At 64.1% G+C, this 56,944-nt stretch carries 50 protein-coding genes, 1 tRNA gene and 1 pseudogene (2 of these 52 only partly in view); 21 read left to right on the top strand and 31 right to left on the bottom strand.

Features of this window, described 5'->3' with window-relative positions; all coding sequences use genetic code 11:
- The 3 genes from AB0N65_RS14515 to AB0N65_RS14505 all read right to left on the bottom strand — a co-directional run.
- Positions 1-1,523, bottom strand: the 5' portion of a protein-coding gene (locus AB0N65_RS14515) for a helicase HerA-like domain-containing protein (RefSeq protein WP_364162768.1). It extends 238 nt beyond the left edge of the window; only the first 1,523 of its 1,761 coding nucleotides appear in the window; it begins with the start codon at positions 1,521-1,523; its stop codon lies off the left edge, out of view.
- Between the two features lie 9 nt (positions 1,524-1,532).
- A complete protein-coding gene (locus tag AB0N65_RS14510) occupies positions 1,533-2,051 on the bottom strand; it encodes a GNAT family N-acetyltransferase (protein WP_364162765.1) in 519 nt (172 codons plus the stop codon).
- Positions 2,052-2,131: 80 nt separating this feature from the next.
- Entirely contained in the window at positions 2,132-4,057 is a 1,926-nt protein-coding gene (locus tag AB0N65_RS14505; RefSeq protein ID WP_364162762.1) for an FAD/NAD(P)-binding protein, read from the bottom strand.
- Positions 4,058-4,343: 286 nt separating this feature from the next.
- Between AB0N65_RS14505 and AB0N65_RS14500 the strand changes: the two genes are divergently transcribed.
- From AB0N65_RS14500 to AB0N65_RS14470, 7 genes and pseudogenes are all read left to right on the top strand, one after another.
- Complete coding sequence (locus tag AB0N65_RS14500; RefSeq protein ID WP_364162759.1) at positions 4,344-5,321, top strand: amino acid ABC transporter permease; 978 nt, start codon at positions 4,344-4,346, stop codon at positions 5,319-5,321.
- Entirely contained in the window at positions 5,318-6,220 is a 903-nt protein-coding gene (locus AB0N65_RS14495; protein WP_364162756.1) for an amino acid ABC transporter ATP-binding protein, read from the top strand. Before AB0N65_RS14500 ends, AB0N65_RS14495 begins: the two co-directional genes overlap by 4 nt.
- A gap of 9 nt (positions 6,221-6,229) precedes the next feature.
- A complete protein-coding gene (locus tag AB0N65_RS14490) occupies positions 6,230-7,210 on the top strand; it encodes an ABC transporter substrate-binding protein (protein WP_364162754.1) in 981 nt (326 codons plus the stop codon).
- Positions 7,207-7,344, top strand: a pseudogene (locus AB0N65_RS14485) (LLM class flavin-dependent oxidoreductase); the annotation flags it as partial. The gene AB0N65_RS14490 and the pseudogene AB0N65_RS14485, both read left to right, overlap by 4 nt.
- Before the next feature lie 16 nt (positions 7,345-7,360).
- A complete protein-coding gene (locus tag AB0N65_RS14480) occupies positions 7,361-8,482 on the top strand; it encodes an LLM class flavin-dependent oxidoreductase (protein ID WP_364162751.1) in 1,122 nt (373 codons plus the stop codon).
- Positions 8,483-8,491: 9 nt separating this feature from the next.
- Complete coding sequence (locus tag AB0N65_RS14475) at positions 8,492-9,835, top strand: NtaA/DmoA family FMN-dependent monooxygenase (protein ID WP_364162748.1); 1,344 nt, start codon at positions 8,492-8,494, stop codon at positions 9,833-9,835.
- Complete coding sequence (locus tag AB0N65_RS14470; RefSeq protein WP_364162745.1) at positions 9,832-10,005, top strand: hypothetical protein; 174 nt, start codon at positions 9,832-9,834, stop codon at positions 10,003-10,005. The genes AB0N65_RS14475 and AB0N65_RS14470 overlap by 4 nt, the downstream gene beginning before the upstream one ends.
- Here AB0N65_RS14470 and AB0N65_RS14465 read toward each other — a convergent pair.
- Positions 10,002-11,225 (bottom strand): VCBS repeat-containing protein, encoded by a 1,224-nt coding sequence (locus AB0N65_RS14465; RefSeq protein WP_364162742.1) that lies wholly within the window; start codon positions 11,223-11,225, stop codon positions 10,002-10,004. The genes AB0N65_RS14470 and AB0N65_RS14465 overlap by 4 nt on opposite strands.
- Before the next feature lie 183 nt (positions 11,226-11,408).
- Between AB0N65_RS14465 and AB0N65_RS14460 the strand changes: the two genes are divergently transcribed.
- A complete protein-coding gene (locus AB0N65_RS14460; RefSeq protein ID WP_364162799.1) occupies positions 11,409-12,338 on the top strand; it encodes a threonine/serine dehydratase in 930 nt (309 codons plus the stop codon).
- A 148-nt stretch (positions 12,339-12,486) separates the two neighbouring features.
- On the opposite strand, the gene AB0N65_RS14455 is transcribed toward AB0N65_RS14460, so the two are convergent.
- On the bottom strand, positions 12,487-13,491 hold the full coding sequence (locus AB0N65_RS14455) for an ABC transporter substrate-binding protein (protein ID WP_364162739.1): 1,005 nt from the start codon (positions 13,489-13,491) through the stop codon (positions 12,487-12,489).
- Positions 13,492-13,777: 286 nt separating this feature from the next.
- Here AB0N65_RS14455 and AB0N65_RS14450 point away from each other — a divergent pair, with 286 nt between their 5' ends.
- Together AB0N65_RS14450 and AB0N65_RS14445 are read left to right on the top strand one after the other, a co-directional pair.
- Entirely contained in the window at positions 13,778-14,767 is a 990-nt protein-coding gene (locus AB0N65_RS14450; protein ID WP_364162796.1) for an LLM class flavin-dependent oxidoreductase, read from the top strand.
- Between the two features lie 117 nt (positions 14,768-14,884).
- Positions 14,885-17,521 (top strand): trehalase-like domain-containing protein, encoded by a 2,637-nt coding sequence (locus AB0N65_RS14445; RefSeq protein ID WP_364162736.1) that lies wholly within the window; start codon positions 14,885-14,887, stop codon positions 17,519-17,521.
- A gap of 79 nt (positions 17,522-17,600) precedes the next feature.
- On the opposite strand, the gene AB0N65_RS14440 is transcribed toward AB0N65_RS14445, so the two are convergent.
- Complete coding sequence (locus tag AB0N65_RS14440) at positions 17,601-18,527, bottom strand: AEC family transporter (protein WP_364162733.1); 927 nt, start codon at positions 18,525-18,527, stop codon at positions 17,601-17,603.
- A 164-nt stretch (positions 18,528-18,691) separates the two neighbouring features.
- Positions 18,692-19,123 carry an aspartate 1-decarboxylase gene (gene panD / locus AB0N65_RS14435; RefSeq protein ID WP_364162731.1) on the bottom strand — a complete coding sequence of 144 codons (432 nt, stop codon included), beginning with the start codon at positions 19,121-19,123 and terminating at the stop codon, positions 18,692-18,694.
- 135 nt (positions 19,124-19,258) lie between these two features.
- Here panD and AB0N65_RS14430 point away from each other — a divergent pair, with 135 nt between their 5' ends.
- Positions 19,259-20,173 carry an AEC family transporter gene (locus AB0N65_RS14430; protein ID WP_364162793.1) on the top strand — a complete coding sequence of 305 codons (915 nt, stop codon included), beginning with the start codon at positions 19,259-19,261 and terminating at the stop codon, positions 20,171-20,173.
- A 21-nt stretch (positions 20,174-20,194) separates the two neighbouring features.
- Here the strand turns inward: AB0N65_RS14430 and AB0N65_RS14425 are convergent, their stop codons facing one another.
- From AB0N65_RS14425 to AB0N65_RS14410, 4 genes are read right to left on the bottom strand one after another with little or no spacing between them, the layout of a single operon-like run.
- Positions 20,195-21,649, bottom strand: coding sequence for a rhamnulokinase family protein (locus AB0N65_RS14425; protein ID WP_364162790.1), 1,455 nt, complete (start codon positions 21,647-21,649; stop codon positions 20,195-20,197).
- Between the two features lie 53 nt (positions 21,650-21,702).
- Positions 21,703-23,739, bottom strand: coding sequence for a bifunctional aldolase/short-chain dehydrogenase (locus AB0N65_RS14420; RefSeq protein WP_364162729.1), 2,037 nt, complete (start codon positions 23,737-23,739; stop codon positions 21,703-21,705).
- A 5-nt stretch (positions 23,740-23,744) separates the two neighbouring features.
- Positions 23,745-24,911, bottom strand: coding sequence for an L-rhamnose isomerase (gene rhaI, locus AB0N65_RS14415; RefSeq protein ID WP_364162726.1), 1,167 nt, complete (start codon positions 24,909-24,911; stop codon positions 23,745-23,747).
- Positions 24,908-25,318 carry an L-rhamnose mutarotase gene (locus tag AB0N65_RS14410; RefSeq protein WP_364162724.1) on the bottom strand — a complete coding sequence of 137 codons (411 nt, stop codon included), beginning with the start codon at positions 25,316-25,318 and terminating at the stop codon, positions 24,908-24,910. Before AB0N65_RS14410 ends, rhaI begins: the two co-directional genes overlap by 4 nt.
- Before the next feature lie 124 nt (positions 25,319-25,442).
- Between AB0N65_RS14410 and AB0N65_RS14405 the strand changes: the two genes are divergently transcribed.
- Positions 25,443-26,459 carry a LacI family DNA-binding transcriptional regulator gene (locus AB0N65_RS14405; protein ID WP_364162721.1) on the top strand — a complete coding sequence of 339 codons (1,017 nt, stop codon included), beginning with the start codon at positions 25,443-25,445 and terminating at the stop codon, positions 26,457-26,459.
- 68 nt (positions 26,460-26,527) lie between these two features.
- On the opposite strand, the gene AB0N65_RS14400 is transcribed toward AB0N65_RS14405, so the two are convergent.
- From AB0N65_RS14400 to xylA, 7 genes are all read right to left on the bottom strand, one after another.
- Positions 26,528-27,424, bottom strand: a complete 897-nt coding sequence (locus AB0N65_RS14400; protein WP_364162718.1) for an aldose 1-epimerase family protein — start codon at positions 27,422-27,424, stop codon at positions 26,528-26,530.
- Positions 27,421-28,953, bottom strand: a complete 1,533-nt coding sequence (araA, locus tag AB0N65_RS14395; RefSeq protein ID WP_364162715.1) for an L-arabinose isomerase — start codon at positions 28,951-28,953, stop codon at positions 27,421-27,423. The genes AB0N65_RS14400 and araA overlap by 4 nt, the downstream gene beginning before the upstream one ends.
- A 53-nt stretch (positions 28,954-29,006) precedes the next feature.
- Positions 29,007-29,714, bottom strand: a complete 708-nt coding sequence (locus AB0N65_RS14390) for an L-ribulose-5-phosphate 4-epimerase (RefSeq protein WP_364162712.1) — start codon at positions 29,712-29,714, stop codon at positions 29,007-29,009.
- A complete protein-coding gene (gene araB / locus AB0N65_RS14385) occupies positions 29,711-31,471 on the bottom strand; it encodes a ribulokinase (protein WP_364162709.1) in 1,761 nt (586 codons plus the stop codon). The genes AB0N65_RS14390 and araB overlap by 4 nt, the downstream gene beginning before the upstream one ends.
- A 167-nt stretch (positions 31,472-31,638) precedes the next feature.
- Positions 31,639-32,622: a LacI family DNA-binding transcriptional regulator gene (locus AB0N65_RS14380; RefSeq protein ID WP_364162787.1), complete on the bottom strand. Its 984-nt coding sequence runs from the start codon at positions 32,620-32,622 to the stop codon at positions 31,639-31,641.
- 69 nt (positions 32,623-32,691) lie between these two features.
- Positions 32,692-34,122 (bottom strand): FGGY family carbohydrate kinase, encoded by a 1,431-nt coding sequence (locus AB0N65_RS14375; protein ID WP_364162706.1) that lies wholly within the window; start codon positions 34,120-34,122, stop codon positions 32,692-32,694.
- A gap of 75 nt (positions 34,123-34,197) precedes the next feature.
- Positions 34,198-35,385: a xylose isomerase gene (gene xylA, locus AB0N65_RS14370; RefSeq protein ID WP_364162703.1), complete on the bottom strand. Its 1,188-nt coding sequence runs from the start codon at positions 35,383-35,385 to the stop codon at positions 34,198-34,200.
- A gap of 129 nt (positions 35,386-35,514) precedes the next feature.
- Here xylA and AB0N65_RS14365 point away from each other — a divergent pair, with 129 nt between their 5' ends.
- The 3 genes from AB0N65_RS14365 to AB0N65_RS14355 all read left to right on the top strand — a co-directional run bounded on the left by AB0N65_RS14365 (position 35,515) and on the right by AB0N65_RS14355 (position 38,110).
- On the top strand, positions 35,515-36,720 hold the full coding sequence (locus AB0N65_RS14365) for an ROK family transcriptional regulator (RefSeq protein ID WP_364162700.1): 1,206 nt from the start codon (positions 35,515-35,517) through the stop codon (positions 36,718-36,720).
- Positions 36,721-36,840: 120 nt separating this feature from the next.
- Positions 36,841-37,923 (top strand): YihY/virulence factor BrkB family protein, encoded by a 1,083-nt coding sequence (locus tag AB0N65_RS14360; protein WP_364162698.1) that lies wholly within the window; start codon positions 36,841-36,843, stop codon positions 37,921-37,923.
- Positions 37,907-38,110, top strand: a complete 204-nt coding sequence (locus AB0N65_RS14355) for a hypothetical protein (RefSeq protein WP_364162696.1) — start codon at positions 37,907-37,909, stop codon at positions 38,108-38,110. The genes AB0N65_RS14360 and AB0N65_RS14355 overlap by 17 nt, the downstream gene beginning before the upstream one ends.
- A 4-nt stretch (positions 38,111-38,114) precedes the next feature.
- On the opposite strand, the gene AB0N65_RS14350 is transcribed toward AB0N65_RS14355, so the two are convergent.
- From AB0N65_RS14350 to AB0N65_RS14335, 4 genes are all read right to left on the bottom strand, one after another.
- Complete coding sequence (locus AB0N65_RS14350) at positions 38,115-38,297, bottom strand: hypothetical protein (RefSeq protein ID WP_364162694.1); 183 nt, start codon at positions 38,295-38,297, stop codon at positions 38,115-38,117.
- Positions 38,298-38,560: 263 nt separating this feature from the next.
- Positions 38,561-39,403: a sugar phosphate isomerase/epimerase family protein gene (locus AB0N65_RS14345; protein WP_364162691.1), complete on the bottom strand. Its 843-nt coding sequence runs from the start codon at positions 39,401-39,403 to the stop codon at positions 38,561-38,563.
- The gene (locus AB0N65_RS14340; RefSeq protein WP_364162688.1) at positions 39,400-40,614 is read right to left on the bottom strand and encodes a dihydrodipicolinate synthase family protein; all 1,215 of its coding nucleotides are present in this window, start codon (positions 40,612-40,614) and stop codon (positions 39,400-39,402) included. The genes AB0N65_RS14345 and AB0N65_RS14340 overlap by 4 nt, the downstream gene beginning before the upstream one ends.
- Positions 40,614-41,783 (bottom strand): Gfo/Idh/MocA family oxidoreductase, encoded by a 1,170-nt coding sequence (locus AB0N65_RS14335; protein ID WP_364162686.1) that lies wholly within the window; start codon positions 41,781-41,783, stop codon positions 40,614-40,616. Before AB0N65_RS14335 ends, AB0N65_RS14340 begins: the two co-directional genes overlap by 1 nt.
- A gap of 187 nt (positions 41,784-41,970) precedes the next feature.
- Here AB0N65_RS14335 and AB0N65_RS14330 point away from each other — a divergent pair, with 187 nt between their 5' ends.
- Together AB0N65_RS14330 and AB0N65_RS14325 are read left to right on the top strand one after the other, a co-directional pair.
- Complete coding sequence (locus AB0N65_RS14330; RefSeq protein ID WP_364162683.1) at positions 41,971-43,011, top strand: LacI family DNA-binding transcriptional regulator; 1,041 nt, start codon at positions 41,971-41,973, stop codon at positions 43,009-43,011.
- Between the two features lie 29 nt (positions 43,012-43,040).
- A complete protein-coding gene (locus AB0N65_RS14325; RefSeq protein ID WP_364162680.1) occupies positions 43,041-43,847 on the top strand; it encodes an alpha/beta hydrolase in 807 nt (268 codons plus the stop codon).
- Here AB0N65_RS14325 and AB0N65_RS14320 read toward each other — a convergent pair.
- On the bottom strand, positions 43,828-44,601 hold the full coding sequence (locus AB0N65_RS14320) for a sugar phosphate isomerase/epimerase (protein WP_364162677.1): 774 nt from the start codon (positions 44,599-44,601) through the stop codon (positions 43,828-43,830). The two genes, AB0N65_RS14325 and AB0N65_RS14320, sit on opposite strands and share 20 nt — an antisense overlap.
- A 79-nt stretch (positions 44,602-44,680) precedes the next feature.
- Entirely contained in the window at positions 44,681-45,535 is an 855-nt protein-coding gene (locus AB0N65_RS14315; protein ID WP_364162674.1) for a LysR substrate-binding domain-containing protein, read from the bottom strand.
- A gap of 156 nt (positions 45,536-45,691) precedes the next feature.
- Here AB0N65_RS14315 and AB0N65_RS14310 point away from each other — a divergent pair, with 156 nt between their 5' ends.
- On the top strand, positions 45,692-47,077 hold the full coding sequence (locus tag AB0N65_RS14310; protein WP_364162671.1) for an MFS transporter: 1,386 nt from the start codon (positions 45,692-45,694) through the stop codon (positions 47,075-47,077).
- Positions 47,078-47,104: 27 nt separating this feature from the next.
- Here AB0N65_RS14310 and AB0N65_RS14305 read toward each other — a convergent pair whose 3' ends face one another.
- The 3 genes from AB0N65_RS14305 to AB0N65_RS14295 form a co-directional block, all read right to left on the bottom strand.
- Positions 47,105-47,596, bottom strand: coding sequence for a nuclear transport factor 2 family protein (locus AB0N65_RS14305; protein WP_364162668.1), 492 nt, complete (start codon positions 47,594-47,596; stop codon positions 47,105-47,107).
- Between the two features lie 239 nt (positions 47,597-47,835).
- A tRNA-Gly gene (locus tag AB0N65_RS14300) sits at positions 47,836-47,909 on the bottom strand.
- 90 nt (positions 47,910-47,999) lie between these two features.
- Positions 48,000-49,460 (bottom strand): M15 family metallopeptidase, encoded by a 1,461-nt coding sequence (locus AB0N65_RS14295; protein ID WP_364162665.1) that lies wholly within the window; start codon positions 49,458-49,460, stop codon positions 48,000-48,002.
- 264 nt (positions 49,461-49,724) lie between these two features.
- Between AB0N65_RS14295 and AB0N65_RS14290 the strand changes: the two genes are divergently transcribed.
- Complete coding sequence (locus tag AB0N65_RS14290; RefSeq protein WP_364162662.1) at positions 49,725-50,168, top strand: SRPBCC family protein; 444 nt, start codon at positions 49,725-49,727, stop codon at positions 50,166-50,168.
- Between the two features lie 10 nt (positions 50,169-50,178).
- Here AB0N65_RS14290 and AB0N65_RS14285 read toward each other — a convergent pair whose 3' ends face one another.
- A complete protein-coding gene (locus AB0N65_RS14285; RefSeq protein WP_364162659.1) occupies positions 50,179-52,173 on the bottom strand; it encodes a CAP domain-containing protein in 1,995 nt (664 codons plus the stop codon).
- A 118-nt stretch (positions 52,174-52,291) separates the two neighbouring features.
- On the opposite strand from AB0N65_RS14285, the gene dcd reads away from it, so the two are divergent.
- Positions 52,292-52,867 (top strand): dCTP deaminase, encoded by a 576-nt coding sequence (gene dcd / locus AB0N65_RS14280; protein WP_364162657.1) that lies wholly within the window; start codon positions 52,292-52,294, stop codon positions 52,865-52,867.
- Between the two features lie 77 nt (positions 52,868-52,944).
- Here the strand turns inward: dcd and AB0N65_RS14275 are convergent, their stop codons facing one another.
- The 3 genes from AB0N65_RS14275 to AB0N65_RS14265 all read right to left on the bottom strand — a co-directional run bounded on the left by AB0N65_RS14275 (position 52,945) and on the right by AB0N65_RS14265 (position 56,104).
- Positions 52,945-54,144, bottom strand: coding sequence for a cation:proton antiporter (locus AB0N65_RS14275; protein ID WP_364162654.1), 1,200 nt, complete (start codon positions 54,142-54,144; stop codon positions 52,945-52,947).
- A gap of 7 nt (positions 54,145-54,151) precedes the next feature.
- Positions 54,152-54,634: a cation:proton antiporter regulatory subunit gene (locus AB0N65_RS14270; RefSeq protein WP_364162651.1), complete on the bottom strand. Its 483-nt coding sequence runs from the start codon at positions 54,632-54,634 to the stop codon at positions 54,152-54,154.
- A 66-nt stretch (positions 54,635-54,700) separates the two neighbouring features.
- On the bottom strand, positions 54,701-56,104 hold the full coding sequence (locus AB0N65_RS14265; protein WP_364162649.1) for an MFS transporter: 1,404 nt from the start codon (positions 56,102-56,104) through the stop codon (positions 54,701-54,703).
- 195 nt (positions 56,105-56,299) lie between these two features.
- On the opposite strand from AB0N65_RS14265, the gene AB0N65_RS14260 reads away from it, so the two are divergent.
- A protein-coding gene (locus tag AB0N65_RS14260) for a Na+/H+ antiporter subunit A (protein ID WP_364162646.1) crosses the window boundary here: on the top strand, positions 56,300-56,944 show its beginning. The gene runs 2,343 nt beyond the window's last position; only the first 645 of its 2,988 coding nucleotides appear in the window; the start codon lies at positions 56,300-56,302; its stop codon lies beyond the right edge, outside the window.

Genomic DNA, 56,944 nt, shown 5'->3' with positions numbered 1-56,944 from the left:
ATCTCTTCCTCTATGCGACGCGCTTCGGCGTCGATGTCGCTCTGGGAACTCCCCGCCGCGGTCCCCGCCGAACGGGACCCCGCCGCAGCTCCCCCCGGAACAACGTCGGGAAGCGTCGAGCTGCCGGGCACGGGAGGCAGCCCGGGTGCAGCGTCCCCGGTGGACACGGGCGCACTTCCACTCAGCTTCTCGTACGCCGACACGTTGTCCACGGCGGTGCCGTATTTTACAAGCAGGGAGGAAGCCGCCACAGTACTGCGGATCAGGTCATCGGTGCTCGGACCCATCACGGATTCGGGCGCACGGAGCCGCGTCAAAGCGACCGGCGTGGGCGCGCCTTTTTCGTTCATTACGGTGACTACCGCTTCGCCGATTCCCGCGGAGGTGAGCGTCTCTTCGAGGTCATAATCGCTCACGGGGAAGGTGGAGACTGTTGCTTTCAGGGCCTTGGCATCTTCGGGCGTGAAAGCGCGCAAGGCATGCTGCACGCGGTTGGCCAGCTGCCCGAGGACATCCGCGGGTACGTCCTTGGGCGTTTGGGTGACGAAGAAGATGCCGACGCCTTTGGAACGGATAAGCCTGACGGTGGTGGTGATGGCTTCGAGGAATGCCTTGGACGCGCCGTTGAAGAGCAGGTGTGCCTCGTCCAGGAAGAACACGAGCTTGGGTTTGTCCAGGTCGCCGGCTTCCGGGAGCTCCTCGAAGAGGTCGGCCAGCAGCCACATGAGGAAGGTCGAGAACAGGAGCGGCTTGGTCTGGAGCGTGGGGAGCTCCAGGCAGCTGATCACTCCGCGGCCGTCCGGGGCTGTGCGGAGGAGTTCGGCGGTATCGAACTCGGGCTCACCGAAGAACTTCTCCATGCCTTGGGCCTCGAGTGCGACGAGCTCGCGCAGGATTACGCCCGCCGTTGCCTTGGATAGCCCGCCCAGGTCAGCAAGCGCAGCTTTGCCCTCGTCCGAGGTGAGGAACTGGATGACGGAACGGAGGTCTTTGAGGTCTATCAGTTCCAGGTTGTTCTTGTCCGCAAAATGGAAGATCAGCTGCAGGCTGGATTCCTGGGTGTCGTTGAGGTCCATGATGCGCGAGAGCAGGATGGGTCCGAACGAGGTGATTGTTGCGCGGACGGGGATCCCGTTGCCGTCGCCGCCGAGGCACAAGAATTCAACGGGGAAATTTCGGGCAGACCACTCCTGGCCGAGCGCAGATGTGCGTGCCGTCAGCTTCTCGCTGGCGGTGGCCGGCGTAGCCAGCCCGGACAAATCGCCCTTGATGTCGGCGAGGAAAACCGGAACACCCGCCGTCGAGAGCTGTTCGGCAATCATGTGCAAGGTGACGGTCTTGCCGGTGCCTGTTGCGCCGGCAACCAAGCCGTGCCGATTCATCATGGCGAGGGGGAGCCGGACTTGCGCTTCTTTGTGGATCTCGCCGTCCACGATCGCGGCGCCCAGTTCGATGGTGGCTCCTTGCAGGGTGTACCCCTGCTGGATGGTGGCAAGCTTTTCAGCAGTGGTTTTCTTGGCCATGCGCATAGCTTAGCTGCGCGCGGCAAGATCCTTGCTGAACGCCAAATGCTTGATTTCTTCGGGGTCGGCGGCGAGGTCGAACAGTGCTTTGTAGCCGGTGGCGAGGTACAGGTTCTTCGCTTCGGGCTGCCGGGGACCGGTGGTCAGGTACAGCCTGCGGTAGCCCCGGCGTCGTGCCTCGTCTTCAAGTTTCGCGAGGACAAGCCGCGCCAGGCCGCGGCGACGATGGGCCGAATGCGTCCAGATCCGTTTCAGCTCCGCGGTGTGTTCGTCATAGCGGCGGAACGCGCCGCCCGCCACGGATTCGCCGTTCTCCTGCACGATGATCAGCGCGCCGTGCGGCGCCGCGAATTCTTCGGCAGGGTACCGGTTCAGTTCCTCGGAGGCCCCTTCGCTGCTGAAGAGGTCACCGTAGCGGGTGTTGTACTCGACGGCGAGTTCGTCCAGGAGCGGCCGAACGCGAGGATCGTGCATGGGCAGGCTGAGCACGGTGAGGCCCGACGCCGGCCGGGTTGGTGTTGCGGTCAAGTCATTGCCTTTCGTAGGTGGAGCCCAAGTAGGTCGCAGTTAAGCGCGTTTAGAGGGCTCAAAACGCGCTTTACTGCGACTCAGTTGGGCTGGGCGGCTGGGACGGGAACCCGGGCACCCGCGGCCAGCGTCGCCAGGATTCGGCGGGCGAGGGCATCGTTCTCCCGGAAGGGTGCGGCGTTGGTATTGGGGCGGGCAAAAGCTCCCGCACCCCAGCCGGACGTCCACGGACCCACGGCGAACAGACCGGGCTGCGGAGCACCCCCTGGAGAGAGGACCTCGTGATTCCCTGAGACAAGGAGTTTACCGGTGGAGTGCGGACCATCGGAGGTGAGCAACCTCTGTTCGGTGCCCCATCCGGCGTCGTGAAGGTCCGCCAAGGCAGGGTTCGCGGAACGCTCCACGGAAGCGGAAGGCAACCGCGCCTCAATGTATGCCGAAGCGTCCACTACCACCGGGGACTGGAAGGACCCGGCCACGAACCGGCCAACCGCCTCGTCGGCGCGGACCCACATTCCAGGCCCGAGGAACTTCAGCAACCCGGCGCGGTGCAGCGCGAGCATCTCCCGAAGGCGGTGCGATGGCGGGCCGGAGTCCACGAAACTGAAGAAGCCGTGCCACCAACCGTGGATGGCCTGCTGCGACCGGGCGTTGAGACGCTCCTGCGGAACAAGCCTGCCGAGGTCCATGTAGACGAACAACAGGGCGGTGAACAGGGCCAGGGTCTCGGAATGGTCGGGGCTGGTGCGGAGGTCAAGGTCGCGCTGGATGTAGGCGGCGACCGAGCGTTGCACCGCCTCGTGGGAATCGAAAGCGCAGCCGCTCAGGGGATGGTCGAGTGCCTCAAGGTCGAGGTGCAGTGCGGGGTCGGGGATGGCCGCCTCCACCAAGGCTTCCCGTGCAGCGCTGTACCAGTCCACAGCATCGAACTGTGCCTCGAACTCCGCCCAACTGCCGGACACGCGAGAGGGGTAGCCCGTGAACAGTTCCTTGTAGTACGCATAGCCGGCATCCTTGGCGATCAACGGCCAGAGATTGGCCCGGAAATCGAGCTCCTGGTGTACGCCCAGTAAGGAGTCGATGGTGTCAGCGGTGAAATACCGCGGCCGTCCGAACGGCTCGCCACGCAGGGTGGAGGAGATCTTGGAGTGGTACGGCACACCCCGCCGCGACCCTGCCCAGACACGCGGTTCGGCGCCGGAAGGCACATACTCCAGTTCGCCGTCGGGCCTTTCCACGAAGCGGCCTCCGCGCCCTTCGAAAAGCAGCACGAGAAGGTCCACGAACGCCAAGCCCATGCCGGACACGATCACGTCCTGCCCGGCGGCAATGGGGGAGTAGTCCACATCCGTGGTGTAGGACGGCGCCGCATGGAATACCCCGTGCAGCGCCGCGAACTCGCTAAGGCGCGCTGATTCGGCGTCGGGCTGGGAATCGGTGTGACCAAGGGCGTAAACAACGACGTCGGCCTCCACAGTCGCGCCGGAAGCCAACCGCACGCGATACCGGCCTTCCGCGGAACCCTCGACGGCGGTGGCCGTGTCCCTGTGGACCGTCACCGCGGCGTCGGGGCCGAGGGCGTTAACGGCCCGGCGGAAGAACCACTCAAGGTACTTGCTCTGAAGCTGCCGTGTGGGGAACGACGCCGGAGTGATGGCGCGTAGCTGCGCCAGGAGGTGCGGCTCCAGTGGAGGTACGTCGCGGATGCTGCCGTCGAGCACGCCCGCAGCCCACGCAGCGAGCCCGGGGCCGTCCTCGGAAGGCCCGTCGCATGCCACGGAAGCGTCGGTGAACATGGTGATGTCAGCGGCCATGGAGTTGAGCAGCAAACCGGGAGTCTGGTCATAGCGCCAGATCCTCCCGGAGCCAGGCTCATACGGCTCCACAACGTGGACATGCAGCGGACCCTCAAAAAGCGCGGGCCTGCTGGCGGCGAGCCGTTCGAGGACGCCGGCCGTACGCGGGCCACCGCCGATGAACGCGACCGCGGGAACTCGTGACGGCATGGGATCTCCTGAAAACAGCGGTTGGTGCAGCCCAATCTAGGGACGTCGGGCGGCCTTGGTCGAGGCGCTGGTCATGGCCGTTCACTGCGCGTCATGCGACGTCAATGGAGGAAAAGTTCCGTCGCTTTCGCCTCTCCGGAAAGCCGTTTGTGACGCTTCGCGAAGCCCGGTGAAGCCACGGGAAGTCCCGTGAAGAAGTGCAAATTCCCGCCTTGCTGGCCGCCCCGGGCAGCCCTAGATTTGCAGCCATCCGATAGTCAACAACCCCAATGAAATGAGGTGGCGCATGAGTGCAATCGCACCGCCTGCCACGGCGGAAACCGCACCGCCCACCGCTGATTACTCCGGCTACAAGCTGGTTGCGGCAAAGCATCCGTGGCGCTGGGTAGGCACGGTTATCGTGGCCGCCGGAGTAGCCGCCATCGTTTGGTCGTTGCTGACCAACCCCCGCTGGGAGTGGGGCGTAGTCGCTGAGTGGTTCACGGCCCAGTCGGTTGTTACAGGGCTTGTTGAAACACTGAAGCTTACGGCGATCTCCGGCGTGCTCGGCTTCGTCCTTGGTTTCATCCTTGCCCTGATGCGGCTGTCTGCGTCTCCTCTGCTGGTCTCCGTGTCCTGGACGTTCTCCTGGATCTTCCGTTCCACGCCGCTTCTGGTCCAGCTTCTGCTTTGGTACAACCTCGGCTACCTGTACGAGAAAATCAGCCTGGGCATCCCGTTCACGGACGTCCGGTTCTTCGAAGCACAGACCACTACGCTGATCAGCCAGTTCGCCGCAGCGGTCCTGGGCCTGACCCTGAACCAGGCTGCGTACTCCGCAGAGATCATCCGCGGCGGCATCCTGTCCGTGGACCAAGGCCAGCTCGAAGCTGCCGCGGCCCTGGGCATTCCGGCGTGGAAGCGGAACACCAGGATCGTTCTTCCGCAGGCCATGCGGGCCATCCTGCCCAACGCCTTCAACGAAATCATCGGTCTGGTCAAAGGCACCTCGATTGTCTATGTGCTGGCCTATTCCGAGCTGTTCTACACGGTCCAAGTGATCTACAACCGCACCCAGCAGGTGCTGCCGCTGCTCTTGGTGGCCACGCTGTGGTACGTGGTGATCACCTCGGTGCTGAGCATCTTCCAGTACTACATCGAACGCCACTTTTCCAAGGGCGCGGTCCGGAACCTGCCGCTGACGCCGCTGCAGAAGGCCCGGAAGTTCTTCACCAGCCACGCCGCGGCTGCAAGCACAAAAACAACCGGTAAGGAATCCCGATGACCACCGTCTTCAGCTCCCCCGAGGCAGCCGCTGGCGCCCACCTTGCAGAAGCACAGTTGGACGACCAACCGGCACCCGTCACGGAAAAACCCACGACGGCGGCACGGCCTGCCGCTGTTACGCGCGGCCAGGTGACCATCACCAACGTTCGTAAATCCTTCGGCAGCACTGAGGTCCTCAAGGGCGTTTCCCTATCTGTCCAGCCTGGCGGGGTGGCAGTGATTGTTGGCCCGTCCGGGTCCGGCAAGTCCACACTGTTGCGCACCATCAACCACCTGGAAAAAGTCGACGGCGGCTACATCACCATCGACGGCGACCTTGTGGGCTACCAGGTCCGCGGCAACAAGCTCCACGAGCTGCGCGAGAAGGACATCCTGAAGCAGCGCACCAACATCGGCATGGTGTTCCAAAACTTCAACCTCTTCCCCCACCTGACTGCCCTGGAGAACGTCATCGAGGCGCCGATCGTGGCGCAAAAACGGTCGAAGGCGGAGGCCAGGAAACGCGGGCTGGAACTCCTGGACCGGGTTGGCTTGAAGGATCGTGCGGACGCCTACCCGCGCCAACTGTCCGGAGGCCAGCAACAACGCGTGGCGATTGCCAGGGCACTCGCGCTCGACCCCAAGATCCTCCTCTTCGACGAGCCAACGTCCGCGTTGGATCCCGAACTCGTCAACGAGGTCCTGGACGTTATCCGCGAACTCGCTACATCCGGGACCACCCTGATCATCGTGACCCACGAGATGGGCTTCGCCCGGGACGTAGCGGACACCGTGGTCTTCATGGATCAGGGACAGATCGTCGAGTCCGGCACTCCGCAGGAAATCTTCACCAACCCCCGCGAAGAACGCACCCGAAGCTTCTTCTCCAAAGTCATCGAACCGGCCTTCAATATCTAGGACTTTCCAATGCTTCGCTCTACCAAAACCAGGCTCCTGGCACTCGCGGTACTTCCCGCCGTCGTACTTCCCGCTCTCGCCGCGTGCTCCGACCCCGGCGCGTCGGCAGCCCAGCCGGAGTCCGCGGCCGCCAAGAACGGCGTCGTCTACAACACTTCCGTGGACCAGAACCGCATCCGCGCGGAGAAGGATGCCACGGCCGCAGCGACTGTTCCGGCTGCCATCGCCAAGGACGGCAAGCTGACGGTGGCCACCACCGCCGGCGCCATTCCGTTGTCCTTCCACGCCACGGACGACAAGACCCCCATCGGCGTCGAGGTTGACATCGCCCAACTGGTGGCCGACAAGCTCGGCCTGGAACTGGACCTGCAGGTCACCTCCTGGGAGAACTGGCCGCTGAAGACCCAGTCCGGAGACTTCGAGGCAGTGTTCTCCAACGTGGGCATCAACGCCGCGCGGGTGAAGCTGTTCGACTTCTCCACCTACCGCGCCGCCTACATGGGCTTCGAAGCGAAGAAGAGCTCCACCTACGACATCAAGGGCGCGGACGACATCTCCGGCCTCAAGATTTCCGTGGGTTCCGGCACCAACCAGGAAAAGATCCTGCTGGCGTGGAACAAAGAGTTGGAAGCGAAGGGCAAGGCGCCGGCGGAGCTCCAGTATTACTCCTCGGACGCTGACACCATTCTGGCGTTGTCCTCCGGCCGCACGGACCTGAACCTCGCGCCGTACCCGTCGGTGACGTACCGGGAGAACACCCGTGACGACCTCAAAGTAGTGGGCAAAGTCAACGCGGGATGGCCGTCTGAAACCCTGGTGGCCGCAACCACGCTCAAAGGCAATGAACTGGCGCCGGCCATCACCAACGCCCTGAACTCCACTATCAAGGACGGCTCCTACGCCAAGGTCCTGGAGCGGTGGGGCCTCTCCGAGGAAGCCCTTCCGGAGTCCAAGACCGTCACTGAAGCAACCTTCGGTTCAGGCACATGAAATTCCAAGTCCTGGACATCATTCCCCACGTGAAGAACCCGGTGACGGGGGAGATCGTCTCCACTGCGGACCGGCTGAACCAGGTGGTGGAGACCGCCAAGCGGGCTGAGGACCTCGGCTTCGACAGCTTCAACAGGAGTGGCAAAGCCCATGTCTAGCCGGCGAGAAGATCCCCTACGAACGTCAGGAGCAGCAGTGACGCAGGAAAAGAAGGCCGGATTCCTGGCCATCGAACTCGACGACGCCGGGTGGGACGGTGGCCGGTTCGGCACCCTCGCGGAAGCCGTCCTCGCAGCGGAGTCCGCTGGTTTCCATGTGGCAACCTTCAAGGACGCGCCCGCGCCCGGGAGGGTCAACGCCTTGCAACGTGCCGCCTATGCGGGCCCGATCACGCGGACACTTGCACTCGTCCCCGAGGTGGATACTGTTTACACCGAGCCGTTCCACGTTTCAACGCAGCTCGCCAGCCTGGACTACGTATCCGGCGGCCGGGCCGGGTGGATCGCAACCGCAGCCGAATCGCCCGAGGCCGCTGCCGCCGTCGGACGTTCTTCCGTCAGTGGTGACGCGCTCGCCCAGGAAGCTGCCGCCTCGATCGAAGTCAGCCGCCGCCTGTGGGACTCCTGGGAGGACGACGCCGTGATCCGCGACGTCGCCACGGGTCGGTACATCGACGTCGACAAGCTGCACTACGCGGACTTTGAAACGCCCGCGGACTTTGCCGGCACTCCGTACTCAGTGAAGGGCCCATCCATCATTCCGCGGCCGCTGCAGGGACAGTTGCCGGTTCTGGCTGGGGCGTCGCTGGTTGGCGAGGGACATATTCCGGTGGAAGCAGTTGACGCCGTGCTGGTCACGGCGCCGACGCCGGAGCTGCTGCTCGATGAGGCGAGGGACGTCCGTGCCCGCCTGGGTGCGTCCGTTGCGCTGGTGGCAGAGCTCGACGTCGTCCTGGACGCGCGTGGCGAGGAAGCGGCTTCCCGCGCGGCTTCTTTGAAGGACGCGGGACGGGCACGTTTTGTCGGTTCCGCCGCGGAACTCACCGGGCTGTTGGACCTGCTGTTGCAGGAGGTCGACGGCGTTCGGCTGCACCCGGGCGACTTGGCGTTGGAGCTCGATGAATTGTCGCGGCTGGTGCTCCCTGAGCTGCGGCGCCGTGGTTCGTTGCGGGCGCCCCTTCAGGACTCCACCCTCCGTGAGCTGCTGGGCCTGGAACGTGCCGAAAACCGCTACTCGACTTCAGCCCCGGCCGGCACTGCCGCTGCAAAGTAAGGACCCACCATGACACGCGACATTTTTCAGCCCAGCGGGCAGATCCAGTTCGGCATCTTCTTCCAAGGGGTCAATTCGGGCACTATCTGGAAAGCTCCGGAATCCGGATCGCAAACCGACTTCGAGTCCTTCCGGAGGATCGTGCAAACGGCCGAGCGCGGTAAGTTCGCTGCGTTCTTCCTCGGCGAAGGGTTGCGTCTCCGCGAGCACCTCGGCCGTCCGCACGCCCTGGACGTTGTGGGCCGGCCGGACGCCCAGACCATGCTTGCCGCTTTGGCCTCCGTAACCACGAACATCGGTTTGGTCGCCACGCAAAACACCACCTACAACGATCCCGCGGACCTCGCCCACAGGTTGTCGTCGCTGGACCTGATTTCCGGTGGTCGTGCAGCCTGGAACATCGTCACCACGGACAACGCGTGGACGGGCGCCAACTTCCGGCGCGGCGGGTACCTCGACCACGCCGACCGCTATAAGCACGCCGAGGCCTTCGTTGAAACGGCCAAACGGATCTGGGACTCATGGGAAACACCGGCCGGTCCCGCCCGCCGTGTGCTCCATGAAGGCCAGCACTACACCGTTGATGTGACCCCGCGCCTGCCACGGAGCGCACAGTACCGTCCCGTGCTTTTCCAGGCGGGCGATTCTCCGGACGGCCGGGATTTTGCTGCCCGCCAAGCTGACGTGATTTTCTCCGCCCATCCCAAATTCGATGATGCGGTGGAGTTCCGCCGCGACATCGTGGCCCGTTCCGTTGCAGCCGGGCGTGGCGCCAACGCCGTGCAGATCTTCCCCGCCAGCGAGTTCATCCTGGCGGCCACGCCGGAAGAAGCGCAGGAAAAGAAGGAATGGGTCCGCACCCTGCAGATCGGGCCGCAACAGGCCATCGCCTACCTGGAGCAATTCTGGGGGCGCGAGCTTTCGTCCTACGATCCCGACGGTCCGCTGCCGGAAATCGACCCCGTCGTGGAAGAAACCTCCGAAACCCGTGGCAGCGGCTTCCACGGTGCCAAGGCCCGCCAGCTCGCCGACCAGTGGCGTGCCGAAGCCAAGGACAAAGGACTTTCCATCCGGCAGTTCGTGACCTCCAAAACCGCGCGGATCGATGCGACTTTCACCGGCTCGTACACGGCTGTGGCGGATCACCTGGCACAGTACGCCCGCGTTGGTGCGGTGGATGGCTTCAACATCTCGCCATGGCTCATCCCGACCGGCCTGGACGACATTGTGAACCACTTGGTACCCGAGCTCCAGGAACGTGGCGTGTACCCCACGGAATACCGTGGCACCACGCTGCGCGAAAACCTGGGGCTCGCGACGCCCGATCGCGCTGCGGAAGCAGCCACAGCATGAGCCGCGGGCGCCGGCCAAGCGGCGGCTGCGGGTGGTTGTCACGCTGGCTCGGCGCCCTGCCGGCCCGGCTGGGAGGAACGCCCGACGACGGAAAGGCGGGTGCCGCCGTCGTCGACGTTTCACGCGGCACAGTCAGCCTGCAGTTGGCGGTGTTGGGGCAGGCGCTTTAGAGCAGCTCGCGGAAGACGTTCCAGCCAATGCCGACGGGCCCGAACGGTCCCCACAGGACAGCGGTGGATGCGCCCGTAGAGTAGGTCACAAGGTCCCCGGTCGCGTTGACGGCGAACAGGTCGTTGTATTTCTGGTGGGCGAAACTGCCCAAGCCTGCGATGTCCTGGAAAGTGCCCCAACCGCTGCTGATGACGGCCGACGAATTCCACCCGCCGCGGCCATCAGCCCGGTAGATGGAGAGGTGCCCGTTCCAGTCCCGGGCGAAAACTTCCACAGGGCCGTCACCGTTCATGTCGCCACCGGTGATGATCTTGTCCATGACCTGCCAGCCTTGGCCGACCTTGGATCGGGGGAGCCAACCGCCTTCACCGTCGCCGGGATAGAGGTAAAGGTCTCCGGCGGCGTCACGGGCGAGGACGTCGTTGGTGCCGTCGCCATTGAAGTCGCCGGGGCCCTCGATCGCGTCGAAAATATCCCAGCCTTGGCCAACGTACCGCCGCTCAAGCCACCCGCCCTCGCCGTTACCCGGGTAGAGGAAGAGGCCACCGCCGGCATCCGTTGCAAGAAGGTCATTGAACCCGTCGCCGTCGAAGTCGCCGGGGGAGAACACGAAGCCCATGGCATCCCAGCCCTGCCCGACCTGTCGAGGCTCGTCCCATGAGCCTTCATACTTTGGGCAGGGGCCCTCACAGCTGCCCGGGACGTAGGTGTACGTCCGCGGGTAAAGCATCAGCCTGCCGTCCTGCATCCGGCCGAGGGGTTCGAAGTTGCCACGACCCGTCCAACCCATGGCCCTGGACGAGGCCTTGATGGGTGCCGTATCGGGGCTGACACGCGTTGCGTCCGGACAGTTGGCTTCCGCGGGCGTGGAGGGATGGACCCTGAGGGAAATCCGGTGACCAAAATCGGCGGGCAGGAGCTTCAGGACTTCGCCTTGGCGGTCAGGCGGCAGGGTCACGCCGTCCCGCAACCACTCGGCGGTGTACCCGTTGGGTGTGGTGCCGTCCGGGTTCTTACAGCCGATGTAGTCGTAGTCGTACTGTTTGCGCAGCTCTGCTCCGACGTACGGGACGCCGTCGATGATGGCCGTCGGGCCTAGTGACGGGGCTGGTGCGGTGGCCGGAACTGTGGCGCTGGCCGGAACTGTGCCCAGCGAAGCTGCACCCACCATGATTGTTGCTGCTGCGTAGATTGCCTTGCGCGTGCGCGAAATCCCCATGTGTTCCCCCCGGAAGCCAGCATCGATAGTGCGTGGGTCTGTGCTGAGCGTACCCTAGCGCCGTGGGTCCTGTGCAGGTGACTCCGCGGTTCTGCGTTGCGTGGCAACCCAGTTCAGGTCCTGGGCACGACGGCGGTTTGCGTCTGCCCAAACCGTAGGATTGAACCGATGGAAGGGGCACTCATGGTCACGCGTGAAGAGGTGGAGGCGGCGTACTCCCGAACAGCCGGCTGGGTGCGGCACACGCCCGTCCTGGAAAGTGGCACTGCGGAGCCCTACCACCTGTGGTTCAAGCTCGAGTACATGCAGCACACGGGCACGTTCAAGGCGCGGGGTGCGTTCAACCGGCTGCTTACGGCGAAGGAGAACGGCTGGCTGAATCCGCATGCCGGTGTGGTGGTAGCGTCCGGGGGCAACGCCGGACTGGCCAACGCCTACGCTGCCTCTAAGCTTGGCGTGCCGGCTACTGTGTTCGTGCCGGAGTCTGCCCCGGCAAACAAGGTCCATAAGCTGTATGCCATCGGCGCCCGCGTAGTCCAGGGAGGCTCTGAGTACGCCGAGGCCTACGCGGCCGCGCTTGAGTTCGCCGAGGAAAAGGGAGCGGTTTACTGCCACGCGTACGACCAGCCGGAAATCGTAGCCGGCGCCGGTGGAGTGGGTCTTGAGCTCCTGGACCAACTGCCCGACGTCGACACTATCCTCGTTGCTGTTGGCGGAGGCGGGTTGGTGGGCGGCATCGCCGCAGCAACCCAAGGATCCGCCCGCGTGGTGGGAGTGGAGCCGGAGACCGCCCCGACCCTGCATGCCGCTTTGGCTGCAGGTGAACCCGTGGATGTGCCCGTTTCCGGTGTAGCCGCGGATTCGTTGGGTGCCCGGCGCGTCGGTACGATCTGCTTCGACGTTGCCCGCCGGACCGGCGTGCAGAGCGTCCTGGTCAGCGACGACGCCATCATCAAGGCCCGGCGCAAGCTCTGGGAGAGCTACAGGATCATCGTGGAACACGGTGCCGCTGCCGCCTACGCGGCATTGCTCACGGGTGCCTACGCCCCCCGCGACGGCGAGACGGTCGCCGTCGTACTTTGCGGTGCCAACACCGACCCGGCGCAGCTCTAAACCCAACTAAGTAGCAGCAGAGCGCGTTTAGAGCGCTCAAAACGCGCACTACTGCGACCCAGTTGGGGAGCGCGATGCAAGAATCCCCGCCGGTTGGTATCCGGCGGGGATTCGGCGTCGGCAGGTCTGCCCTGCCGTGTAGCGGCTCCTACTTCTTGGGCAGGCCTGCCGGGTTCAGCTCGGACGCCGGAATTGCCTCGGAAGCGAGTCCCCAGCGATCCAGGATTTGGGCGTAGCTGCCGTCCTTGATGAGCTTGTTCAGTGCCGCCTGGGCAGCCACAGCCAGTCCGTTGTCCTTCTTGGTGGTAAACGCGATCTCTGCCTTCAACGGCCAACCACCTTCAAGAGTGCCCACCTGTTTGGTCTTGCCGTCTTGCGCTGCCTTGTAGGCGGCGGCTGCGTTCGGTCCGAACGTCAGGTCCGCTCGACCGGACTGCAGCGCCAGGCTCGAGGCGGAGTCGTCGTCGTAGTATTGGAACTCGACCGGCTTCAAACCGTTCTTCTTGTTCTCCTCGTCCCACCGCACGAGGATCGCCTCCTGGTTGGTGCCGGAGCCGACGATGATGCGCTTTCCAGCCACGTCCTTGGCTTCCTTGATCTCACCGATGGACGAGTCGCTCTTGGCGTAGAAGCCCAGGAGGTCGTTGCGGTAGGTGGCAAAGTCGAACTTTTCCTTGCGCGCTTCCGTCACGGTGACGTTGGAGAGCACAGCCTCGTACTTGCCGGACTCGACGCCGAGGGGCCAGTCCGCCCACGCCACCGGAAGGACCTCCACCTGCAGGCCCAGGCTCTCACCCACGGCGTACGCGATGTCCACCTCGCTGCCGATCAGCGTCTTGTTGTCGGTGGCGAAGAGGCTCAGCGGCGCGGTACCTCCGGTGGTGGCCACAGTGAGTTTGCCATCCGCCTTGATGGCATCCGGCACTTTCGCGGCTGCCTCCGGGTCAACGGTCACCTTGACGCGGTTTTGCTCCGGGGTGAGGTTGAACTGTTTGGCCGCGGCGCTTGAAGAAGCGTTCGCGCCTGCCGACCCCTGCGGCGTAGTGGCTCCCGTTGCTGCCGTGGCTCCGGGATCCGAGCAGGCGGCGAGCCCCAGGAGAGCGACAGCGGCCAGCGCCGCGGTGACGCCGGTCTTGCCTGCAAAACGTGCCATGGTTTCCCCTTTGTTTCCCTGAGCGGGAGGTCTGATGCGTACTTGTCGCTGCAACTATCCGGCAGTGCGAAGAGCGTGGTCAAAGCGCTGTGAAACGCTGGGATACAGGGGGTCACGGCGCTTAATCGGGCGTCGAACGGGGTCACACAAGGGGCTTAACCACGTACGCGGGTAGAGCGCGACGCAACTCACAGAAATAAGCCGCGGGCCGCCGTCGTTGTCGCTAGAGTGCCCGGCAACCAACTGAGCCGGCACCGTGCAACGCAACCGAAAGGCCGGCATCCCCGTGACTGTTCCTCTTTCCATCCTGGACCTGGCGACCATCGGAAAGGGCCAGACGGTGGCGGATAGCCTCGCGGGCAGCGTGGCCATGGCGCAGAAAGCCGAGGAGCTCGGGTATCGGCGTGTCTGGTACGCGGAACACCACAACATGTCCGCCATCGCGTCGTCTGCCACCAGCGTGTTGATCGCCCACGTAGCCGCGCACACCAACACCATCCGGCTGGGCGCCGGCGGCATCATGCTCCCCAACCACTCGCCGCTGACCATCGCTGAGCAGTTCGGCACCTTGGAGACGCTGCACCCGGGACGGATAGACCTCGGGCTGGGCCGTGCACCGGGCAGCGACCAGAACACCATGCGCGCACTCCGCCGCGACCATATGTCTGCGGACACCTTCCCGCAGGACGTGCTGGAGTTGCAGGGTTACCTCACCGGCCCCACCCGCATCCAAGGTGTTGAGGCAACGCCAGGCAAGGGCACCAACGTACCCCTGTACATCCTTGGCTCTTCCCTGTTCGGCGCGCAGCTCGCGGCTCAGCTGGGATTGCCGTACGCGTTCGCCTCGCACTTTGCGCCCGCTGCTTTGCAGGACGCTGTGGCGATCTACCGCCGCGACTTCAAGCCCTCGGATCAATTGTCGGAACCGCACGTGATTGCCGGGGTCAACGTCGTCGCTGCAGACAGCAACGCGGAGGCACAGGCAATCCATCTCGCGGTGAAGCGGGCCCGCGTCTCGCTGTTCTTCGGCGGCGGCCGCGAATTCACGGACGACGAAGCCGACATGGTGCTTGACTCCCCGCAGGGCCAGCACATTGCCCAGATGATGAAGTTCTCCGCCGTCGGCACCCCCGATGTCGTGTGCGATTACCTTGACGAATTCGCCAAGCACGCGGACGCCGACGAACTCATCGTGGCGCACCAGAGCATCGGTACCGAGGAACGGCTACGTTCCGTGGAACTGCTTGCCGAGGTATCAGGGCTCGTACCCGCCTAGTCAGCCGCGCACCGCGGGCCGAGGGCGGAAAAAAATTTAACGCTCCTGCAATTACGAGGTATACGAGGGAAACATTTCGGGCGGAAACTAGTCCTATCCGATTCGGAAGGACCCGCCATGCCTATGCCGTTGAACCAGGCACTCGCCGACTCGGCGCTGCTGATGAACTCACTGCCGCTCGGCAGGCTCCGCACCTTCGTCCGCCCGCACGAGGACCAAGGAATCCCGCAGGAGCTCATGGCGGACCTGAGGAACCTGTCCAGGGTTCCGGGGTTGCTGGTGGCGTGCAATTACGGCGGTACCCTCTGTTCCGCTGAAGGCGTCTCCACGGAAACCCTGCCCTTGGACAGCGCCGCCGTTGCCCTTCGTGCGCTCGCGGCGCTACCCAACACGCACGCGGCCCTCATTTCGGGCCGCTCCCTCAGGGACCTGGCAGCGGTGTCCCGGCTCCCGGCCGAAGTCCACTTGGTGGGTTCCCACGGCATCGAGTTCGACATGGGCTTCGCCTACAACCTGTCCTTGGCCACCGAAACCCTCCTTCAGCAAGTTGCCACAGCCCTGACGGAAGCGGTTGCGTTCGAGCAGGGCATCAGCATTGTCCGGAAGCCTGCGGGCGTCGCCGTGCACACGCGCCCCGCGGCTCCGGATGTGGTGGAGCGGGTCATCTTCCGGTGCCAGCAGATAGCGATCGAGTACGGCCTCTACTTCATCATCGACGGCACAGTCCTGGACCTCACCGTGGACGAACCCGCCAAGGGCAAGGCCCTCGAGCAGCTTCGTACCCGGCTCGGCGTCAGCGCAGCCCTCTTTGCCGGGGACGCCGAGAGCGACGAGAAAGCACTCGCCACCCTGCGCGGCCCCGACGTGGGCATTCACGTAGGTCCGGGACGTACGACGGCGGCATACACGCTTCCGGACCCGGAAGCCTTTGCGCGCGTGTTGGCTTTGTTGTTCGAACTGCGGCGGTCATGGCTCTTCGGCGAGGACGCCGTGGGACTGGAACGGCACTCGATGATTGGCAACGGATCGTCCACGGCATTGCTCACTCCGGATGCCAAGGTCTGCTGGATGAGCCACCCCTTGCCCGATTCGGGATCCTTGTTTGCGCACATCCTGGGCGGGGATCCGGCCGGGCACTTCAGCATCGAACCCGTGAAACCTTCGCCCGTGCTGGCCCAACGCTACGTGGACAACACCATGATCGTGGAAACCCGGTGGGCCGACGTGACGGTGACGGACTACCTCGAACCTGCTCCGGAAGGCATCACCAGCCTGGTCCGGGTCCTCTCCGGGACAGGCACGGCGCGGGTGGTCTTCGCGCCGCGGCCGGATTACGCCAACGCTCCGTTCAACATGGAGATCCGCGGGGATGAAGTGCATGTTGTGGGAACCTCGGACCCGATCATCCTGTCGGCCCCGGGCGTGCAATTCACCATCATCAACGACAGCCGGCACGCCACGGCCACGGCGGAGATACCCCTCCAGTTTGGTCCCGTCGTGCTCAACCTGCGCTGCGGCGATACCGAGTCTTTGCCCGCGGACCCGGGCGGAGAACCGGAGCGGCGGGCCGCCGTCGGGCAGTCCTCCCGGGAGTGGGTGAAGACGCTCCAGTTGCCCACCATCAAAACGTCATTGGTGCGGCGTTCAGCGTTGGTGCTTAAGTCGCTTGTCCATGAGCCCACCGGGGCGGTGCTTGCCGCGCCAACTACGTCGCTGCCCGAAGGCATTGGTGGCACCCGCAACTGGGACTACCGCTACTGCTGGCTGCGAGATGGGTCCATGACCGTGAACGCGCTGGTGGGACTCGGTTCCACGGAGGAGGCCGACGGTTTCCTGCGCTGGCTGGGCGGGATCCTCGAGAACGCGCCGGGGCCGGAGTGGCTGCATCCGCTCTACTCCGTGACCGGTGCCCCGCTGTCCACCGAGGCGATCGTTGAAAGCCTGCCCGGTTACGCGGGTTCACGGCCGGTGCGGATCGGCAACGCGGCGGATCACCAGGTGCAACTGGATGTGTTCGGTCCCATCGCCGAGCTGATCCACGATCTCGGGGAACGCCGCGGCTTCCTGCCCGACGAGCATTGGTACCTCATGGAGCAGATGGCCCACGCCGTCATCGCCCGCTGGCACGAACCGGACCACGGGATCTGGGAGGCCCGCCGCCCACCCCGGCACCATGTGTACAGCAAGGTGATGTGCTGGGTGACGCTGGACCGGGCCGTGCGTGCTGCCGCGCTCCACGGTCGCCTTGCCCCCGATGACTGGGCGACAACGGCCGCGACCATCAGGGAGGAAGTACTCCGCGAGGGCTGGGATTCGTCGGCAGCCTCGTACACCGTGGCCTACGACAGTCCCGACCTCGATGCAGCCGTGCTGCACATCGGCCTTTCGGGCTTGCTGGACGTGCGCGACCAACGGTTCCTGGACACCGTGACTGCCGTGGAGCGTGAGTTGCGGGTCGGGCCCACCGTTTTCCGGTACAGGTACGACGACGGCCTGCCGGGTTTGGAGGGCGGCTTCCACATCTGCACTACGTGGCTGATTGAGGCGTACCTCGCGGTGGGCCGGCTGGATGATGCGTTGGAGCTGTTCAACCAGCTCGTGGCCTTGTTCGGGCCCACGGGTTTGCTCTCGGAGGAGTACGACCCCGGCAGCGAAACGCACTTGGGCAACCACCCGCAGGCATACTCGCATCTTGGTTTCATCCGCTGCGCGCAGCTGCTGGACCACTACCTGGCCAGTGCCGACGTCGAGTAACCGACTCGAGGGACCCAACTGAGTCGCAGTTGTGCACGTTTTGAGCGCTCAATACGCGCACAATTGCGACCTACTTGGGTCAGGTGAGCAGCAGGGCTACGGCGATCATCGCGGGGACAGCGACGATCGTGGTGATCAGTACGGTGTCTTTGGCAACAGTGATGCCCGCTTGGTAACGGTTGGCCGCCACGAACACGTTCTGCGCCGTTGGCAGTGCCGAGGTCACCACCATGGCGAAGAGCGCATGCCCTTCCATGCCCAAGGCAAACCGGGCGAACACGTAGGCGATCAGTGGATGCACGATCAGCTTGAAACCACTGGCAAGCAGCGTGTCCAAGCGCCGGCCTGCTGCCTTCTGCAACGGCTTCGACCCGTTCAGGCTCATGCCGAACGCCATCAACATGGCCGGAATCGCTGCTCCGCCAATGAGGTGGATGGGCTCCAGGATCAGCCGTGGCAGCTGGAATCCCGTGGCCGCGACAATCAGGCCCAACCCGGAACCGACGATCATGGGGTTCCTCACGATCATGAGCAGGAAACGCAGGGGCGTGGTGCGGTGCGTGCTGGTACTTGCATCGAGGGCCATCAGGTACAGGGGAGTGAAGAACGCCAGTTGGAAAATCAGCAGCGGCGCAACGTAACTGGCATCGCCCAGCACGAACACCGCGATCGGAATGCCAAGGTTCGCTGAGTTGGCCAGCGAAGAACTCATCGAGGACATCAGGGCTTCGGGCATCTTGCGCTTTAGCCAGAATTTGGCGATCACAAAGAACATGAGCCCCGTGACGATGGCACCCACGGCGGTCACCAGGAGCGGCGCGGCGAAAACATCGTGCAGCCTGGCCTTGCTCAATGTCTCGAACAACAATGCCGGGCTGGCCACGAAGAACGTCAAGGAACTCAGGACTGAACGGGCATTCTCACCCAGGATCCCACGGCGCCCCACGAACATGCCCACAAGGATGATGGCCCACACAACGAAGAACCCGGACAGGACGCCGATCATGATGGCGTGGTGGCAGGGAAGAAGTGGGTCACGCTCCCAGCCTAATCAGATTTAATCGGCCAGTAAGCGTTTTCGGACGTGAGGTCCGTCATCCGGACGCGCCCTTAATGCCCGACGGCGGCACCCGGGTGAGTGCCGCCGTCGTCAGTAAGCGTGTGGCTGGTTCAGCTGAGGTGCGCCGCGTTGCTCAGGGCGTGCGGCGGGCGCATCAGGCCGGGAGTGTGTGCCTCGGCGGGATCGTTGCCTAATTGCAGGATCTGGTTGTCCTTGCCCACGTGGACCACCTTGGGTTCGTAGGCCCTGGCTTCTTCCGTGGTCATCTCTGCGTAGGTGATGAGGATGACGAGGTCACCCACATGGACCTGATGGGCAGCGGCTCCATTGATACCGATGACACCGGAACCGCGCTCACCGGCGATGGTGTAGGTCTCCAGCCGGGCGCCGTTGGTGATGTCCACGATGGACACGAGTTCGCCGGGAAGGATGTCGGCCGCGTCCAGGAGGTCCAGGTCAACGGTGACCGAACCGACGTAGTGGAGGTCGGCGTGAGTCACCGTGGCGCGGTGAATCTTGGACTTGAACATTGTGCGGATCATAATGCGAACAGTTTAGCGCGGGACCCTTCGCCGGCGCTGTGACGTACCAGACGTTCCGGCCGCCAACGCCGGGAAAGCGGTTACGATCCAAAGGCCGGCAAAGAGACCCTATGTGAGGACAGAAGCTTGGACGGAGTGCTGAAGGGCTTCTTTGTGGTGGGCGTGGTCCTGCTGGTGGGCTATGTCCTGGGCAAAACAAATGCCCTTGGCCCGCACGGAACCAAGGTGCTCTCCAGCCTGACGTTCATGGTGGGGTTGCCGAGCCTCATGTTCTCCACCATCGCGTCCCGCCATATCTCGGACATCCTCAGCCCCACGGGTTTGATTTCCGTGGTCACAGCAGTTGCGGTGATGCTGGTGTTCGCCCTGGTGGGGCTGATCTCCCACTGGGGGTTCCGGCGAACCACCATTGGCGCGTTGGCCACCGGAATCGTGAATTCCACCAATCTGGGCGTTCCCCTGTCCAATTACATCCTGGGCAGCACCACGTATGTCGTGCCGATCATGCTGTTCCAGTTGGCGATCCTGACACCCATTGCCCTGACCGTCCTGGACCTCACGGACCCGGACAAGTCCAAGGTTTCCATCTGGCGGACGCTCGCAACGCCGTTCCGGAATCCCGTCACCGTCGCGGCGATCCTTGGCGTGGTGGTGAGCGCGTTGGGTGTGGAACTGCCATCCTGGACCCTGGATCCGTTGAAGCTCGTGGCTCAATTGGCGGTACCCCTCATGCTGATTATTTTTGGCATGTCCCTTCACGGTCTGTCCGCTGGCCAAGGTGTTGGTGACCGCGCACCGACGGCCCTGGCAGTGGTCCTCAAGTCCGTCGTTCAGCCCGCGTTGGCGTGGGTCCTGGCGGTGTTCGTCTTCCACCTCGACGCCTTCAGCACCTTTGTTGTGACTGCCTGCGCCATACTGCCCACGGGCCAGAACGTGGTGCTCTATGCCGTGAGGTACGGAGCGGCACAGAAGATCGCGCAGTCCACGGCCGTGACCACGTCCACACTGGCAGTGCCCCTGCTGCTTGCGGCGGCGTGGGTCATGGGGTGAGCCTTCTGGTTGTGCCTCCACTCAAACCGGGTCGCGAAGCAACGCGGATTCGTACCGCACCAACTCAGTCCCCACGGCCACCAGCTCCCGCAGCTCGGTCAAACCGCCGGTGAGGACACCCGCGGCCCTGGCCTGGACCAGGACGTTGCCGAGTGCAGTTGCTTCGACTGGGCCGGCCACCACCGGCTTGCCTGTTGCATCAGCGGTCAGTTGGCACAGGAGCTTGTTCTGCGAACCGCCACCCACGATGTGCACGACGCCGGTGCTGCCGCCGGTGAGGCGTTCGGCGTCGGCGAGCGTTCGCGCGTAGCCCGCCGCCAGGCTGTCCATGATGCAGCGGACCACGTTGGCTGCCCGTTCGGGCAGGAATGCACCGGCGGATTTCGCTGCCGCCCTGACGCGATTGGGCATGTTGCCCGGGGCGGTGAAGGCGGGATCGTCGGGGTCGATGAGGGGGCCGCCCGGGGGCAGCGCTGCAGCGGATTCCAGCAGACCGGGCAATGAAGGCCGGTAGCCCTCCAAGGCCCACTCACGCTGGCATTCGCTGAGGAGCCACAGTCCGCCAACATTGCGAAGGTAGCGGATGGTGCCGTCCACGCCCCGTTCGTTGGTGAAGTTCGCTGTCCGGCTGGCTTCGGAAAGGACCGGCCTGTCCAGCTCTACGCCCACCAGGGACCACGTGCCGGAGGAGATGTAGGCAAAGTCTTCCTGCGCTGCCGGAACGGCTGCCACAGCCGAAGCGGTGTCATGCGAGCCCACTGCTACAACGGGAGTGTCAGCGGGCAACCCGGTGCGTTCCGCGATGCTGGCGAGCAGTGTGCCCACGGTTTCTCCGGGCTGGATCAGCGGCGGGAAGATGTCCCGGGGAAGCTTCAATGCGTCCAGGAACTCTAACGCCCACGCACCTTTTGCGGCGTCGAACAGGCCGGTGGTGGAGGCATTGGTTGCTTCGGTGCGTCGCTCGCCGGTGAGGAGGAATGCGATCAGGTCCGGGATGAGGAGGGCCTGCACACCGTTCAAGTTCGTCTCGACGGCCAGCTGGTAGATGGTGTTGAACTGCAGGAACTGCAGGCCGGTGGTGGCGTAGAGCTTCTCCGGCGGGATGACGTCATGGACCCGCGAAACCGCGGAGCGGCTGCGTTCGTCGCGGTAGCTGAACGGCACGGAGACGAGTTCACCCGCGGAGTCCACCAGCCCGTAGTCCACGGCCCACGTGTCGATGCCGATACTCCTGATCCGCTCACCGTTCCCTGACGCCACCGAAGCGGCAGCCGCCAGCCCATGGAGTACCTCAGCGAACAGGGCGTCAAAATCCCAGTGGAGGCCGCCGTCGAGCTCCACCATCCCGTTGGGGAACCGGTGCACGGTCTCGAGCGACGCCCCTGTGGAGGGGGAGACGCGGCCGAGCATGACGCGGCCGGAGGACGCGCCAATGTCGACGGCGGCGAAGACTTGGTTTGCGTGGCGAGCGGGCACCGCCCCGGTGTTGGCCGGGGCGGTGCTGGTTGGTGCGTTTGTCACTGGATGACCTATCGGAGGAACGCCGCAGCGACGCCGGCGTCCACGGGTATGTGCAGGCCAGTGGTGTGGGAGAGTTCGTTGCTGGTGAGCACGGCGGCGGCGTTGGCCACGTGTTCGGGCAGGACTTCGCGCTTGAGGAGGGTCCGCTGGGCGTAGTACTCGCCAAGCTTTTCCTCGTCCACGCCGTAGACCGCTGCACGTTTGGCGCCCCAACCGCCGGCGAAGATGCCGGATCCGCGGACCACGCCGTCGGGGTTGATGCCGTTGACGCGGATGCCGTGATCGCCAAGTTCCGCTGCGAGCAGCCGGACTTGGTGGGCCTGGTCGGCTTTGGTGGCTGAGTAGGCGATGTTGTTGGGGCCGGCGAACACGGAGTTCTTGGAGGAGATGTAGATGATGTCGCCGCCCAGGCCCTGATCAATCATCACCTTGGCCGCTGCCTTGGAGACCAGGAAGGAGCCCTTGGCCATGACGTTGTGCTGCAGGTCCCAGTCCTTTTCGGTGGTCTCCAGCAGCGGTTTGGAGATGGACAGGCCGGCGTTGTTGACCACCAGGTCCAGGCCGCCGAAGGCGAGCACGGCTTCGGCGATGGCGGCGGCGATCTGGGCTTCGTTGGTCACGTCAGCCTGGACGCCGATGGCGACGTCGGGGCCGCCCAGCTCTTCGGCGACGGCTTGGGCGTTCTCAAGGTTCAGGTCGGCAATAACGACGCACGCGCCGTCGGACGCCAAGCGGGTGGCGATCGCTTTGCCGATGCCGGACGCGGCACCGGTGACCAGCGCGATGCGGGTGGCGTGGGACTTGGGTTTGGGCATGCGGGCGAGTTTGGCTTCTTCCAGGGCCCAATATTCGATGCGGAACTTTTCGGATTCCTCGATCGGGGCGTAGGTGGAGATCGCTTCGGCGCCGCGCATCACGTTGATCGCGTTGATATAGAACTCGCCGGCCACGCGGGCGGTCTGCTTGTCCTTGCCATAGGAGAACATGCCCACCCCGGGGATGAGCACGATCGCCGGGTCCGCGCCGCGGAGGGCCGGGGAATCGGCGTCGGCGTGCCGGTCGTAGTAGGCCTGGTAATCCTGCCGGTACTCGGCGTGGCGTTCCTTCAACCGTGCAACGGACTCTTCGATGGACGCGTCGGCGGGCAGGTCAAGGATGAGGGGCTTGACCTTGGTACGCAGGAAGTGGTCCGGGCAGGACGTGCCGAGCGCGCCCAGGCGCGGATGCGCTTCGGCGGCGAGGAATTCAAGGACGACGGCGTCATCGCTGAAGTGCCCCAGCTGCGGTTTGTCCGTGGAGGCCAGGCCGCGGATCACGGGTGCGAGGGCGGCGGCTTTCGCACGGCGCTCGGCCTCCGGGAGCGCGGCGTAGCCGGGCAGGGCCGGGCCGAAGGGCTCCGCCTTGCCGTTCTCCGTGATGTACTTTTCGGCGGTGTCGATGATCCAGAGGGAGTTGGCTTCGGCTTCTTCGCTGGTGGTGCCCCAGGCCGTGATGCCGTGGCCGCCCAGGATGGTGCCGATGGCCTGCGGGTTGGCTTCCTTGATCGCGGCGATGTCCAGGCCCAGCTGGAACCCGGGGCGGCGCCAGGGAACCCAGACCACTTTGTCGCCGAAGATCTTGTTGGTCAGGGCCTCGCCGTCCACGGCCGTGGCGATCGCGATGCCCGAGTCCGGGTGCAGGTGGTCCACGTGGGCTGCGTCCACGAGGCCATGCATGGCGGTATCGATCGAGGGCGCTGCGCCGCCCTTGCCGTGCAGGCAGTAATCGAACGCGGCCACCATCTCGTCTTCACGCTCGACGCCGGGGTAAACGGACTTCAGTGCCTGGAGCCGGTCCAGCCGGAGTACTGCCAGGTTCTCGGACTTCAGGGTGCCCAGGTCGCCTCCGGAGCCCTTGACCCAGAGCAGTTCGACGTCCTGGCCCGTAACCGGGTCCTTCTCGAAACCCTTGGCCGAGGTGTTGCCGCCGGCGAAGTTGGTGTTCCGCTTGTCCGCGCCGAGGCGGTTGGAGCGTGTGATCAGGTCTTCAACAGTTTTGTTGCTCATAGGAATTATGCGCCCCATCCGGCTTGCTGGCCGCCTGCGCGGTCCTCGTTAATCTTCTTCTGGTAGCCGCTGGCCTTATAGGCAGCGATCGGGTCGGCGGGCAGGCCGCGGGATTCACGCCACTGCGCCAAGGCCGGGCGGACATCGGTGTAGAAGGCATCGTTGAAGACACCGTTCGCTGCCAGGACATCCCCGGCACGCTGGGCCTCGTTCAGCGCTGCGGTGTCCACGAGCAAGGCACGGGCGGTCATTTCCTGGACGTTCAACACCGAACGGATCTGGCCCGGGATCTTCTCTTCCAGGTTGTGGCACTGGTCCAGCATCAGCGCGACGCCGGAGTCCTTGCCGAACCCGCCGCCGCGGATGACCTCGTGCATGATGCGGAACAGCTGGAACGGATCCGCCGCGCCCACAATGAGGTCGTCGTCGGCGTAGAAGCGGGAGTTGAAGTCGAAGGAACCGAGCTTGCCCAGGCGCAGGAGCTGCATCACGATGAACTCGATGTTGGTGCCGGGTGCGTGGTGGCCGGTGTCCAGGCACACGAACGCCTTCTCACCGAGGGCCAGGGTCTGCGCGTAGGAGGTACCCCAGTCCGGGACATCGGTGTGGTAGAAAGCCGGCTCAAAGAACTTGTACTCCAGCACCAGGCGCTGTTCGTCACCCAGGGCCGCGTAGATTTCCTGCAGCGACTCGGCGAGGCGGTCCTGTCGTCCGCGCATGTCGTCCTGGCCGGGGTAGTTGGTGCCATCGGCCAGCCAGATCTTCAGGTCTTTTGACCCGGTGGCGTGCATGATCTGGATGCACTCCAAATGGTGATCGATGGCCCGGCGGCGCACGGATTCGTTGGACGACGTCAGGGAGCCGAACTTGTACTCATCATCCTGGAACGTGTTGGAATTGATGGTGCCCAGACCAACACCCAGGCTCTCGGCGTACTCGCGGAGTTCGGAGTAGTCATCCACTTTGTCCCACGGAATGTGCAGCGCAACAGTTGGTGCCAGGCCTGTGAGTTCGTGGACCTTGGCCGCATCTGCCAGCTTCTCCTGGACCGTGCGCGGTGTACCGGGAGTACCGAAGACCTTGAACCGGGTCCCCGAATTTCCGTAGGCCCAGGACGGCACTTCAATGGCCAGTTCCCCGAGACGGCCCAGGGCCGATTCTGTGGTGTTCATGCTTGATCCTTTTGGTGTTCGCGGGCGGTTGAGTCTTTGTTTATCTGTGCTGCGTCGGAGTGCTCCGTGACGGCGCCGGCAGCGGCCAGCTGATCCTCAAGGTTGAAAACTTCCTCGATGATTTCGAACCCTTCGTCCGGAGGCGCGTCGCTGTTGGCGAAGAGGGCAGCCATCTCGGCCTGCCAGCGCGCATTGACCTCCGTGAGGGCCATGCGGGCCTGCGCGTCTGCATAGTCCTCGCACTCCAGATAGCCGATGAGTTGACCATCAGTGGCAAGGAAGAGGGAATAGTTGTGCCATCCCGCATCTTTCAGGGCGCGGAGCATTTCCGGCCATACCGCTGCGTGGCGGCGCTTGTACTCGTCCATCAATTGAGGCTGGACCGAGGAGCGGAAACATACCCTCATGCGTGTTCTCCGGGTTACTCGTCTTTGAATCGTTTCATTTGTTACGATTCAAATTACCCTCGGACGGTGGGGGTGTCAAGGCGTTGCCTGCATTCGAGAACGTGAACAAGGGAGATCGGAAAGCATGTCCCAAACAGCGAGCATCAAAGACGTTGCTACCCATGCCAAGGTTGCCGTGGGTACGGTCTCCAATGTGCTGAATTACCCGGACAGGGTGTCACAGCGGACCAAAGAGCGCGTCCTCAAGTCCATCGCTGAACTCGGCTTTGTCCGCAACGATGCCGCGCGGCAACTCCGCGCCGGCCAGAGCCGCTCCATCGGCCTGATCGTGCTGGACGTCGGCAACCCCTTCTTCTCTTCGGTGGCGCGGGCCGCGGAGGATGCAGCCACGGCGCTGGGGAGCGTTGTCCTGGTGGGGGACAGCGGCCAGGACGCCTCCCGGGAAGCGCACTACATGGACCTGTTCCAGGAGCAGCGCGTCCAGGGCCTGCTCATCTCGCCTGTCGGAGACGTTGCCGCAAGGATCGATAGGCTCCGTGAGCGGGGGGTTCCCACAGTGCTGGTGGATGAACTTGCCGATGAAGAACGCTGCAGTTCCGTGTCCGTCGATGACGACGCCGGCGGGTACTTGGCTGCCCGGCACCTGTTGGACCTTGGCCGCCGTCGACTTGCCTTTGTAGGCACCCCGACCATCCGCCAGGTGGCCCACCGACTCAAGGGCGCGCAGCGAGCCGTCGCCGAGGTGGAAGGTGCCTCCATCGAGGTCCTTGATTCTGCCGGGCAAACCGTCCTGGCGGGCCGCCATGTGGGCAACAGCCTGGTGGACCGCGAGCCCGGCGAGCGGCCCGAAGCCGTATTCTGCTCCAACGACCTGCTGGCGCTCGGTGTGATGCAGTCCCTCACCATGCTGCGGACCGTCAAGATTCCCGAGGACATTGCCTTGATCGGCTACGACGACATCGACTTCGCGATTTCCGCCGTCGTGCCGTTGTCCTCCATCCGCCAGCCAACGGAGGCTTTGGGTCGTACCGCCATAGAGCTCCTTGCCGAGGAGCAGGACAGCGGCGGGACCAAGCACCGGGCCGTCGTCTTCACGCCCGAGCTCGTGGTGCGCCAAAGCACCGCCGGCGCACCCAAGTAGGTCGCAAAAGTGCGCGTTATGAGCCTTCAAAACGCGCACAAATGCGACCCAGTTGGGTGCGCGGGACGTTAGAGGGCGTAGATGCTCCAGGACGCCTCATGCGTGGCGCCGGGTTCCAGCCGAATCAGGTCCGTGCCGCTGTTGAAGGCGTCCGGCGGACACGTCATCGGTTCCACGGCCAACCCCAGGCGGTTGGGCAGTGGTGCCGGCTTGTCTGCCGTATGGAGCTGCAGCCACGTGCAGCTTTCGTCCCAGGACATCCCGACGCCGGTGCCCCCTGGGTCCCGTAGCGACAGCCGCGCCAGCCCGCCGTCGAACGTCACGTCCGTGAAGGCGTGGTCGATTTCGGTGCTGCCGATGGCGCGCGCAGTGCGGAAGTCGAAAGCGTGGCCTTCAACCGGCGCCAGCGAGAGAGGCAGCAGCCGGTCCGGAGTGACCTCGAGGAAAGTTTCCGCGGGTACCTCGAGGACCCACTCATCCAACGGCGACGATCCGGCCACCAGGTAAGGGTGGGGGCAGACGCCGTAGGGTGCCACTGTGTCCGCCGCGTTGCGGGCAGCGACGGTTGTGTGGAGACCGGCATCGTCCAGCACGTACCGGGCCTCAAGCTCCAGCACGAACGGGTACCCGGCAGTCGCCCCCACGGTGCACGTCAAGGTGACTGAACCGGCGTCGTGCTCTTTGGGAGTCCAGTCGAGTGGGAACGCCAGCCCGTGCAGGGATGTTCCGCGCTCGGGTTCATTGACCGGCAGCTGGTGCGTAACACCGTCGAACGTATATTTCCCGTCGGCAATCCGGTTAGGCCACGGAGCTGCGATGATGCCACGGTAGTCAGGAATCGGGCCGCCCCCGGGAAACGGAACCACGAGGTCCCGGCCATCAAACCGGAGGACGCGCAGCGCTGCGGCGCGGGCGGTGACAACAGCCGTGTAGCCGCCCGCACGCAGCGTGAACTCAGCGCTCACAGGCCGCCGGCCAGTTTGTAGTAGGCGGCGTTCCAGGCGAGTTCCTTCTTGAACTGTTTGATGGTGGTGTCCTCATCGATGGTCAGGAGTTCGGTCTGTGCGATTTCGGCGAAGTCCTCGAACACCTCCAGGCCCACTTGCGTGGACAATACCGTGTGGTGCGCGGCACCGGCGGTGAGCCACGCGGCGGCCGACGTGGCGAAGTCGGGCTTGGGTTCCCACAGGGCGCGGGCCACGGGCAGGTTGGGGAGCGGCTGGTCGAGGTCGACGACGTCAACGGCGTTCGCGACCAAACGGAACCGATCGCGCATGTCGGACAGCGCGACGACGACGCCGGGGCCGGCGTCCGTGTCGAAGACCATGCGGACGGGGTCTTCCTTGCCGCCGATGCCCAGCGGGTGGATCTCAACGCGGGGCTTCTTCGCGGTCAGGGACGGGCAGACCTCGAGCATGTGCGCGCCGAGGATCTTCTCCGAGCCCGGTTCCAGATGGTAGGTGTAGTCCTCCATGAGCGAGGCGCCGCCGGGCAGGCCCGCGCCCATGACCTTGGCGGCGCGGACGAGGATGGCGGTTTTCCAGTCGCCCTCGGCGCCGAAGCCGTAACCGTCGGCCATGAGGCGCTGGACGGCCATGCCGGGAAGCTGCCGGAGCTCACCCAGGTCCTCAAAGGAGGTGGTGAAGGCCGCGGAACCGTTGGCTTCCAGGAAGCTGCGCAGGCCCAGCTCGATGCGGGCGCTGTAACGCAGTGAGTCGTGGCGGGCACCGCCGGCTTTCAGCTCGTCAGCCACTTCGTAAAGGCGCTCGTACTCGGCAACCAGGGCGTCGACGTCGGACTCTTCCGCGGTGTGGACGGCGTCGGCGAGCTCGTTGACTGACCAGGTGTTGACCGAGACGCCGAAGCGCAGCTCGGCCTCGGTCTTGTCGCCCTCGGTGACGGCGACGTTGCGCATGTTGTCGCCAAAGCGGGTCAGCTTCAGGTTCCGGACGGCGGCCCAGCCGGCCGAGGCGCGCTGCCAGGCGCCCACCTGGCGGGCGACCTCGGGATTGCTGACATGCCCGACGACGGTCCTCCGCGGCACGCCGAGGCGCGACTGGATGTACCCGAACTCACGGTCGCCGTGGGCTGCCTGGTTGAGGTTCATGAAATCGAAATCGATGTCCGCCCAGGGCAGGTCCCGGTTGGCCTGGGTGTGCAGGTGCAGGAGCGGCTTGCGGAGTGCATCCAGGCCCTGGATCCACATCTTGGCCGGCGAGAAGGTGTGCATCCATGCGGTGACGCCGATGACCGAGTCGTCGGAGTTGGCCTCGAGTGCGGTGCGGCGGATCGCGTCAGAGTCCGTGAGGACAGGCTTCCATACGAGCTTGACCGGGACGTCGCCGGCGGCGTTGAGGGCGTTCGCGATCTCCTGCGACTGGGCTGCCACCTGCTTGAGGACGTCTTCGCCGTAGAGATGCTGGCTGCCGGTGAGGAACCAGACCTCGTAGTGGTCAAGCGACGTGGTGTTGGGGGACGTGGTGGCGGTGGCCATGGTGTGCTCCTGGAAGTTCGGTGTGGTGGTGCGGGTGCTGCAGCGGCGTCGCTTCAGCGGCCGTAAACGTTTTGGTAGCGGTCATAAAGGGAATCGATCTTGGCTTGGTCTATGGGCAGGGGGTCGCCGAGTTGCCGGGAAACGTGGACCGTTTTGGCCACTTCCTCGCACATCACGGCAGCTTTCACCGCGGACCGGGCGTCCTTGCCGATGGTGAACGGGCCGTGGTTTTGCATGAGCACTGCGGGGGAGTGGGAGTTCTTGAGGGTCTCCACGATGCCCTGGCCGATCGAGTCATCTCCGATCAGCGCGAAGGGCCCGACGGGGATGGGTCCGCCGAACTCGTCGCCCATCATGGTCAGTACGCAGGGGATTTCTTCGCCCCGGGCTGCCCAGGCAGTGGCATACGTGGAGTGCGTGTGGACCACCCCGCCGACCTCGGGCATATGCCGGTAAACGTAAGCATGCGCCGCGGTGTCCGAGGACGGCGAAAGATCGGGATTGCCCCAGTCCACAGTGCCGCCGCTGCCGGTGTTCATGCCCCGCACGGGCGTTCCGTACAGGTCGGTGACCACCATCTGCTCCGGGGTGAGTTGGTCGTAGGAGACGCCGGACGGCTTGATGACCATGAGGTCGTGGCCCGGGACGCGGCCCGAGACGTTGCCGGCCGTCCAAACCACCAGCTTGTAGCGCGTCAGTTCGGCGTGCAGTTCGCACACTTCGCGTCGGATCCGGGCGATGGTTTCGAGGAGGGTGCTCATGCGTTGACTCCTTCGGTGCGCTCAGCTTCCGTCCGCTCAGCGGCGTCGGTTCCGCCGTCGAAATCGGCGCCTGGGGTGGTGCCTCGTGCCTCACGCTGGATGGCTTTGAGGCGGTGCATGACCTCGTTGGCGCCGCGGCCGAAGTAGTCGTGGAGGGTGCGGTATTCCAGGAAGAGAACCTCATAGGCAGCGACGTTTTCCGGAATGGGGGTGTAGACGGCGCCCGGCGAGGCGGACATGGCCGCGGCGGCCTCACGGATATCGGCGTACTTGCCGGCAGCTACTGCGGCGTGGATGGCGGAGCCCAAGGCGGGACCCTGTTCGGAACCGATTGTCGAGAGCTGCAGGCCCGTGATGTCGGCGTAGACCTGCATGAGGAACTTGTTCTTGAGGAGGCCTCCCGCCACGATGAATTCCTTCACGGGCACACCGGAGTCCCGGAACGCGTCCACGATGGTGCGCGTGCCAAAGGCTGTTGCTTCGAGTAGTGCGCGGTAGGTGTCCTCGGGCTTGGTAGCCAGGGTCTGCCCGACCACCACGCCGGACAGTTCGTGGTCCACCAGCACCGAGCGGTTGCCGGAGTGCCAGTCCAAGGCGATCAGGCCATGCTCGCCGATGGCCTGCTGCTCAGCGAGTTCGGTCAGGTATTCGTGAATGCCCAGGCCCTTTTCCGCTGCTGCCTGGTGGTACTCCGGAGGGACGCCGTTCTTGGTAAACCAGCCGAAGATGTCGCCGACCCCGGACTGTCCTGCTTCGTAGCCCCACAGTCCGTCCACGATGCCGCCATCCACCACGCCGCACATGCCGGGCACTTCGCGGAGCACGTCGCCGTTCATCACGTGGCACGTTGAGGTCCCCATGATGGCGACGAGTTGTCCGGGCTCCACGGCGTTTGCGGCAGGCGCGCTGACGTGGGCGTCCACGTTGCCCACGGCCACGGCGATTCCTGCGGGCAGCCCCGTCCATTCTGCGGCTTCTTCCGTCAGATAACCCGCGGCGTCGCCGAGCCGGCCGATGGCGTGTTCCAACTTCTCGGACACGAAGCCTTTGAAGTCGGGGTTCAGCGCGGCGAGGAAGTCCTCCGAGGGGTACTTGCCGTCCTGGTAGATGCCTTTGTAGCCGGCGGTGCAGGCGTTGCGGACATAGTTTCCGCAGAGCTGCCAGACGATCCAGTCAGCCGCCTCGACCCAGTGGTCCATGGCGGCGTAGACTTCCGGATCTTCCTCGAGCAGTTGCAGGCCCTTGGCGAATTCCCATTCGGAGGAGATCAGTCCGCCGTAGCGCGGGAGCCATGCCTCGCCGCGTTCTTCTGCGAGTTTGTTGATCCTGTCCGCTTGCGGCTGAGCCGCGTGGTGGCGCCAGAGCTTCACGTACGCGTGGGGCCGGTCAGCAAAGCGTTCCACCTCGTTCAGCGGCGTGCCGTCCGCCGTCGTCGGAACCATGGTGCAAGCGGTGAAGTCGGTGGCGATGCCCACCACGTGCGCCGGATCGATTCCGGCGTCCACGACGGCGGCCGGTACCGCATTGCGGAGAACGTCGCGGTAGTCGTTGGGAACCTGGAGGGCCCAGTCGGCCGGCAGCCGCTGGCCCGTTGCGGGGAGGCGGTCCGACACGACGGCGTGTGGATATTCGAACACTCCGCTACCGAGTTCGGCGCCGTCCGAGACTCGCACGACGACGGCGCGCCCGGACAGTGTTCCGTAGTCCACGCCAATGACGAATTGCTCGTCCAGCGGGAAGTTTTCAGTGGTATTCATGAGCTGCTCTCCATCCGGCTGGCCAAGGCCTCATTGCCGGGGGTTGGGCGGAAAAGTGAAGAAGGTCTGATGCAATTGTTAGCGCTCACAACATAGTTGTCAAGAGCGTTGGGCCCGTGCGTGAACAATGATGGCAGCTCCCGGTTCCTGCTGCGACGCAGCCGGGGCTAGGAGCGGGCGGGGGCCGTGGTGGACCTGACAACCAGGCGCGGGACGACGGTTGCGGGCGTGCCAATGACGCCGCTTTCCAACCGGTCCAGGAGCAGCGCAATACAGCGTTGGCCCAGCGCCTCAAAGTCCTGGGCAACTGTGGTCAGCGGCGGTATGAAGTAGGCAGCTTCGGGCTGGTCATCGAAGCCTACGATGCTGATGTCGCCAGGAACCTCCACCCCGGCCTCGCTGAACGCCCGCAAGACGCCCAATGCCATCTGGTCGTTGGCAACGAACAGCGCTGTCATGGCTCGTTCTTGGGCGATCTTGAGGCCTTCGCGGTAGCCGCATTCGGCACTCCAGTCGCCTTCGATTAACTCCGCCGGTTCAACGCCGGCTTCCGCGAGGGCAGCATGCCACCCTTCAATGCGGGCGGCAGCGTCGATCCAGTCAGCAGGGCCGGACAAATGGCCGATCCGCCGGTGTCCAAGCTCCAGGAGATGGTGAACGGCCAGGCGTGCTCCTTCGCGCTGGTCCACGGTTGCACCGGTTAGCTCTTCGTCACCCACGGAGCCAACGGCCACCATGGGAACCTGGGTAGTCACCTCTTTGAGAACGTCAAAGGTCCCGGGGTGCGGCACCGTGACGACGATGCCGTCCACTGACTGGTCCATGAAGTGCGCTATGGCGTCCTTGATGGTTTCCGGTGTGACTTCGCGGAGGCCTGCAACGCTGACGAAGTAGCCGGCATCCCTTGCGGCCTGTTGAACTCCAAGGAGCGTGTGCGAGGGCCCGTATTGAGCCATTTCACTGCCCAGTACCCCGATGGTTTGGGAACGTCGCGTCACCAGGCTGCGTGCCGCCGTGTTACGGCGGTAACCGAGCTCAGTGATGGCTTGCTCCACGCGCTCGCGGGTCTTTGAACTCACGTTGGGGTGGTTGTTCAGGACGCGCGACACTGTCTGATGGGAAACGCCGGCCACCCGGGCAACGTCCTCCATGACGGGAGGGCGACCTTGTGCGGATTGTTCAGTGCTCACCCTGTCACGATAGAGCAACTGCGGCGATGATCAGCCCATGGCGGCCTTTGCGGCGTAATCGCGGTACCTGCGTAGGAAGGCCGGCGTAGTGGCATCCTTGCGCTCCCCCAGGTGGATGCCTTCCAAGGGCCAGTCGGGCATCTGGCCGGCAAGCACTCCGGCTGCCTGCCGGGCGGCTCCGTCCGCTACGTACTCCCCGGGAGCCGGAACGAAGACCGGTAATCCAAAGACCGCCCCGGCAAGGTGTTGAACAGCTTCCGATTGGGCTCCGCCGCCCACCAGGATGATGCGCCGTGCAGCAACGCCCTGCGCTTGGAGCGCGGCAAGGCCGTCGGCCAGCGAACACAAGACACCCTCGACGGCGGCCCTCGCCAGGTTGGCGGGCGTGTAGTTGGAGACTGTCAGCCCGTGGAGGGACCCGGTCGCGTCCGGAAGGTTGGGTGTCCGTTCACCCGCAAAATAAGGAATGAGCGTGAGCCCGACGGAGCCTTCCGGGGCGGACAGCGCCAGTTCGCCGAATTGCTGCAGGCTTACACCCAGCAGCCCGGCAGTGGCATCGAAGATCCTGGTGGCATTGAGCGTGCAGGCCAGGGGAAGGTAGTTCCCGGTAGCATCAGCGAAGCCCGCCACGAGCCCGCTGGCGTCCTGCGCCGGGTCGTCCGAGACGGCGAACACGGTCCCGGACGTCCCGATGGAAATAACCACATCCCCGACGGCGGCGCTGACGCCAAGGCCTGCTGCGGCGTTGTCGCCGGCGCCCGGCCCGATCAGCGCACCCGCTGGTGTTTTGCCCGCTACGTCCAAAGGGCCCACGACGCCCGGCAGTACAGGCACATGACCAAGCGTGCTTTTCAGTACCTCCTCGAGGTACTCGCCGGTCCTCGGAGAAAAATACCCCGTGCCCGATGCATCGGAGCGGTCGGTGCGGAGCGCCTCCAGGGAGGAAGGGCCAGTACCCGCTCCGTGGCCCGCCAACCGCCAGGACAGCCAGTCATGGGGGAGGCACACTGCGGCCGTGCGCCGGGCATTTTCCGGCTCGTTCCGCGCCAACCAGCGAAGCTTGGTCGCCGTCAGAGACGCAACAGGCACCGTTCCGGTGGTTGACGCCCAGTGGGCAGCGCCCACGGAAGCATCGCCAGCACCGGCCTCCGCAACCAAGGCATCAGCGTCAGCGGCCGACCGGGTGTCGTTCCACAACAGGGCGGGCCGCACGACGTCTCCTGAGGAGTCAAGGCACACCATCCCGTGCTGCTGGCCACCCACGGAAACGGCCTCGACGTCGTCCAGCCCGCCCGCCTGCGCCAGGGCCTCCTGGAGAGCCGCCCACCAATGATCGGGATGCACTTCGGTGCCTTCAGGGTGGGAAGCCCGCCCTTGGCGCACCAAGGCTCCCGTGGCGGAGTCCCGAATAACGACCTTGCAGGATTGGGTGGAGCTATCGATCCCGGCTACCAGGGGCATGGGTTGTTCTTTCTGTAAGCAGTCGCCGGATCCGGTGTAAGGCCGGACCCGGCGACGGATTGCTGCGGGTTGTATTTAGCGGGCGCCGAGGAGGTGCTCGATGGCCAGTTGGTTCAGGCGTACGAAGGCGAAGGAGCGCTCCGCCGCCTGGTTTGCATCAAAGGACTCGAATGCCGCAGCATCAGCCAGCAGGTCTGCGGTGGTTTCGCCCGTGGAGAGTGTCGGCTCGCCGAGTTCGAAGACGCCGGACGTGGCCAGGGCTTCCTGTACTTCGGGGTCGGCGCGGAAAGCCAGGGCCCGTTCCTTGAGCAGAAGGTACATGGCCATGTTGGCCTTGGCCGATTCCCAGACGCCGTCGTAGCCGTCGGTGCGGGAGGGCTTGTAGTCAAAGTGGCGCGGGCCGTCGTACTTCGGTCCGCCGTTGGGGAAGCCGTTCTCAAGCAGGTCCACGGTGAAGAAGGCGCTGGTGAGGTCGCCGTGTCCGAAGACGAGGTCTTGGTCGTACTTGATGCCGCGCTGGCCGTTGAGGTCGATGTGGAACAGCTTGCCTGCCCACAATGCCTGGGCGATGCCGTGGGTGAAGTTCAATCCGGCCATCTGCTCGTGGCCGGTCTCCGGATTGAGGCCCACGATGTCCCCGTGCTCAAGTTGGGCGATGAAAGCGAGGCCGTGGCCAACTGTGGGGAGGAAGATATCGCCGCGGGGTTCGTTGGGCTTCGGCTCGAGGGCGATGCGCAGGCCGTAACCCTTTTCCTTGATGTAGCCGGCTGCCGTGTCCACGCCCTCCTTCATGCGGTCCAAAGCTGCGGAGAGGTCCTTGGAGCCGTCGTACTCGCTGCCTTCACGGCCTCCCCACATGACGAATGTTTCCGCGCCCAGTTCGGCAGCGAGGTCGATGTTCCGCAGGACCTTGCTGAGGGCGAAGCGGCGAATGGAGCGATCGTTGGACGTGAAGCCCCCGTCCTTAAAGACGGGGTGGCTGAACAAATTGGTGGTGACCATGGGCACCTTCAGCCCGGTCTCGGCCAAGGCGGCTTTGAAGTTCTTGAGGATGAGGTCACGCTCGGAGGCGCTCGCATCAAAAGGAACCAAATCATTGTCGTGGAACGTCATGCCGTAGGCGCCGAGCTCACTCAGTTTATGGACGGCTTCCACCGGATCGAGTGCGGCCCGGGTGGCGATGCCGAACGGGTCGGCGCCGGTCCAGCCGACTGTCCAGAGGCCGAACGTGAAACGGTCCTGCGGGGTGGGCTGAGGGGTCATGCTTGCTCCTTTGCAAAGCGCTCAAGAAAAGCGCATCAATTAGTTTTCAATCTGAACTATATGGGGGATGATGGATCATGGTCAATGGAAAGCAGCAAGAAATCTTCAAGGCTGTCAGGAGGGCCGTCAGTGATTGAGCAAGCCGCGCCGGGCCGCGTAGGTGATGTCCGCCGTCGAAATCTTTCGCTCGTGCTGGACTCGATCGCCCGGACCGGACACGCCAAGCCCAGCCGCGCCCAACTGGCTGCGGGAACGGGACTCACCAAGGCGGCTGTCTCCAGCCTGGTGGCCGACCTCGTGGAGTCCGGACTCGTCGCCGAGGTAGGCCTCTACCGGGATGGCGAGCGGGGAAGGCCTGGCCAGGGGTTGGAACTTAGCTCCCGGCGCGGTGTGGTGGGCATGGAGATCAACGTCGACTACCTTGCCGTGGGCCTGGTGGATCTCGGGGGAAACCTGCGCTTCAGTTCCACGGTGGAGTCCCGCAACAGGGGCATGAAGCCCGATGCCGTGATGAAGCAGCTTGCCGGCTTGGCGGATGAGGCGAAAGCTGCGGCTGCGGCAGAGGATATCGCCATCCTTGGTGGCGGACTTGCGGTCCCGGGGTTGGTGGACGAGAAGCGCAACGTGGTGTTGTCCGCCCCCAACCTCCATTGGGAGCATGAGCAGTTGGAACCAGGCGCTTTGCTCGAAGGGGCTCCCCTCGGCGTCACGCTTTCCAACGAGGCCAACAGCGCCGCCCTCGGTGAGCTTTGGTACGGCGGCGGGCCGCCCGACTTTCTGTACGTTTCAGGCGAGGTGGGCGTGGGTGGCGGCGTCATCATCGGCTCGGAGCTGTTCAGGGGGCCGGGGGGTTCTGCCGGCGAGTTGGGCCACATCGTGGTGCATCCGGAGGGGCCTGCTTGTTCCTGCGGCGGCGCCGGCTGCCTGGAGACCTTCGCCGGCCAGGAAGCCATCTTCGAGGCCGCCGGTATTCCTGGGGGCTCATTGGGTCGCCGGACTGAGTTGCTGCTCGCCGCCTTGGCCGCCGGAGAGTCGCGCGCCGCACACGCAGTGCACGACGCCGGCCGGTACCTTGGCATTGCGCTCGCATCTTCCGCCCGGCTGATGGACATCGAGGCCGTTGTCCTTGGGGGGCACTTTGCCGTGCTCGGCGAGTGGCTTCGGCCTGCCCTCCTGGCCAGCCTGGAGCGGTACGCGCCCGGACTGCTGGAGCCGGAAAGCCTGACTGTCTCAGGGCTGGAGCACTCCGGGACGCTCCTGGGTGCGGCCGGGCAGGTGATCCGTTCGGTTATCGAATCACCCTTCGAATTCCTGCCGGCAAGCAAGCTGGCCTAGGCTGGTTGCTTCGTCCGCTGCAAGATTCTCAGGTGTTGGTGCTTCCGATTGAATCATCAGCATGCTTACTATAATTGAGTCAGTTTGTTCGCGCATGCTCAACCCACGAACAGGTGTCTCATGACTACACAAGACTCACCCCATACCAGTACAACCAAGGCGGACACGGCGCCGGGCCCGGAAGACTCACGCAAGCCGGACAGCCCCAATGACCTCGTCAAACCAACGTGGATGTACATCGCAAAGAGAACGCTGAGGGAGTTCAACAAGGACCAGTGTCCTGATGCCGCCGCAGGCCTTACTTACTACGCGGTCCTCTCCCTTTTCCCGGCGCTCCTGGCGTTGGTCTCATTGCTGGGGATCTTCGGGGACGCGGGGAAGACCACATCGGCGCTGCTGGATATGGTCCAGCAGTTCGCTCCGGGTCCAGGCGTTGATGCCATGCGGCAGCCCATCGAGGAACTGACGCGTTCCAACGCTGCCGGCTTCGCGCTGGTCTTCGGTATTTTGGTGGCTCTGTGGTCCGCCTCCGGCTACACCACCGCTTTCAGCCGGGCCATGAACCGCGTCTACGAAGTGGACGAGGGGCGTGGATTCGTCAAGTTGCGTGGGACGATGCTCGCCGTGACGGTTGTCGCAGTTATTGGCGCAGGACTCGTAGCGGCGATGCTTGTGCTGAGCGGACCGGTGGCAGAAGCTGCCGGCAGTGCCATAGGAATGTCGGAAACGTTCCTGACGGTGTGGAACATCGCCAAATGGCCGGTCCTGATTCTCCTTACGGTTGTTGTCATTGCCGTTCTGTACTACTTCACCCCCAACGTCAAGCAACCCAAGTTCCGCTGGATGAGCATGGGCTCCTTCATTGCCCTGGTCATCTTCGCTTTGGCCTCGTTGGGCTTCGGCTTCTACGTTGCGAACTTCAGCAACTACAACAAGACCTATGGTGCCTTGGCCGGTGTCATCATCATGCTGCTGTGGCTGTGGATCCTGAACATGTCACTCCTCTTCGGGGCCGAATTCGACGCCGAGATGGAACGCGGCCGCCAGTTGCAGGGTGGGATCGAGGCCGAGGAGAGCATTCAGCTTCCGCCGCGCGACACCAAGCGCAGCGACAAGCAACAGAAGCAGGAAGACGAAGTCATCCGCCGCGGGCAGGAACTCCGTGAGAACCATGGCGACCAAGAAGATGAACGCAAAGTATAAGAAGCTCAAGGCCCTCAAGGACGGCGACGCCGTGGAGATCAACGGGAGCGTTTTTCACGTTGGCGCCGTCCGGACGATGGAAAAGGCCCGCGGTTTCCAACTGGAGTTGCAAGCGCCCGACGGCGGCTTGGTCACCCTTATCGGGGTACCGGGCGCCAGGCTGCGGCTCGCCACGACGGACGACTGACGGGTCACGGACTTGCCGGGAACTCCTGGCCTGCGTCGTGCCACCAGCCTTCCCACGCGCTGGAGGACAGCCTCTCGGAGGGAAACCCGGGCACAGCAGGCTCCGCCACAGAGGAGTCCCCTGTGTCCGGTCCGCTGTGGCCGGAGCTGGCATCAAGGAAAAAATTCAGGGTCTTCAAAAGCACCATTGTGGTGTCCTTTCACTGGTTTCCGGGACCTCTTTGTCCGGTGGAGTAGTCCGATGGATCCAGCGTAGGAGGGCAATGTTTCCTCGCATCGACGCTATGTTTCGGCTGTGTACCACTTCCCTCACATCCCCAAGCAGGACTTCCGTCCGGACAAAGCAAGCACGCACAAAAAGCGGGCCCCTGCCGTGACCTTGGCAGGGACCCGCTTGCTTTGGGAGCGATCCTCCCGCGGAGCTTAGGGCATCCGCGGGAGGACCACGTTATTAGGCGTACGGGAGAACGAGCTCCGCGTAGCGCTGTTTCATGGTTTCCAGGACAGAGTCACCATCGGCGTCCCAGATCTCCTGGTTGAAGATCTCCACCTCAATGTCGCCCGTATATCCGGCTTCCCTGACCCAGGTGCCGATGGTCGCGAAGTCGATGACGCCGTCGCCCATCATCCCGCGGGACAACAGCGCGTCCGCCGCGATCGGCAGGTTGAAGTCGCACACCTGGTAGGAGGCGAGTCGGTTCTCCCGGCCGGCACGTTCGATTTGCGCCTTCAGTTCCGGGTCCCACCAGACGTGGAAGGTGTCGACGGCGACGCCGACCGCCTTGGCGTCGTACGGTGCGGCGAGATCCAGCGCCTGTCCAAGGGTGGAGATAAGGGCGCGGTCGGCGGCGTACATCGGGTGCAGGGGTTCCAACACCAGTCGAATGCCGTTCTCCGAAGCAAAAGGAACCAGCTCTTCAAGGCGGTCAGCCACGCGCCGGCGGGCTGCGACAACGTCCTTCTCGCCGGGAGCGAGCCCGCCGACCACGAGGAACAGCTCCTGGGTGTCCAAAGCAACGGCTTCCCGGACGGCGTCGAAGTTGTCGGCCAGGGCGGCGGCCTGTCCTTCAGCGTCGGCTGCGGTGAGGAAACCACCGCGGCACAGGGACGAGACCCGGAGCCCGGCGTCCTTGATGAGCTTGGCTGCCTTGTCCAGGCCTGCTTCGGCTACGCGGTCACGCCAAGGACCGATGGCAGGAATACCTGCGCGGGCGCAGCCGTCCACGGCTTCGGCCAAGGTCCATTTCTTGGTGGTGGCGCTGTTCAGCGACAGGCGTGAGAAATCCGTGCTCATGCTCCCACGCCGTTGATGCGCAGGTAGTCGGACATCCGGAAGGCCGCCAGCGACGGGTCCTTCAGCAGACCGGCCTGATCCGCCAGTTCAAAGGTCTTTGCCAAGTGCAGCACCGAGCGGCCGGAGTGCAGGCCTCCCACCATCTGGAAACCGGGCTGTTTGCCGTTGAGCCAGGACATGAAGGCGATACCGGTCTTGTAGTAGAACGTGGGCGCGCTGAAGATGTGCTTTCCAAGCTCACGCGTGGAGTCCAGGATGGCGCGGGCTTCCGCAGCGTTGCCGGCGTCGTACTGCTGCAAGGCGACCGAGGCGGCAGGGTAGATGGCCGCGAAGATGCCAAGCAGCGCGTCCGAGTGGTTCGTCCCGTCCCCATCGATCAGTTCCGGGTAATTGAAGTCGTCGCCGGTGTACAGGCGCACGCCGGAAGGCAACGCGGCGCGCAAGGCAACCTCGTGGGAAGAGTCGAGCAGCGAAACCTTGACGCCGTCCACCTTGTCTGAGTGCTCGCGGATCAGGCTGAGGAACGTTTCCGTGGCAACGGCGACGTCATCGGAGCCCCAGTATCCGGCCAACGCGGGATCGAACATGGTGCCCAGCCAGTGCAGGATCACGGGCTGGTCGACTTCCTGCAGGAGCGTCGAGTAGACATGCAGGTAGTCGTCGGCTCCGGAAGCGACCTTGGCCAAGGCCCGGGAGGCCATGAGGATGACCTTTGGCCCGGCCTCGCTGACGACGGCGATCTGCTCGCGGTAGGCGTCAATGACGGCTTGGATGCCTGCTGCGCCTTCGGGAAGGGCAGTGATGTCCAGTTGGTCAGTGCCGGCGCCGCAGGAGACGAGGTCACGGACGGACTTGCCGGCAATGGCCGCGTTTCCGGAGGTCACCACGGAGGCGGCCTCGGCACCGGTGCGCTTGATGAGTTGCTGGGTAGCAGCCCAGTCCAGGCCCATGCCGCGCTGTGCGGTGTCCATGGCGTCGGCAACGCCCAAACCGTAGGACCAGAGCTCGTGACGGTACGCCAGGGTGGCATCCCAGTCGAGCTGCGCGGGAGCGCCGGGGGTGTTGTCGGCTGCTACCTCGGGAATGACGTGCGCGGCTGCATAGGCGCGGCGAGCCGTCAGGGGAGCGCTCGGCTTGACCCACGCGGTGGCGGGCTGGAGGCGGTACTCACGGGTGCCGCCGTCGTTCGTGGGAAGAATCAAAGACGTCATTAGAGGGTGATCTCCGGAATGTCGATGGTGCGGCGCTCGGCGGAGGACTGCAGGCCAAGCTCGGCCAGCTGCACGCCGCGCGCTGCGGAGAGCAGACCGAAACGGTGCTCGCGGCGGGCAACGACGTCCCGCAGGAATTCTTCCCACTGCAGCTTGAATCCATTGTCCAGTTCAGCGTTTGCGGGCACTTCCTGCCACTGGCTGCGGAAGGACTCAGTGACGGGCAGGTCCGGGTTCCAGACCGGCTTGGGGGTGTGGGCGCGCTGCTGGGCAACGCACTTGTTCAAACCGGCGACGGCGGAACCATGCGTGCCGTCGATCTGGAACTCCACCAGTTCGTCACGGTAGACGCGGACGGCCCAGGACGAGTTGATCTGGCCGATGACGTCATCGCCACCCGGGGTTTCGAGCTCGAAAATGCCGTATGAAGCGTCATCGGCGGTGGCCTTGTATTCCTTTCCGGCCTCGTCCCAACGGGCGGGGATGTGGGTGGCGGTCTTGGCGTTGACGCTCTTGACCTTGCCGATGATGCCTTCAAGGACGTAGTTCCAGTGGCAGAACATGTCCGTGGTCATTCCGCCGCCGTCTTCCTTGCGGTAGTTCCACGAGGGACGCTGCGCTGCCTGGACGTCGCCTTCGAACACCCAGTAGCCGAATTCGCCGCGGATGGAGAGGATGCGGCCGAAGAAGCCCTCGTCCACCAGGCGACGGAGCTTGACCAAGCCCGGGAGGTACAGCTTGTCGTGTACAACGCCTGCCGTGACCCCGGCTTCCTTGCCGATCTTCGCCAGCTCGATCGCTTCTTCGAGGGTTTCAGCCGTGGGCTTTTCGGTGAAGATGTGCTTGCCGGCCCGCATGGCTTTCTTCAGCGTGGCTGCGCGGAGGCTGGTCATCGATGCGTCGAAGACGATATCCACGGTGGGGTCGTTGATGACGGCGTCCAGGTCCGTGCTCCATTCGGAGACTTTGTGGAGCTCGGCGAGTTCGCGGATCTTGGCTTCGTTGCGGCCCACCAGGATCGGCTCAACCTGGACCTTGGTGCCCTCCTCAAGGGTGAAGCCACCGGCGTCGCGGATGGGAAGGATGGACCGCAGCAGGTGCTGGCGGTAGCCCATACGGCCGGTGATGCCGTTCATGGCGATGCGGATCGTCTTTGTTTCGTAGCCCATGTTGTCTCCAGTGCCTCGGGTGCCTGCAGCGGTGTCGCATGCAGTGAAGTTCTCCGGGAAAGCGCATTCCCACTGCTTCGATCATGCACCACGGCGCGCAGGATTGGCAAGCGCTTTCCCAAAAGTTGTTTGAAGCGGCATAATTTTCTTAGCGCCAGTCCCGACGCCTGCAGAAAAGGAGGGCCCCGTGGCCGCCAGCACACTGAGTGAAGTTGCCCGAGTGGCAGGGGTTTCCCTTGCCACAGCGTCACGGGTCCTCAACGGATCGTCCCGCAAGCCTGCCGAGGACATCGCCGAGCGTGTCCGTAAAGCTGCCGACGAGCTCGGGTACGTCCCCAACGCCCAGGCCCAGGCGCTCGCGAAATCGAGCTCCGGCCTCATTGGCCTCATCGTCCACGACATCGCCGACCCCTACTTCTCCGCAATTGCCCGCGGGGTGCAGGACGCCGCCCGCCGGCAGAATCGCATGGTGTTGCTTGCCAGCACGTCCGGCGCTCCCTTGGACGAGAAGGAAGCCGTGGCGGCGTTCGCCGCACGCCGGGCCGATTCCATCGTCATTGCGGGATCACGATCAGTACGGTCCGAGGACCGGCAGGGGAATGGTGAACTCGCAGCTGAACTGGACCGCTACTGCCGCAATGGCGGGCACGTCGGGGTGGTTGGACATCCGATTGAGGGAGCCGCGACCGCTGAGGGTTACCACGTGGTGGAGGTTCCCAATGAGGAACTCGCCGCCACCCTGGCCGCTGAACTAACAGGCGGACACGATGGGGACTTCCTTATCGTTGCCGGACCCGAAGGGCTCCTCACCTCGGACGACCGCGTCCGGGGCTTTCAGCGCGGCCTTGCAGAATCCGGATGTCCGGAGGCGGAAGTCATCCGCACCGGCTTCAACCGGGCAGGTGGATACGACGCCGGACTCGCGCTCGCCCACCGGATCAAGGGCTCCAAAAGGCGGCTGTGCATTTTCGCGGTCAACGACGTCATGGCGATCGGAGTTACCGCCGCACTGCGCTCAGAGGGTGTGTGGATTCCCCGGGACGCCACCATTGCAGGCTTTGACGACATCGAGACCCTCCGCGACTTCCGGCCTGCCCTGTCCACAGTGCGCCTGCCCCTTGAGGACATCGGTCGCCTCGCCGCCGGCGACGAGAACACTGCGCCCGTCAGCGGCGATGTGAAACTCCGCCGCAGCACGGACGTTGCCAGCGAGAACCAGCCCGCTTGACCGCTGGCACCACACCGGAGCTTTCGCGCATGGAACAAGCAACGCACGACGACGGCGGGCCGGCTCCCGCGTCAAGCGCACCGAAACCGGAGGTGCTGTCCGCTCTGACGGTGATTCCCGCCGTCGGGCGTTCCACCGAGCCGGCGCCCGCCATGCTGGTGCTGCCCGGGGGAGCCTACGCGCGCCAAGCCGATCACGAGGCCGAACCCGTGGCTGAGTGGCTCGCGTCCTTGGGAATCCATGCGTTCGTGCTGCGATATCGAGTGGCTCCGCATCGGCATCCGGCGCCACTGGAGGACGGCAAACAGGCGCTTCTATGGATCAGGAACGGCGGCCATGGGCTCGCGGTGGATCCCGCGTGCGTGGGCGTGCTTGGCTTTTCGGCGGGTGGACACCTGGCGGCTTCGCTGTCCGTCGGAGTGCCAACCGGTGATGAAGAATTGGATGTCGCCGATGCTGTGCCCGACCTCAGCGTCCTCTGCTATCCCGTGATCTCGTTCGTGGACTCGGTGCATCAGGGCTCCGTTGATAATTTGGCAGGGCCGGGAGCCGGGGTCGAGTTCCTTGAGGCTTTGTCGGCTGAGCGCAGTGTTGGTCGCCGCACTCCGCCGGCGTTCCTCTGGCATACCGCCGATGACGAGGCTGTTCCTGTCAGCCACAGCCTGGCCTACGCGGGAGCACTTAGCCGGGCGGGGATCCCCGCCGAGCTGCACGTCTTCCCGCAGGGCGTCCACGGCATCGGTTTGGCGGAAGGAACGCCCGGCGCGGAGCAGTGGACGGCCCTGTGTGCCGACTGGCTTTCGCGGATGTGGAGTCTTAGTCCTCGCCGAGGGTGATTCCGTGCAGGAACGCGGCGTCGTTGAGGACGTTTTCAGGTTCGTCGTCTTCCACGAATTCCAACATGACGTCCATGTCTTTGCCGTTCCCGCGCAGGACATCCGACACTGACTGCCACAATTGCTTCCGGGCACGCAACGGGTGCCGCTCGGCTTCAGGTCCCCAGGAAAAACAGTGCACGCCCACCAGGTGCGGGAGGACCTGGTGGAGTGACTCGAGCGCCTGCTGGTCGGAAAGCCCGACGGCGGGTTGCCAGTACGTGCCGACGTTGCCATGATCCACCCGCGACAGGAGTTGAAGCGTCGTTTCCGGGGAGTCCGTCAACGTATTGCCGTGATATTCGAAGGCTATGGCTACGTTTCGTGCGGCTGCCAGATCCGCGATCCGCCGCGTATCTTCCACCACGGCAGCCCAATCTTCTTCAGTGGCTGCAGCGCTGCCGGTGCCGCCTGCCCAAATGCGTACTCGTGGCGCGCCCAAGGCGATGGCCAGTTCAAGGACGCGATCAAAGTCGTCGAAGGACCCTGCCCGGTAGTAGGAGCCCAGCGAAAGCACTGACATTCCCTCTTCCTCGGTTGCTTCCTTCGCGTGGGCTGCAGACGCCGCATCGCTGACGTGGACATCCGTTCCCCACTCGATCCCGGCGAGCCCCGCCTCGGAGGAGATCCGGATGACGTCGTCGATCCCTTTTTCGCGGAGCGTGACGGAACAAATGCCGGGCGTGAGGTCCGCCAAGGTGGTGAGGTCGATCATTGGTTCAGAATACCGGGAATGCGCTTACCAAGTAAGGTGTGACGCGGGCCCGGGAAAGGAATTCGTCCTCCGTTGAACATCAGTTCGACTTACTCAACGTCCTGCCCATGATCGCCTGGGTCAAGGCATCGATGACCTCTGCGTTGGCTAAGGGGTTCCGGATCAGGGTGAAATCGACGTCGCCTACGGGAGGCAGGCCGAAGCGCTGGGTGATCACCTTCAGATCCTCGGGAACCAAGGAAGCGGGCATCACGGCTACGCCGATGCCTGCACGAACAGCTGCCAGCACGCCGCTGATCTGTTTGGTGCTGCACGTGATCCGCCACGTGCGGCCGGCAGCTTCCAATGCATCGATCGCCAGCTTCCGGCTCAGGCTCGGTGCCGGGTAGGCGATGAGCGGAACGGGCGCTCCAGGTTCCAGCACGGTTTGTTCCACTCCCACCCAAGCGAAGTTATCGTGCCGCACAACGGTTCCCTCCTTGGCACCCGCCACCCACTTCACGAACACGAGGTCCAACTGTCCGGCGTTGAGGCGCTTGTAGAGCTGGTCGCTTTGGCTGACCGTCAGTTCCAGGTTGATTTGCGGATACAACTGCCTGAATTCGCGCAGGATCCGGGGGAGCCCCGTGATGGCGAGATCGTCCGCCGTACCGAAGCGAAGCCGGCCACGCATGGCAGACCCGGAGAAGTAGCGGGCAGCGGAATCATGAGCGGCCAGGATGCTCCGGGCAAAGCCCGCCATGGCGTCGCCGTTGTCGGTCAGCCGGACTTCACGCGTGTCCCGGGCCACGAGTACGCGCTTCGCGGCGGCCTCGAGTTTCCGGACGTGTTGGCTGACGGTGGGTTGCGCGAGCCCCAACCGGTCCGCTGCTTTGGTGAAACTCAGGGTTTCCGCGACGGCCAGGAATGAGCGGAGCTGGACAGGTTCAAACACGGAACTCCTCAATCGCTGGTTCGAAATACGGCGCCGATGCTGAAAGCCCATTGCATTCCGCAATGCTAGTTATAGCCGCAATACGCTTCCATAATTGCTGCTGGCAACCATAGCGTTAAACGCATCCCACCGAAACTCTCGATCCGAGGATTACTTTTGGCACCCCCACCGCCTTCAGCGGCAAACGTCAGCCAGCCCGTCATCGATTCCATGTCCGCGCCACCGGCGCCGGACACCGTCACCCAGCCACTCGCCGTCGTAAGCGAAAAGCTGCCCTGGCGGCACACCTTCATATCGCTGAAGGTCCCGAACTTCAGGATCTTCGCAATCGGCCACTTCATCGCCGTGATCGCCATCTGGATGCAACGCATCGCCCAGGACTGGATGGTGCTCCAACTGTCCGGCTCCGTGACGGCTGTCGGCATCACCGTTGCCCTGCAGTTCATGCCGTCGCTGTTCCTTGGTCCGTGGGGCGGCATGATGGCCGACCGCTTCACCAAGCGCAAGATCCTCATCATCTGCCAGTCCGCTGCAGCTGTCCTGGCTGCTGCGCTGGCCGTCCTGTCCCTGACCCAACTGGTGCAGGTGTGGCACGTTTACGTCATCGCGCTGCTCCTTGGCTTCGTCACTGTCCTTGACCAGCCAGCCAGGCAAGTGTTCGTCAACGAACTCGTTGGTCCCAAATACCTGCGCAACGCGATCAGCGTGAACTCCACGACGTTCCAATTGGGTGGCCTGATCGGACCTGCCCTTGCCGGTTGGTTGCTTACGGCCGTGGGCGCTGGTTGGGCCTTTGCCGCCAACGCCGTGGCATGCTGCTCCACCGTGGCCATGTTGTTGATCCTTCGCAAGGATCAGCTCCATCTCAGCCAGCCCACGCCGCGGAAAAAGGGCATGCTCCGCGAAGGCCTCCAGTACGCACTCAGCAAACCCACTATCTACTGGCCATGGCTGATGGCCGGTTTCATCGCAGTTTTCGCGATGAGCCTGCCCGTGCTGTTGGCCGCCTTCGCTGACCACGTTTACGACGCCGGTGCCGGAGGCTACGGGCTGCTCAACGCCATGGTTGCGCTCGGTGCACTGACGGGCGCAATTGCGTCCACCCGACGGCGGCAACTGCGGCTGCGGTCGGTGGTGCTTTCAGCCGGCCTGTACGGATTGATGCTCTGCCTGTCCGCTGTGATGCCATCCATGGTGTGGTTCAGCGTTGCGATGGTCCTTGCAGGTTTCTGGTGCCTCATGTTCCTCACAGCGGCCAACCAGATGGTGCAGACCAGTTCCAACATGAGCATTCGGGGCAGGGTCATGAGCCTCTACCTTGTGGTGCTCATCGGTGGCCAAGCAATCGGTGGTCCCATGCTGGGATGGCTCGCCGAGCATCTTGGTCCGCAGTTGGCGATCCTGGTGTCCGGTGGCGTGCCGGCAATCGCGGCGGCCGTAGTCGCCGTCGTGCTGGCTCGGAAGTCGTCCCTTCACATCAAGGTGGACCTGCGTAACCGGCGTCGGGTCCTACGGATCGAGGACCGGACCCAAACCGTGTAAGCCTGGCCGGGTAACGGGGTAGCCGGGTTACTGGGTCGCTTGGGCCGGTTCCTGTTCCGCACTCTCTTGTTGCGTTGCGGGCCGGCCATGCGTGACCCGGTGACTGACGCGGTCGGCAGTATCGTCCACACGGACAAGGTGATCCACGGGTTCCATGTAGAAGCGGGCACTGTTGATCGCGCCCTCGTCTACCCCGAAGATAATCACCCCCGTGAGTTCGTGCGGTGTGCCGTCCCGCCACGACCCTTGCATATGCAGTTCGGTCCACACCTGGCTGGTGGTCACGCTGTGCGAAAGCATGCGTACCTTGATGTCCGGGACTCCCGTGAAGAGTTGTTCCCAGTTGGTGCGGATTGCGTCCCTGCCCGTGAAGCCCCTGGTGGGGTGGGCCGGGGTTTCATTGACATACCCAGGCGCGAAACATTCGGCCAAGGCTTCCAGATCGTGTTTATTCGTGGCTTCCAACAGGCGGTGGATGACGGCGAGCGGACCCGCCCCAGCATCGTCGGTGAGAGTCATTGGAGGACCTCCCGGATAGGTGGACTGTACCTACGATTTTAGGCCGTCGGTGCTCTGAGCGGGTGCCTTCCTGACCCACTTTGGATGGGGCGGCAACCAAGGACGGTTGATTTTGCGGGCTTTGAAGGAGTTTCCGCGGCAAAGAAAGTATTGGAGCAACGCGGGGCCCGGCAAGACGACCTTGCTCCTACAAGAAAAAGACCCCTTTCCTTGTGGATTCACAAGGAAAGGGGTCTTCCTGGAGCGGGCGACGGGAATCGAACCCGCGTATCGAGCTTGGGAAGCTAGCGCTCTACCATTGAGCTACGCCCGCATTCGCACCGGTGTTGCCGGAGCGAATCCCAGCTTAGCGTAGTTCCACGGCTGCGAATGACAGACGCGCTGGTGGCCGGGCGCCAGGGGATTACTTGAACAGCTTCAAACCGTTCCAGCCGGACCCAACCTGCTTGTACGTGCTCCACTGTCCCCGGCCGAGGCCGTAGTTGTACAGGTTCCCTTCCATGGTCTGTGCGGTGATGCCACGAGTGCCGGCGCCCGTCAGGCCAAAGCTCGGGAGCAGGACCCGCATGTACTGCCAGCCTGTGCCAACGGTCATGGCCGGACCATAAAAGCCCGCCCAGCCGTCGCCACGATAATTGATGAGCGAACCCGATGCAGTCCTGGCCAGGAGGTCGTTCGCACCATCTCCCTCCCAGTCCGCCATGGTCAGCTCCATGCCGTTCCAACCCTTGCCGATGATCTGCGGACCGCTCAAAGCGCCGCCGAATGTATTGGGGTAGTAACGCAGGACTCCGTCGGGGAAGTATCCGACGACGCTGGGGCGGGGATGGGCATGGCTCCACTTGCCCACGGTGATGGTCATGTTTTCCCAGCCGCCGTTGCCCACGACAACCTGGTTTGCGAAGCCACCGCCCGGGAGGCCGCGGTAGACGCCTAGGACTCCATTGTTCCACTGCGCAAGGATGTCGTACACGCCGTCGACGTCCCAGTCCACGACGAAGCCCTGCTTCAAACCGCTCCAGCCTGAACCGATCTGGACCGGCGGCATGTAGCCGCCTGCCGTCGTCGCGGGGTAGCGGAGCAGGCGGCCGGAAGCGTCGGCTGCAACCAGGTCCGCGCCCGACTTGATGCTGGCAGCGGCGGCCGTGTTGCCGGCGAAGTAGTGCTCGAGCGTCGGTATTCCGCGCCGGTTCATGTCCGTGGCTAAAGCGACGCCGACGTACCGCAGGTGCCACGGTTCATAGCTGTAGCCCGTGGTTCCTGTGTAGCCGTTGGGGTACCTGACGATGAAGCCGTACTTATGCGCGTTGGCGGCCACCCATTTGCCGGCGGCGGTGTCCCCAAAGCAGGTGCTCAGGCCGCAGGAGCCGGCCGCGTTGCCGATGTCCATGGCCAGGCCTGTTTGGTGCTCGCTGTATCCGGGGCGGGCGGAAATGGTGTCGGCGGTGGCCTGGCCATAGATGCTGACGTAGTAGGCATAGACCTGCTGCTGTTGTGCGTACGACCTGTAGCCGCTCACGATCGACAGGCCACCGGTGCCGGCGTCAGCTGCTCCCTGGAACAAGCCGTTCAACCAGGCTGCCGCTTCGGCGCGCATGTATTGGCCGGAGCCGCGGGCATTGATGAGGTCGGCCGGAACGTAACTGATCGGGTTCAGCGGCCGGGACTTATTGACGAGCACCGAGTAGTTGGCAGGATCCCCGATCGGGTCCACGCTCGGCAGCGGATTCACGGTGGTTGGGACTGCCACCTTGGCGACGACGGCAGCAGCTTCCTGGGCCGCGGGAGGCGACGCCACGGCCGGGGCAGCGGCAGTAACACCGCCGGCCACCGCAAGGGCGAGGAAGGCCGCGCACGCGGCCACCCGGCGTCGTGCTCTTGCCGCTAATGGTTGGTGTCCAGGAAAATGCATTACGCCCCCAAATTGATTAATGCCGGCCGCAGGAACTCTACCCGGCCCCGCAGGACATGTCAGCAATGGCACGTAAAGATACGTGAGGTAACCATTCGGTCAAGGCTCGTTTGTCATGTGTCGTTGGCGGGAGCGGCTGACTATTCTGAAGGTGTTAGCTGCAGTGTATGGGGAACCGGGCTACGACATTCGAACCGTACGCCGAAAGAGGTTTCCGTGGCATTTGCAGACTACGAAGTAGTGATCAGCAGGGATGCCATGACCGTTTACGGGTTCCTCATGGACGGAATGAACAACTCCCTCTGGCGTTCGGGAGTCCGGAGCATATCGCTTCGGTCCGGTATCCGTGGCGAAAAGGGCGCCGTCTACCAACAGACCCTTACCGGGCCCGGCGGACGCCCCATCGCCGCCGATTTCAAAATCACCGAAGCCCGACCCGGCGCAGAAGTCCGCTTCGCGGTTGTCGCCGGGCCCGCACGCCCCACCGGTGGCTACTACCTCAGCACCGAAGGCAAGACCACCCGGCTTCGCTTCGCCCTCGAGTACCATCCCAAGGGCCTCCAGAAACTCATGAACGGCATGATCCAGAAGACCATGGAGACCGAAGTGGCGCAGCTGGAAGAACTCAAGACGGTGATTGAGTCGCGCTCCGCCGCCTGAGCTTGTCGCTTTACTGGGCCAGCTTAAAGCCGGTCCAACCTCCGCCAACGCTTACCGGAGCCGTGAGCTTGCCGGACGTCAGATCCCAGTACTCAAGCACACCGTTGGTTCCCAGTCCGGCGATTCCAGTGGTATCCGGACCCTCGACCCCGCGCAGCGCGCGCAGACCCGAGTAGTCAGTCCACGCCGCACCGACTATCGGCCTGGCTTCCTGTTTTGGAATGGCCAGTCCCGTGCCCCGGTATAGCCTGAGGTACCCGTTTGGCTCAACGGTGAGCAGATCCTGGAACCCGTCCGCGTTGTAGTCCACCATGCTGAGCCGGACCGCCTTGTTGCCGGTGCCGATCGCCGCCTGCGTGCGGATATAAGTCATCCCCGAGTTCTTGTAGAACCACAAGCCTCCCGAATCATCCATCGCGACGATCTGCGGGAGTCGGTTATTCGCACACCAGTTACCTATGGAAATGTTCAGCGATTGCCAGCCATGCCCCAGGATCCCGGGCGAACCGAAGCCACCACCCTGCCTGCCGGGATAAGCCAAAAGGGCTCCATCGGTACGCTGTGCGATGAGGTCGAAGACACCGTCGCGGTCCCAATCCGACACGAAGAGTTCCTTGAGCCCGGTAAATCCGGCGCCGATCTTACGGGCGGCGCCGTACTTCGCGTTCCCAAGCGACGGGTAGGAGTACACCGAACCGTCCGGGCCGATGGAGACCAGGTCTGCAGAGCTCCGGATGGAAGCAGCGCTCAAGTCCACGGTCGGGGGCTGGAACTTGTCATCGGGCTGGCAGACTCCGACGGGGTCCGTTGGCGGGGTGACAGTTCCGCCCGGCCGGGTGGTGGTTCCAGCAGGCAAAGTGGTGTACCCAAAGAAGTTCACTACGCCCCAGAGGGTGTAACGGTTCGGGGTGGTCTGCCAATTGCCGTCCGTATACGTGATGCCGATGCCCATCACGTTGAACCGCGGATCGCGCAGCAGGGCGTCGTGCCCGGGAGATCCCTTCCACCACTCGACGAGCTGGGCGGCATCCCGGTCCCACCGCACCGCGATGACCTCTCCTGCGCCGTTGTTCGGGTTGAGCGCGCGAGGGTCAGTCCAAAAGTTGGGCCGGTGTTGGATCACTTCGCGGCTGGCGATGCTGTTGGACCATTCCTGCGCCAAGCCAGCAACCGTTGCGTGGTACTTCACCGGGGCAAGGCCGAGGGATGCCCGGTAGCTGTTGATGGCATTGAACACCGTCAGGATGGCGGCCGTGTTGTCGTCCGGAAGCAGTGCGAGGGCGCCGTTGTCGAGGTTCGGATCCGTGGCGGGGGACTTGCCGGGGAAGGGGGTGGGCAGCGGGGTTGGTGTGGCGTCGGTCGGCGACTGTGTGGCGGGGGACGCAGTCGGCGAGGGTGTGGCGTCGGTCGGCGAGGGCGACGGGGTGGGCGTGGCGGGGGAGGTCGTCGGCGACGGCGACGGCGTCGGGGAGGGGGTGGGCGTGGCGGGGGAAGCCGTGCGCGGCGGCGTACTCGATGGGGAGGGTCCCGCTGCGGGTGCGGAGGGCCGCGGGCTTGTCGTGGCTGAAGCGGACTGCGACGGTCCTGGCTCCACGGGTGCCGGATCAGCGATGCCTGGACCGCTGTCCTCTTGTTCGGAACTGCCCAGCGACGTGCCCTCCGGACCCCACGATGGCCCGATGCCAGGTACCGGTGGCGGAGTTTCTACGACGGGGTCCACAGCGACCGCCCTGGTGGGGACTCCGCCGTCAGTCCCCGGCACCGTTGCGAAACTTGGTTCAGGAGCCGGGGTGCCGCTGGCCTCTTCGCCGGCAGCGGGGGTGCCATCGGCAGGTGAGGGCTCCGGCGTCGTAGTTGTTTCAGGTGCCGTGAAACCCGAGGGGACGCTGCTGGAAGGTGTGGTGCCGCCCGCGGGAACAGTCTCTTTGGCCGGCAGGATCTGACTGGAGGCAGCTACCACAATGGCCAGTGCACCGGCCAGCACGATAGCCGCGGGCGCTGCCAATTTCCCCACAATTACCCCGCGAATGCTCGTTGCCCCCAAGTACGGGCGCGGCTTTACCTGTCCGGGAACTATAGTCCCATGGGAAGGCAGGGACAATGCATGCGGTATTTTTGATGCTGTGCTGATCTCTGACCGCGATATTCGTGCCGAAATTGACTCCCAACGGATTGTCCTTGAACCGTACGATCCCGCGATGGTTCAGCCGTCTTCCGTGGACGTCCGGATTGACAGGTTTTTCCGGCTCTTCGACAACCACAAATACGCCCACATCGATCCCGCCGAGGAGCAGCCGGAACTCACCCGGCTTGTGGAAGTGGAGGGTGAGGAGCCGTTCATCCTGCACCCCGGTGAATTCGTGCTCGGTTCCACGTACGAGACTGTGAGCCTGCCCGATGACATCGCCGCGCGCCTTGAAGGTAAATCGTCCCTTGGCCGTCTTGGCCTTTTGACGCACTCCACTGCCGGGTTCATCGATCCCGGTTTCTCCGGGCACGTAACATTGGAGCTCTCGAACGTAGCGACTTTGCCCATTAAGCTGTGGCCGGGCATGAAAATCGGCCAGCTGTGCTTCTTCCGACTGACGTCTTCGGCGGAACATCCCTACGGATCCGGCGAGTATGGAAACCGCTACCAAGGCCAGCGCGGACCGACAGCCAGCCGCAGCCACCAGAATTTCCACCGGACGGTGATCTAGCCGAGGAGTTGCCCGCCGGGCCTCCACCGGAGCGGGCAGGCCCACGCCGCCGGGGTCTACGTCGCCGAGGCGCCCGGTTACGCCGGCGTTCGCTCGGGTGTCCGGGGCGGGGCGCCGGGAGTTCTGCGGATGGCCTTGACCAGGGGCTCCACGAATCGTGCAGCCAGCGGGCCGAGGATGGCCATGATGAGGACATAGGCCGTAGCGAGTGCCGCGAGTTGGTCCGGGACCGCTCCGGAAGCTACCGCCAGGCCGGCGATAACGATGGAGAATTCGCCGCGGGCAATGAGGGCAGCGCCCGCGCGGAAGCGGCCGGGTACCGCAATCCCGGCTCGCTTCGCCGCCCAGATCCCTGTGAGCATCTTGGTGAGGGCCGTCAGGAGTGCCAGCGCCAGTGCCCAGCCGAGAACCGGCGGGATGGAGCGAGGATCCGTGTTCAGGCCGAAGGCCACAAAGAAGATCGCTGCAAAAAGGTCGCGCAACGGCTCCAGAATGCGCGTTGCGTTGTGGGCTGTTGCTCCGGAGATGGCGATGCCGAGCATGAACGCGCCAACTGCGGCGGAGACCTGAAGGGCTGAGGCGATGCCGGCCACCAGAAGGGCGAGCCCCAGGACGTTCAGGAGGAATACCTCGGAGTTCTCGCTATGGACCGCTTGGGAGACCCGATGCCCGTGCTTGAGGGCGACGAGCAGAACGACAGTAACTACCGCCAAGGCGATCCCCACCGTCTGCAGCCCACCGAGGAAGCCAACGCCGGCAAGGATCGCCGTGAGGATTGGCAGGTAGATGGCCATGGCGAGGTCCTCGAACACGAGGATGGAAAGCACAACGGGTGTTTCGCGGTTACCGATCCGTCCGAGATCGGTGATGACCTTGGCGGCGATCCCCGAGGACGAAATGTAGGTGACGCCTCCCATGACGATGGCACCCACTACGCCCCAGCCCAGAAGGACGGCAATGCCCGCTCCCGGCAGGAAGTTGAGGACAAAATCCAACACGCCGGCCTGCCACGAGCGCCTCAACCCTGTGACCAGCTCCGACGCTGTGTATTCCAAGCCGAGCATCAACAGGAGCAGGATGACCCCTATCTCCCCGGACAGGTGGGCGAACTCATGCATGCCGTCCAACCTGACAAAGCCGCCCGCACCGAAGGCCAGTCCGCCCACAAGGTAGAGGGGAATGGGGGACATGCCGATCCGGCCCGCTAATCGAGCAAGGAGACCGAGGCAGAAGACGACGGCCCCCAGTTCAACGAGGGCTAGAGCGAGCGGATCCATGAGCGGGTCAGCCGTTGCGAAGGATATCGGCCGCTGAGTCGAGGCCTTCCTGCGTACCGACCGCTACGAGCAAATCGCCGGTGTGGAGTACGACGTCGGGAGCCGGCGAGGGGACGACCTCGCCTTCCCGCATGATCGCCACGATGGAAACGCCGCTGCGTGTGCGGATTTGGGCTTTGCCCATGGGTTGGTTCACGAACGGGGAGTCAGGGGTGATGGAGAACTGGCGCGTGACAATGCCCGGCACCTCACGATGAGCTTCAGCGAGTCGCATGGCGATGTGCTGGCCGCTCAAGAGATTGCCCAGCGTGGCTGCTTCGTCCGCCGTGAGCGGTATGGACGCCTGGCACGTGTCTGGATCATCCCAGGTGGATACGAAAAGTTCGGTCTCGCCCTCGCGCAGTTCCACGACACCGATGCGACGACCCGAGGCCGTGATGAAATCCTTGCGGACCCCGAGGCCCGGGAGTTCAGTCTCATCCACGTTCATAACATCCACCCTAACTCTGGTGCACCGGTCTGATATGGCGTTCCGCTTGCAGCCGTTGCTATCTAGTTAACGCTCAGGTACCACAGCTATTTCCACCTTGGTGGGCGGTTTCACTGGCAGGATCACGAGGAGTCCCGCCAAGAGGACCACCATGATTCCCAGAATGCCCCATCGTTGGGCTTCACCTTCTTGGACAAGCGGGGCGGCGATTGTGATGCACAGCGTAAATAGCGTGGGCGCCAGGAAGCTGACGGCCCTGCCCGTTGTTGCGTAAAGCCCGAAGAGTTCGCCGGATTCGCCTTCCGGTGCGAGCCGGGCGAGGTACGCCCGGGACGAGGACTGCGCGGGACCGACGAACAAGCAGAGCAGCAGGCCAAAGATCCAGAAGGTGTTGGCAGCCGGCCATTCACTTCCGAAGAAGACGTAGTTCCCGTTGCCGAGGACCAGGATGAATGTTCCTGCGATCAGCAGACCTATCAAGGACAGGACGATGACGGCTTTAGGGCCGATCTTGTCATCCAGGAAGCCTCCGAGGATGGCTCCTACGGCTGCGACAACGTTGCCGAAGATCGCGAAGAAGATGACGTCCTTGAGTTCGAAGCCGAATGTTCCGGCCGCAATGACGCCACCGAAGGTAAAGACCGCGGCCAGCCCATCGCGGAAAATCGCACTGGACAGAAGGAAGTAGATGGTGTGCGGACTGGTCCGGTAGATGGCCGCAATGCGCCGCAGCAACAGCCTGTAGGACGCAACGAAGCCCAAGGACGCGGTGTCCTTCCGCACAGAGACTTCCGGCACGGCGAACAGTACGGGCAGGGCGAAGATAAAAAACCACAGCGCCGCGAAGATGGCTACGAGGCGGATATTCAGCGACCCTTCCGTGGACGCCCCGAACCAATCGAACGACGGCTGGACGAAGAGCTGCAAGACAAGCAGGAGGGCCACGATCCCGCCGAGGTACCCCATGCCCCAGCCGAAGCCGCTGACCTTTCCGATGTTCCTGGGGGTCGATATCTGGGCCAGCATGGCGTTGTAGTTGACGCCGGCGAACTCAAAGAAGATGTTTCCCAGCGCGATCAGGGACACTCCCAGGAGCAGGAACTCCGGTTGCGGGAACACGAAGAAGCACAGGGCGGTGAGGATGGCCGTGGCCGCTGTGTTGACGCCGAGCCAGAGCTTGCGGCGGCCGCCGGCGTCTGATCGCTGGCCGGTCACGGGTGCGAGCAGTGCAATGGCCAAACCGGCTATTGCCAAGGCAGTGCCCAGGGCGGCAGATGCGGCATCCTCGCCGCCGAAAGAGTTGGAGGTGAGGTAGACGGTGAAGACGAAGGTGGTCATGATCGCGTTGAAGGCCGCCGACCCCCAGTCCCAGGATGCCCATGCGAGGATCTGGCCTTTCTTGGAAGACGCAGGTCCGGAGGCAAGCTCGGACGCCGGTTGGGAGGCTTCGGGAACTGCGGCCGCGTTCATAGTGTGAATGCTATAGGGACTGGGAGGACGACAAGCAGCCGACAGACCGCTATGTGGACAACCCGTCATTGTCCACATAGCGGCATTCCCGGCCAAGGACCGCCCGAACCCCTTGATAAACTAGTCATTCCGAACCCAACGTATGACCGCCTGCTCCAACTTTGACAATTCGTTCCTGACTTTGCGGAGAAAACAGTGATCACAGTTCTCGCCATCACCTTTGTAGCGGCAACTGTGGCGCCCTTGATCTTCGGAAAGCTTGGCCGGAACGCCTTCTATGTCCTTGCAGCAGTACCCGCTGTTGCCTTTGTTTGGCTCGCCCTTCAATACGGACAGGTATATTCCGGATCCGGCATAGAAGAAGTCACCCCGTGGATCCCTGACCTGAAGCTGGAGTTCGCCTTCAGGATGGATGCTCTGGCTTGGGTCATGTCTTTGCTGGTCCTTGGGGTGGGTTCACTGGTGCTTGTCTACTGCGCCCGGTACTTCAAGGACAAGGACCCTGATCTCGGGGCATTCGGTGCGCAACTCCTGGCCTTTGCCGGTGCCATGTTCGGCCTGGTGACGTCCGACGACCTGTTGATGCTGTTCATCTTCTGGGAACTCACCACCATCCTCTCCTACCTGTTGATCGGCTACGCCCGCACCCGCCTTGCTGCCCGCCGATCCGCTTTGCAGGCACTCATGGTCACCACGGCTGGCGGCCTGGCGATGCTGGTGGGCCTGATCATCATGGGCCACGCTGCCGGGACGTACCGCATCTCTGCCATCATGGACCAAGCCGGGGGGCTCGTCACCGGTCCCGACGGCGGCATGGTGAGTGCCGCCGTCGTACTCATC

This window comes from Paenarthrobacter sp. NPDC089322, from assembly GCF_040684895.1.
In the GTDB taxonomy this organism is placed as follows: Bacteria; Actinomycetota; Actinomycetes; order Actinomycetales; family Micrococcaceae; genus Arthrobacter.
The sequence above is the reverse complement of the archived record's forward strand: the minus strand, read 5'-3'. Positions and strand labels throughout refer to the sequence as shown.

Excerpts from the sequence above, each read along its gene's own strand:
- AB0N65_RS14475 (WP_364162748.1), top strand. The coding sequence starts at position 8,492 with ATGACACGCGACATTTTTCAGCCCAGCGGGCAGATCCAGTTCGGCATC.
- AB0N65_RS14270 (WP_364162651.1), bottom strand. The coding sequence starts at position 54,634 with ATGAACGTGGATGAGACTGAACTCCCGGGCCTCGGGGTCCGCAAGGAT.
- AB0N65_RS14375 (WP_364162706.1), bottom strand. The coding sequence starts at position 34,122 with ATGCCCCTGGTAGCCGGGATCGATAGCTCCACCCAATCCTGCAAGGTC.
- AB0N65_RS14420 (WP_364162729.1), bottom strand. The coding sequence starts at position 23,739 with ATGAGCAACAAAACTGTTGAAGACCTGATCACACGCTCCAACCGCCTC.
- AB0N65_RS14325 (WP_364162680.1), top strand. The coding sequence starts at position 43,041 with ATGGAACAAGCAACGCACGACGACGGCGGGCCGGCTCCCGCGTCAAGC.
- AB0N65_RS14360 (WP_364162698.1), top strand. The coding sequence starts at position 36,841 with ATGACTACACAAGACTCACCCCATACCAGTACAACCAAGGCGGACACG.
- AB0N65_RS14500 (WP_364162759.1), top strand. The coding sequence starts at position 4,344 with ATGAGTGCAATCGCACCGCCTGCCACGGCGGAAACCGCACCGCCCACC.
- AB0N65_RS14350 (WP_364162694.1), bottom strand. The coding sequence starts at position 38,297 with ATGGTGCTTTTGAAGACCCTGAATTTTTTCCTTGATGCCAGCTCCGGC.
- AB0N65_RS14390 (WP_364162712.1), bottom strand. The coding sequence starts at position 29,714 with ATGAGCACCCTCCTCGAAACCATCGCCCGGATCCGACGCGAAGTGTGC.
- AB0N65_RS14380 (WP_364162787.1), bottom strand. The coding sequence starts at position 32,622 with ATGGAGGACGTTGCCCGGGTGGCCGGCGTTTCCCATCAGACAGTGTCG.
- AB0N65_RS14460 (WP_364162799.1), top strand. The coding sequence starts at position 11,409 with ATGGTCACGCGTGAAGAGGTGGAGGCGGCGTACTCCCGAACAGCCGGC.
- AB0N65_RS14410 (WP_364162724.1), bottom strand. The coding sequence starts at position 25,318 with ATGAGGGTATGTTTCCGCTCCTCGGTCCAGCCTCAATTGATGGACGAG.
- AB0N65_RS14490 (WP_364162754.1), top strand. The coding sequence starts at position 6,230 with ATGCTTCGCTCTACCAAAACCAGGCTCCTGGCACTCGCGGTACTTCCC.
- xylA (WP_364162703.1), bottom strand. The coding sequence starts at position 35,385 with ATGACCCCTCAGCCCACCCCGCAGGACCGTTTCACGTTCGGCCTCTGG.
- AB0N65_RS14275 (WP_364162654.1), bottom strand. The coding sequence starts at position 54,144 with ATGGATCCGCTCGCTCTAGCCCTCGTTGAACTGGGGGCCGTCGTCTTC.
- AB0N65_RS14345 (WP_364162691.1), bottom strand. The coding sequence starts at position 39,403 with ATGAGCACGGATTTCTCACGCCTGTCGCTGAACAGCGCCACCACCAAG.
- AB0N65_RS14440 (WP_364162733.1), bottom strand. The coding sequence starts at position 18,527 with ATGATCGGCGTCCTGTCCGGGTTCTTCGTTGTGTGGGCCATCATCCTT.
- AB0N65_RS14495 (WP_364162756.1), top strand. The coding sequence starts at position 5,318 with ATGACCACCGTCTTCAGCTCCCCCGAGGCAGCCGCTGGCGCCCACCTT.
- AB0N65_RS14335 (WP_364162686.1), bottom strand. The coding sequence starts at position 41,783 with ATGGGCTACGAAACAAAGACGATCCGCATCGCCATGAACGGCATCACC.
- AB0N65_RS14480 (WP_364162751.1), top strand. The coding sequence starts at position 7,361 with ATGTCTAGCCGGCGAGAAGATCCCCTACGAACGTCAGGAGCAGCAGTG.
- AB0N65_RS14505 (WP_364162762.1), bottom strand. The coding sequence starts at position 4,057 with ATGCCGTCACGAGTTCCCGCGGTCGCGTTCATCGGCGGTGGCCCGCGT.
- rhaI (WP_364162726.1), bottom strand. The coding sequence starts at position 24,911 with ATGAACACCACAGAATCGGCCCTGGGCCGTCTCGGGGAACTGGCCATT.
- AB0N65_RS14465 (WP_364162742.1), bottom strand. The coding sequence starts at position 11,225 with ATGGGGATTTCGCGCACGCGCAAGGCAATCTACGCAGCAGCAACAATC.
- AB0N65_RS14340 (WP_364162688.1), bottom strand. The coding sequence starts at position 40,614 with ATGACGTCTTTGATTCTTCCCACGAACGACGGCGGCACCCGTGAGTAC.
- araB (WP_364162709.1), bottom strand. The coding sequence starts at position 31,471 with ATGAATACCACTGAAAACTTCCCGCTGGACGAGCAATTCGTCATTGGC.
- AB0N65_RS14455 (WP_364162739.1), bottom strand. The coding sequence starts at position 13,491 with ATGGCACGTTTTGCAGGCAAGACCGGCGTCACCGCGGCGCTGGCCGCT.
- panD (WP_364162731.1), bottom strand. The coding sequence starts at position 19,123 with ATGATCCGCACAATGTTCAAGTCCAAGATTCACCGCGCCACGGTGACT.
- AB0N65_RS14355 (WP_364162696.1), top strand. The coding sequence starts at position 37,907 with ATGAACGCAAAGTATAAGAAGCTCAAGGCCCTCAAGGACGGCGACGCC.
- AB0N65_RS14405 (WP_364162721.1), top strand. The coding sequence starts at position 25,443 with ATGTCCCAAACAGCGAGCATCAAAGACGTTGCTACCCATGCCAAGGTT.
- AB0N65_RS14305 (WP_364162668.1), bottom strand. The coding sequence starts at position 47,596 with ATGACTCTCACCGACGATGCTGGGGCGGGTCCGCTCGCCGTCATCCAC.
- AB0N65_RS14445 (WP_364162736.1), top strand. The coding sequence starts at position 14,885 with ATGCCTATGCCGTTGAACCAGGCACTCGCCGACTCGGCGCTGCTGATG.
- araA (WP_364162715.1), bottom strand. The coding sequence starts at position 28,953 with ATGGCCACCGCCACCACGTCCCCCAACACCACGTCGCTTGACCACTAC.
- AB0N65_RS14470 (WP_364162745.1), top strand. The coding sequence starts at position 9,832 with ATGAGCCGCGGGCGCCGGCCAAGCGGCGGCTGCGGGTGGTTGTCACGC.
- AB0N65_RS14265 (WP_364162649.1), bottom strand. The coding sequence starts at position 56,104 with ATGAACGCGGCCGCAGTTCCCGAAGCCTCCCAACCGGCGTCCGAGCTT.
- AB0N65_RS14320 (WP_364162677.1), bottom strand. The coding sequence starts at position 44,601 with ATGATCGACCTCACCACCTTGGCGGACCTCACGCCCGGCATTTGTTCC.